Source organism: Siccirubricoccus deserti (assembly GCF_014283215.1).
Taxonomy (GTDB): Bacteria; Pseudomonadota; Alphaproteobacteria; order Acetobacterales; family Acetobacteraceae; genus Siccirubricoccus; species Siccirubricoccus deserti.
In genome coordinates, this window is record NZ_JACOMF010000003.1 from 278,374 (window position 1) to 323,605 (window position 45,232).

46 protein-coding genes and 1 tRNA gene (1 of these 47 cut by a window edge) are annotated in these 45,232 nt (G+C 67.6%); 29 read left to right on the top strand and 18 right to left on the bottom strand.

What is annotated here, in order from left to right; genetic code table 11:
- Positions 1-31, bottom strand: the start of a protein-coding gene (locus H7965_RS04515) for a hypothetical protein (protein WP_186769342.1). 695 nt of this gene lie to the left of the window's left edge; only the first 31 of its 726 coding nucleotides appear in the window; the start codon lies at positions 29-31; the stop codon falls past the left edge of the window.
- A 132-nt stretch (positions 32-163) separates the two neighbouring features.
- Here H7965_RS04515 and purM point away from each other — a divergent pair, with 132 nt between their 5' ends.
- From purM to H7965_RS04530, 3 genes are read left to right on the top strand one after another with little or no spacing between them, the layout of a single operon-like run.
- Complete coding sequence (purM, locus tag H7965_RS04520; RefSeq protein WP_186769399.1) at positions 164-1,237, top strand: phosphoribosylformylglycinamidine cyclo-ligase; 1,074 nt, start codon at positions 164-166, stop codon at positions 1,235-1,237.
- Positions 1,228-1,896: a phosphoribosylglycinamide formyltransferase gene (purN, locus tag H7965_RS04525; RefSeq protein WP_261394079.1), complete on the top strand. Its 669-nt coding sequence runs from the start codon at positions 1,228-1,230 to the stop codon at positions 1,894-1,896. Before purM ends, purN begins: the two co-directional genes overlap by 10 nt.
- Positions 1,897-1,907: 11 nt before the next feature.
- Positions 1,908-2,063 carry a preprotein translocase subunit SecE gene (locus H7965_RS04530; RefSeq protein WP_186769344.1) on the top strand — a complete coding sequence of 52 codons (156 nt, stop codon included), beginning with the start codon at positions 1,908-1,910 and terminating at the stop codon, positions 2,061-2,063.
- A gap of 84 nt (positions 2,064-2,147) precedes the next feature.
- Here H7965_RS04530 and ptsP read toward each other — a convergent pair whose 3' ends face one another.
- The 5 genes from ptsP to H7965_RS04555 form a co-directional block, all read right to left on the bottom strand.
- On the bottom strand, positions 2,148-4,010 hold the full coding sequence (ptsP, locus tag H7965_RS04535) for a phosphoenolpyruvate--protein phosphotransferase (RefSeq protein ID WP_186769345.1): 1,863 nt from the start codon (positions 4,008-4,010) through the stop codon (positions 2,148-2,150).
- The gene (locus H7965_RS04540; RefSeq protein ID WP_229682458.1) at positions 4,000-4,269 is read right to left on the bottom strand and encodes an HPr family phosphocarrier protein; all 270 of its coding nucleotides are present in this window, start codon (positions 4,267-4,269) and stop codon (positions 4,000-4,002) included. The genes ptsP and H7965_RS04540 overlap by 11 nt, the downstream gene beginning before the upstream one ends.
- A gap of 62 nt (positions 4,270-4,331) precedes the next feature.
- Entirely contained in the window at positions 4,332-4,772 is a 441-nt protein-coding gene (locus tag H7965_RS04545; RefSeq protein ID WP_186769347.1) for a PTS sugar transporter subunit IIA, read from the bottom strand.
- Positions 4,769-5,767: an RNase adapter RapZ gene (gene rapZ / locus H7965_RS04550; RefSeq protein WP_186769348.1), complete on the bottom strand. Its 999-nt coding sequence runs from the start codon at positions 5,765-5,767 to the stop codon at positions 4,769-4,771. The genes H7965_RS04545 and rapZ overlap by 4 nt, the downstream gene beginning before the upstream one ends.
- A 10-nt stretch (positions 5,768-5,777) precedes the next feature.
- Positions 5,778-6,227, bottom strand: coding sequence for an HPr kinase/phosphorylase (locus H7965_RS04555; protein WP_186769349.1), 450 nt, complete (start codon positions 6,225-6,227; stop codon positions 5,778-5,780).
- Positions 6,228-6,353: 126 nt separating this feature from the next.
- On the opposite strand from H7965_RS04555, the gene H7965_RS04560 reads away from it, so the two are divergent.
- Positions 6,354-7,310: a serine/threonine dehydratase gene (locus H7965_RS04560; protein ID WP_229682437.1), complete on the top strand. Its 957-nt coding sequence runs from the start codon at positions 6,354-6,356 to the stop codon at positions 7,308-7,310.
- A 647-nt stretch (positions 7,311-7,957) separates the two neighbouring features.
- Here H7965_RS04560 and H7965_RS04565 read toward each other — a convergent pair.
- Positions 7,958-8,692, bottom strand: a complete 735-nt coding sequence (locus tag H7965_RS04565) for an MlaA family lipoprotein (protein WP_186769350.1) — start codon at positions 8,690-8,692, stop codon at positions 7,958-7,960.
- A gap of 91 nt (positions 8,693-8,783) precedes the next feature.
- On the opposite strand from H7965_RS04565, the gene hpnI reads away from it, so the two are divergent.
- The 12 genes from hpnI to H7965_RS04625 all read left to right on the top strand — a co-directional run bounded on the left by hpnI (position 8,784) and on the right by H7965_RS04625 (position 20,789).
- Positions 8,784-9,926, top strand: coding sequence for a bacteriohopanetetrol glucosamine biosynthesis glycosyltransferase HpnI (hpnI, locus tag H7965_RS04570; RefSeq protein WP_186769351.1), 1,143 nt, complete (start codon positions 8,784-8,786; stop codon positions 9,924-9,926).
- Between the two features lie 11 nt (positions 9,927-9,937).
- Positions 9,938-11,380: a hopanoid biosynthesis associated radical SAM protein HpnJ gene (hpnJ, locus tag H7965_RS04575; RefSeq protein WP_186769401.1), complete on the top strand. Its 1,443-nt coding sequence runs from the start codon at positions 9,938-9,940 to the stop codon at positions 11,378-11,380.
- Positions 11,381-11,384: 4 nt separating this feature from the next.
- Positions 11,385-11,738, top strand: a complete 354-nt coding sequence (locus tag H7965_RS04580) for a YunG family protein (RefSeq protein WP_186769352.1) — start codon at positions 11,385-11,387, stop codon at positions 11,736-11,738.
- Positions 11,735-12,553 (top strand): hopanoid biosynthesis-associated protein HpnK, encoded by an 819-nt coding sequence (hpnK, locus tag H7965_RS04585; RefSeq protein ID WP_186769353.1) that lies wholly within the window; start codon positions 11,735-11,737, stop codon positions 12,551-12,553. The genes H7965_RS04580 and hpnK overlap by 4 nt, the downstream gene beginning before the upstream one ends.
- Complete coding sequence (locus H7965_RS04590; RefSeq protein ID WP_186769354.1) at positions 12,550-13,521, top strand: lysylphosphatidylglycerol synthase domain-containing protein; 972 nt, start codon at positions 12,550-12,552, stop codon at positions 13,519-13,521. Before hpnK ends, H7965_RS04590 begins: the two co-directional genes overlap by 4 nt.
- A 29-nt stretch (positions 13,522-13,550) precedes the next feature.
- Complete coding sequence (locus tag H7965_RS04595) at positions 13,551-14,510, top strand: Bug family tripartite tricarboxylate transporter substrate binding protein (protein WP_186769355.1); 960 nt, start codon at positions 13,551-13,553, stop codon at positions 14,508-14,510.
- Between the two features lie 449 nt (positions 14,511-14,959).
- Positions 14,960-15,196, top strand: a complete 237-nt coding sequence (locus H7965_RS04600) for a hypothetical protein (RefSeq protein ID WP_229682436.1) — start codon at positions 14,960-14,962, stop codon at positions 15,194-15,196.
- Between the two features lie 667 nt (positions 15,197-15,863).
- Positions 15,864-16,226 (top strand): MarR family transcriptional regulator, encoded by a 363-nt coding sequence (locus H7965_RS04605; RefSeq protein WP_186769357.1) that lies wholly within the window; start codon positions 15,864-15,866, stop codon positions 16,224-16,226.
- A gap of 136 nt (positions 16,227-16,362) precedes the next feature.
- Complete coding sequence (locus H7965_RS04610) at positions 16,363-17,100, top strand: CoA transferase subunit A (RefSeq protein WP_186769358.1); 738 nt, start codon at positions 16,363-16,365, stop codon at positions 17,098-17,100.
- Entirely contained in the window at positions 17,097-17,756 is a 660-nt protein-coding gene (locus tag H7965_RS04615) for a 3-oxoacid CoA-transferase subunit B (RefSeq protein WP_229682435.1), read from the top strand. Before H7965_RS04610 ends, H7965_RS04615 begins: the two co-directional genes overlap by 4 nt.
- Complete coding sequence (locus H7965_RS04620) at positions 17,753-18,358, top strand: 2-hydroxychromene-2-carboxylate isomerase (RefSeq protein ID WP_186769360.1); 606 nt, start codon at positions 17,753-17,755, stop codon at positions 18,356-18,358. The genes H7965_RS04615 and H7965_RS04620 overlap by 4 nt, the downstream gene beginning before the upstream one ends.
- A 136-nt stretch (positions 18,359-18,494) precedes the next feature.
- On the top strand, positions 18,495-20,789 hold the full coding sequence (locus H7965_RS04625) for a xanthine dehydrogenase family protein molybdopterin-binding subunit (protein WP_186769361.1): 2,295 nt from the start codon (positions 18,495-18,497) through the stop codon (positions 20,787-20,789).
- Between the two features lie 204 nt (positions 20,790-20,993).
- Here the strand turns inward: H7965_RS04625 and H7965_RS04630 are convergent, their stop codons facing one another.
- From H7965_RS04630 to H7965_RS04655, 6 genes are all read right to left on the bottom strand, one after another.
- The gene (locus tag H7965_RS04630; RefSeq protein WP_186769362.1) at positions 20,994-21,443 is read right to left on the bottom strand and encodes an RrF2 family transcriptional regulator; all 450 of its coding nucleotides are present in this window, start codon (positions 21,441-21,443) and stop codon (positions 20,994-20,996) included.
- Positions 21,444-21,576: 133 nt separating this feature from the next.
- On the bottom strand, positions 21,577-22,257 hold the full coding sequence (locus H7965_RS04635) for a cold-shock protein (protein ID WP_222440460.1): 681 nt from the start codon (positions 22,255-22,257) through the stop codon (positions 21,577-21,579).
- A 787-nt stretch (positions 22,258-23,044) separates the two neighbouring features.
- On the bottom strand, positions 23,045-24,283 hold the full coding sequence (locus tag H7965_RS04640; RefSeq protein ID WP_186769363.1) for an MFS transporter: 1,239 nt from the start codon (positions 24,281-24,283) through the stop codon (positions 23,045-23,047).
- A gap of 93 nt (positions 24,284-24,376) precedes the next feature.
- Positions 24,377-25,246 (bottom strand): LysR substrate-binding domain-containing protein, encoded by an 870-nt coding sequence (locus H7965_RS04645; RefSeq protein ID WP_186769364.1) that lies wholly within the window; start codon positions 25,244-25,246, stop codon positions 24,377-24,379.
- Positions 25,247-25,306: 60 nt separating this feature from the next.
- The gene (locus H7965_RS04650) at positions 25,307-26,101 is read right to left on the bottom strand and encodes a DUF2076 domain-containing protein (RefSeq protein ID WP_186769365.1); all 795 of its coding nucleotides are present in this window, start codon (positions 26,099-26,101) and stop codon (positions 25,307-25,309) included.
- A gap of 114 nt (positions 26,102-26,215) precedes the next feature.
- Positions 26,216-26,638 carry a CoA-binding protein gene (locus tag H7965_RS04655; RefSeq protein WP_186769366.1) on the bottom strand — a complete coding sequence of 141 codons (423 nt, stop codon included), beginning with the start codon at positions 26,636-26,638 and terminating at the stop codon, positions 26,216-26,218.
- 132 nt (positions 26,639-26,770) lie between these two features.
- On the opposite strand from H7965_RS04655, the gene H7965_RS04660 reads away from it, so the two are divergent.
- From H7965_RS04660 to H7965_RS04675, 4 genes are all read left to right on the top strand, one after another.
- A tRNA-Ile gene (locus tag H7965_RS04660) sits at positions 26,771-26,843 on the top strand.
- Positions 26,844-27,065: 222 nt separating this feature from the next.
- Positions 27,066-28,745 carry an energy-dependent translational throttle protein EttA gene (gene ettA, locus H7965_RS04665; RefSeq protein WP_186769367.1) on the top strand — a complete coding sequence of 560 codons (1,680 nt, stop codon included), beginning with the start codon at positions 27,066-27,068 and terminating at the stop codon, positions 28,743-28,745.
- 378 nt (positions 28,746-29,123) lie between these two features.
- Complete coding sequence (locus tag H7965_RS04670; protein ID WP_229682434.1) at positions 29,124-29,681, top strand: GNAT family N-acetyltransferase; 558 nt, start codon at positions 29,124-29,126, stop codon at positions 29,679-29,681.
- 209 nt (positions 29,682-29,890) lie between these two features.
- The gene (locus tag H7965_RS04675; RefSeq protein ID WP_186769368.1) at positions 29,891-30,250 is read left to right on the top strand and encodes a hypothetical protein; all 360 of its coding nucleotides are present in this window, start codon (positions 29,891-29,893) and stop codon (positions 30,248-30,250) included.
- 157 nt (positions 30,251-30,407) lie between these two features.
- On the opposite strand, the gene lon is transcribed toward H7965_RS04675, so the two are convergent.
- Positions 30,408-32,786, bottom strand: a complete 2,379-nt coding sequence (gene lon, locus H7965_RS04680; protein WP_186769369.1) for an endopeptidase La — start codon at positions 32,784-32,786, stop codon at positions 30,408-30,410.
- A gap of 13 nt (positions 32,787-32,799) precedes the next feature.
- On the bottom strand, positions 32,800-33,213 hold the full coding sequence (locus H7965_RS04685) for an Hsp20/alpha crystallin family protein (protein ID WP_222440461.1): 414 nt from the start codon (positions 33,211-33,213) through the stop codon (positions 32,800-32,802).
- Positions 33,214-33,451: 238 nt separating this feature from the next.
- On the opposite strand from H7965_RS04685, the gene H7965_RS04690 reads away from it, so the two are divergent.
- A complete protein-coding gene (locus tag H7965_RS04690) occupies positions 33,452-34,366 on the top strand; it encodes an SDR family NAD(P)-dependent oxidoreductase (protein WP_186769370.1) in 915 nt (304 codons plus the stop codon).
- 370 nt (positions 34,367-34,736) lie between these two features.
- On the opposite strand, the gene H7965_RS04695 is transcribed toward H7965_RS04690, so the two are convergent.
- A complete protein-coding gene (locus tag H7965_RS04695) occupies positions 34,737-35,342 on the bottom strand; it encodes an SHOCT domain-containing protein (RefSeq protein ID WP_186769371.1) in 606 nt (201 codons plus the stop codon).
- 301 nt (positions 35,343-35,643) lie between these two features.
- On the opposite strand from H7965_RS04695, the gene H7965_RS04700 reads away from it, so the two are divergent.
- Positions 35,644-36,042 (top strand): hypothetical protein, encoded by a 399-nt coding sequence (locus tag H7965_RS04700; protein WP_186769372.1) that lies wholly within the window; start codon positions 35,644-35,646, stop codon positions 36,040-36,042.
- Between the two features lie 45 nt (positions 36,043-36,087).
- On the opposite strand, the gene H7965_RS04705 is transcribed toward H7965_RS04700, so the two are convergent.
- Together H7965_RS04705 and H7965_RS04710 are read right to left on the bottom strand one after the other, a co-directional pair.
- Complete coding sequence (locus H7965_RS04705; protein WP_186769373.1) at positions 36,088-37,365, bottom strand: DUF3883 domain-containing protein; 1,278 nt, start codon at positions 37,363-37,365, stop codon at positions 36,088-36,090.
- A gap of 96 nt (positions 37,366-37,461) precedes the next feature.
- Positions 37,462-38,457 (bottom strand): HNH endonuclease, encoded by a 996-nt coding sequence (locus H7965_RS04710; RefSeq protein WP_186769374.1) that lies wholly within the window; start codon positions 38,455-38,457, stop codon positions 37,462-37,464.
- 229 nt (positions 38,458-38,686) lie between these two features.
- Between H7965_RS04710 and H7965_RS04715 the strand changes: the two genes are divergently transcribed.
- The 7 genes from H7965_RS04715 to H7965_RS04740 all read left to right on the top strand — a co-directional run bounded on the left by H7965_RS04715 (position 38,687) and on the right by H7965_RS04740 (position 45,143).
- A complete protein-coding gene (locus H7965_RS04715; protein WP_186769375.1) occupies positions 38,687-39,403 on the top strand; it encodes a recombinase family protein in 717 nt (238 codons plus the stop codon).
- Between the two features lie 155 nt (positions 39,404-39,558).
- Positions 39,559-40,359, top strand: a complete 801-nt coding sequence (locus H7965_RS04720; protein WP_186769376.1) for a DUF4145 domain-containing protein — start codon at positions 39,559-39,561, stop codon at positions 40,357-40,359.
- 12 nt (positions 40,360-40,371) lie between these two features.
- Positions 40,372-40,626 (top strand): hypothetical protein, encoded by a 255-nt coding sequence (locus H7965_RS04725; RefSeq protein WP_186769377.1) that lies wholly within the window; start codon positions 40,372-40,374, stop codon positions 40,624-40,626.
- A 129-nt stretch (positions 40,627-40,755) separates the two neighbouring features.
- The gene (locus H7965_RS04730; protein WP_186769378.1) at positions 40,756-41,838 is read left to right on the top strand and encodes an MrcB family domain-containing protein; all 1,083 of its coding nucleotides are present in this window, start codon (positions 40,756-40,758) and stop codon (positions 41,836-41,838) included.
- Between the two features lie 14 nt (positions 41,839-41,852).
- Positions 41,853-42,512 (top strand): GIY-YIG nuclease family protein, encoded by a 660-nt coding sequence (locus H7965_RS31900; RefSeq protein WP_390624552.1) that lies wholly within the window; start codon positions 41,853-41,855, stop codon positions 42,510-42,512.
- 48 nt (positions 42,513-42,560) lie between these two features.
- Positions 42,561-43,439, top strand: a complete 879-nt coding sequence (locus H7965_RS04735) for a hypothetical protein (protein ID WP_186769379.1) — start codon at positions 42,561-42,563, stop codon at positions 43,437-43,439.
- A 996-nt stretch (positions 43,440-44,435) separates the two neighbouring features.
- Positions 44,436-45,143, top strand: a complete 708-nt coding sequence (locus H7965_RS04740) for a hypothetical protein (RefSeq protein WP_186769380.1) — start codon at positions 44,436-44,438, stop codon at positions 45,141-45,143.
- Positions 45,144-45,232 lie beyond the last annotated feature (89 nt).

The window sequence follows — 45,232 nt, forward strand, 5'->3', positions numbered from 1 at the left end:
CGGCTAGGGCAACCCATGTGCTGCGCGCCATCGTGCTTCCTTCTATGTCTCGCCCGAGGCGCCGCGATTCCGGCGCCTCGGTCCCGGCTGGCCCGGGACGGCCGCGGCGCTCTGCGCTAGAAGCACCTGGACACCAAGACCCCTTAGCCGATCGGAGGCTGCCCTGACCAGTTCCCCCAAGACCAGCCTGACCTACCGTGATGCCGGGGTGGATATCGACGCCGGCGACGCGCTGGTCGAGGCGATCAAGCCGCTGGCGCGCGCCACCGCCCGGCGCGGCAGCATGGGCGGCCTCGGCGGGTTCGGCGCGCTGTTCGACCTGAAGGCCGCGGGCTTCACCGACCCGGTGCTGGTCAGCAGCACCGACGGCGTCGGCACCAAGCTGCGGGTCGCGATCGACGCCGGGCAGCATGCCACGGTCGGCATCGACCTGGTGGCGATGTGCGTCAACGACCTGGTGGTGCAGGGCGCCGAGCCGCTGTTCTTCCTCGATTATTTCGCCACCGGCCGGCTGCGGCTGGAGCAGGCGCGGGATGTCGTCGCCGGCATTGCCGAAGGCTGCCGCCAGGCCGGCTGCGCCCTGGTCGGCGGCGAGACCGCCGAGATGCCGGGGATGTACGCCGCCGAGGACTACGACCTGGCCGGCTTCGCGGTGGGGGCGGCGGAGCGCGGGGCGCTGCTGCCACGCGCGGATATCGGGCCGGGCGACGTGCTGCTGGGGCTGGCCAGCAGCGGGGTGCATTCCAACGGCTTCTCGCTGGTGCGGCGGGTGATCCAGGCCGGCAATGCCGGGCTCGGCGGCCCGGCCCCCTTCGCCGCTGGCCAGAGCTTGGGGGAGGCGCTGCTGGCGCCGACCCGGATCTATGTGCAGCCGCTGCTCGCCCTGCACCGGGCCGGGCTGCTGAAGGCGGCGGCGCATATCACCGGCGGCGGGCTGCCGGGCAACCTGCCGCGGGTGCTGCCGAAGGGCGTCGCCGCGGCGGTGGACGGCGCGTCCTGGCCGGTGCCGCCGGTGTTCGGCTGGCTGGCCCGCACCGGCAATGTCGCCGCCGAGGAGATGCTGCGGGTGTTCAACTGCGGCATCGGCATGGTGGTGGTGGTCGCCGCCGACCAGGCCGAGGCCGCCACCGCCCTGCTGGCCGGGGCGGGCGAGGCGGTGTTCCGCATCGGCGTGCTGGAGACGGCGGGCGGCGAGGCGGAAGTGCGGATCGACAACCTGCCCGCCGGCTGGCCGTGACCCGCCGACGCACCGCGGTGCTGATCTCCGGCCGCGGCTCCAACATGGCCGCGCTGCTGACGGCGGCGCGCGACCCGGCCTATCCGGCCGAGATTGCGCTGGTGCTGGCGAACCGCGCCGATGCCGGGGGCCTCGCGCTGGCCGCCGCCGCCGGAGTGCCGACCGCGGTGGTCGAGAGCCGCCCCTTCCGCGGCGACCGCGCGGCGCATGAGGCCGCGGTGCAGGCGGTGCTGGAGGCGCATGACATCGGCCTGCTCTGCCTCGCCGGCTACATGCGGCTGCTGACGCCCTTCCTGGTCGGGCGCTGGGCCGGGCGGATGCTGAACATTCACCCGAGCCTGCTGCCGGCCTTCCCCGGCCTCGACACTCATGCCAGGGCGCTGGCGGCCGGGGTGAAGCTGCACGGCTGCACTGTCCATCTGGTGACCGAGGAGATGGATGCCGGGCCGATCCTCGCCCAGGCCGCGGTGCCGGTGCTGCCGGGGGATGACGCGGCCAGCCTCGGCGCCCGGGTGCTGGCGCAGGAGCATGTGATCTACCCGATGGCGCTGGCGCTGGTGGCCGGTCGCGCCGCTACCCCGCCTGCGGCCGATGTGGCGCTGTCGAACCCCTTGCCGACGCCGCCGTCGCTTCCTAAACCCCAGTCCAGCAGCGAATGAGGAACCGGGCCGTGGCCGAACAGCAGCACTACGAGTTCTCGGCGGTCGAGGCGAAGGAAATCCTGGCCGAGCGCGAGCGTGGCTGGGAAGGCTTCACCCAATTCCTCACCTGGGGCATCGTCATCACGGCGGTGGTGCTGATCGGGCTGCTGGTCTTCGTCGCCTGACGGTGGGCCTTCCCGCCCGGGAAGGCTGAAGCGCGTCGTCGGTACCCGGCTGCCGCCCGCCGGAGCTGGCGAGGCGGCGGTGCGTCAGGCCTTCTCCAGCGCCCCCGGCGCATTGCTCATCACCAGTTCATGGATGCGCTCCGGGTCGGATTGCTCCATGACGCGCCGGGCGAACCGGGCGCAATCGGCGATGTCGAGGGCGCGGATTGCCTGCTTTACCCGTGGGATGGCGCTGGCGTTCATGCTCAGGCAGCGGATGCCGAGGCCCAGCAGCAGCGGCACCAGCCGGGGGTTGCCGGCCATCTCGCCGCAGACGCTCACCGGCATGCGCAGCCTGAGCGCCGCCTCGGTGGCGAATTGCATCAGCCGCAGCACCGCCGGGTGCAGCGGATCGTACAGATGCGCGACATCCACCTCGGCCCGGTCCACCGCCAGCGTGTACATGGCTAGGTCATTGGTGCCGATGGCGAAGAAATCCGCCTCCAGCGCAATGGCGTCGGCGGCCAGCGCGGCGCCCGGCGTCTCGATCATGGCGCCGAGGTCGGGCAGCGTCTCCGGCATCGCCACGCCCTTGCGGCGCAGCCGGCGGGCGACGCGCTCGTAGATCTCGCGCGCCTGCTTCACCTCGTTCGGATTGGTCACCAGCGGCAGCAGGATACGAACCGGGCCGCGTTCGGCGACGCGCAGGATGGCGGCGAATTGCGCCTCCAGCAGCTCCGGCCGCTTCAGCAGCAGGCGCAGGCCGCGCAGGCCGAGCGCCGGGTTCGGCCCGGTATGCGTCGGCGCGATGCCGGAGGCCTGCGCCTCCATGTCCTTCTCGCCGCCCCAGTCCAGCACCCGGATGGTCACGGGGTCGCCGCCCATGGCGTCCACCACCTGGGTATAGGCGGCGAGCTGGGCCTCCTCGTCCGGCAGGTCCTCGCGGTTCATGAAGAGGAACTCGGTGCGCAGCAGGCCGATGCCCTGGGCGCCGGACTGGGCGATCAGCGGCAGCTCGGCCGGGATCTCCAGATTGGCCTGCAGCTCCACCGGCTCGCCATCCGTCGTCACCGCCGGCAGCCGGCGCAGCTTGGCCAGCTTGGCGCGTTCCTTGGCGAAGGCGGTGAGCGACTCGCGGCCCTTCTCCAGCGCCTTCTCGCCAGGGCGCAAGACGATGACGCCGGTGCTGCCGTCCAGCACCGCCTGGTCGCCCCGCATCGCGCTCTCGCTGAGCCCGGAGACGCCGAGGATGGAGGGGATGCCGAGCGCCCGCAACATGATGGCGGTATGGCCATCCGCGCCGCCCTCGTCGGTCGCCACCCCGGCGATGCGTGAGGGGTCGAGCAGCGCGGCATCTGCCGGGGTCAGCTCCTCGGCCACCAGGATGGCGCCCTCGGGCACGCCCTTCAGGCTGCGGAAGGGGGTAGCCGTCAGGTTGCGGGTCAGCCGGCGGGCGATCTCCCGCACCTCGCCGGCGCGGCGGTTAAGCCCGGCCTTGTCATCGTCCCGCGCCGCCAGGATGACGACGGCGATCGCCTCCGCCTCGTCCTGCACCGCGGTTTCGGCGGCCAGCAGCTCATTCTCGATCCGCTTGCGGGCACCGCGCAGCAGCCGGGAATTGCCCAGCATCATGACATAGGCGTCGAGCAACGGCGCCAGCTCCTCCTGCGCTTCCTCCGGCAGGATCGAGAGCCGCGATTTCAGCTTGATGATCTGCTTGCGGGAGAGGGCGACGGCATCCGCCAGCCGCTGCTTCTCCGTCTCCGCCTGATCGGCGGCGATGCGCCGGCGGGGCGCTTCGGCGGGAACCTCGGTGGTATCGAAGATCGGCCCGATGGCGATGCCGGGGGAGACCGGGATGCCGCGGATGACATGCTCGCGCGCCTTGCGCGCCGCCGGCTTGCGCGGCGTCTCGGCGGTGCCGGCGCCTGCCTTGGTGTCGGGCCGTTCGGACTTCTCAATCTTCATGGAAGCCGGCCTCGACCAGGCCGGCGACCGCCTCGAGCGCTTCCTTGGCGTCCCAGCCCTCGGCTTCGATGGTGATGCTGCTGCCGGCGCCGGCGCCGAGCATCATCAGGCCCATGATGGAGCAGGCCGGCACCCGCTGGCCGTCCCGCAGCACATGCAGGCAGGCGGAGTAGCGCTCCGCCAGCGTTACCAGCTTGGCCGCGGCGCGGGCATGCAGGCCGCGGCTGTTGCGGATGACGATGTCGCGCCTGAGCACCATGCCGTCACCGCCGCATTCGGCCGCCGCCACGGCCGGCGGGACGGCCTGGCCGGTCGCATCGCTCATGGCTTGGTTCCTCCATTGCCGCTGCCGTTCGCCCGCGCCATCCCGTTCGGGATGTCGCCCGCGGCCGCGATGTATTTGCGCCCGGCCGCCGCGGCATGGTCGACCGCCTCGGCCAGCGGTTCGGACGAGCGGATCTTCGCCAGTTTCACCAGCAGGGGAAGGTTGACTCCCGCGATCACCTCGACCTGGTTGCGGTCGGCGAGCGAGACCGCGAGGTTGCAGGGGGTGCCGCCCATGATGTCGGTCAGCACGACGACACCATCACCCTGGTTCACCGCGGCGATGCTGTCGCGGATGTCCCGGCGGCGATCTTCCATATCGTCGTCGGGACCGATGCAGACGGTGGCGACGGCGCGTTGCGGTCCGACCACATGCTCCATGGCAAGACGCAACTCGTCGGCCAGGCGGCCGTGGGTGACCAGGACCAATCCTATCATGGGGTGCTCGAAAGGGCCTCCCGACCCTCCTGGCTGAAGCTATGCGAGGCATTCTGGGCGGCTTTCGCCGTCGGCTCCGCTGGCGGCGTCATGCCGGAAGGGGAGCTGCCCAGGCCAAGTTCACGATGCGTCACGTCCGCACGCCAGCCCAGGCTCCGCAAATGGTCAGCCAGACGCTCCGCCACAAGGACCGAGCGATGCCGGCCCCCGGTGCAGCCGAGCGCGACCGTAAGGTACTTCTTGCCCTCCGCAACGTATCGCGGCAAGAGCGGATCGATGAATCCAGTGAGACGTGTCCAGAATCCTGCGAAATCCGGGTCGGCTTCGACATAGGCAGCCACCGCCGGGTTTGCCCCGGTGAGCGGCTTCAGCGCCGGCACGTAATGCGGGTTGCGCAGGAAGCGGACGTCGAAGACCAGGTCGGCCTCGCGCGGCAGCCCCTTGGGAAATGCGAAGGACAGCAGGTGGAGGGCGAGGCCCGGCGGGCCTGCTGGCTGGAACCGCCGCTCGATCATCTGCCGCAGCGCCGGCAGCGGCAGGTCGGAGGTGTCGACCACCATGTCGGCGGCGTCCCGCAGCGGTACCAGCAGCGCCTGTTCCCGGGCGATGCCATCGGCGACCCGGCTGCCGAGCGAGCCGCCGGGCGCCAGCGGATGGCGCCGCCGGGTTTCGGTATATCGGCGCAGCAGCACCGAATCCTCGGCGGTCACGTAGACCAGGGTGACGTCGATGTCCCGGCGCTCCCGCAGCCGGGCCAGGGTGGCCAGCGCCTGGGCCGGGGCGAAGCCACGGGTGCGGGTGTCGATGCCGGCGGCGAGCGGCAGGTCGCCATCGCCCACCAACTCCTCCAGCAGGTCGAGCGGCGGGTTGTCGACCGTCTCGAAGCCCAGATCCTCGATGATGCGGAGGACGGAGGCCTTGCCCGCCCCCGAAAGCCCGGTGACCAGCACCACCGGCCGTGGCACGGCCGGGGCATCCCCGGTGTCGGCGCTCATGCCGGGAGGCTCATTGGAAGGCGCCCGCGGTGCAGCCGAGGCGGCCGCAGGCCACCTCCAGCGCCAGGGCCAGCCGGGCCGGGGCGGCGGCGTCGAAGCCGTGCAGGCGGATCGCCGGCACCGCCACGCCTTCGGCCGACCAGCGTTCCGGCTCGGGCAGCCGCGGCACCGCCTCGCGCGGCACCAGCATCACCGCCAGCCGCACCGCGGGGTCCGGCGCTTCGACCGGCAGCGGCCCGAGCACGCCGAGGCCGCGCACTTCCAGCATCCCGTGCAGCGCCGCGGGCGCGCTGGCCCGCAGCACGCCATGATCGGCCCGCAGCATGACCTGGTCATCGGCGACCAGCCGCCATCCCACATCGATCATGCGCAGCACAAGGTCGGACTTCCCTGCCCCGGGGGCGCCGAGCAGCAGCACGGCGTTCCCCTTCCGGGCGACAGAACTGGCATGAAGCAGCATCGGGGCCGCCTGCAAACAGGCAACTGACCTTGCCAGAAAGCCGATGCCCTTCCAAGGGTATCCACGGTTGCAGGTCGCGGTGGGCGGTTGCACCGTCGCGCCGCCCGTTGCGGCCGGCAGCGACGCATGCCACCTGCCGGCGGCATGACAGTGAGCATCACCCGCGAGGCCATCCGCGCCGCCGCGCAGCGGATCGCCCCCCATGTTCGCCACACCCCGCTGCTGCGGCTGACGGGCGCCGAACTCGGGCTTGGCCAGGATGTCACGCTGAAACTTGAATTGCTCCAGGCCTCGGGCAGCTTCAAGCCACGCGGCGCCTTCAACCGGATGCTCTCGGCGCCGCTGCCGGCGGCCGGGGTGATCGCCGCCTCGGGCGGCAATCATGGGGCGGCGGTGGCCTATGCGGCGCGGGCGCTCGGCATCGCGGCGGAGATCTTCGTCCCGGAGATCACCGGCGCAGCCAAGCGGGCGCGGATCGAGGGGTATGGCGCCCGCTTGGTGGTCGGCGGCGAAGCCTATGACGCGGCCCGCCAGGCGAGCGAGGCGCGCGCCGCGGAGACCGGGGCCCTGATGGTGCATGCCTATGACCAGGCGGAGGTGCTCGCCGGCCAGGGGACCGTCGGGCTGGAGTTCGAGGCGGAGGCCCCCGGCCTCACCGATGTGCTGGTGGCGACCGGCGGGGGCGGGCTGATCGGCGGCATGGCGGCTTGGTATGCCGGCAGCGGTACCCGGGTCATCAGTGTTGAGCCGGAGGGCTGCCCTGCGCTGCACGCGGCGCTGCGGGCCGGCCGTCCGGTGCCGGCACCGGTCGGCGGGGTGGCGTCCGACAGCCTCGGCGCCCGCCAGGTCGGCGCGGTGATGTTCCCGATCGCCGCGCGGCATGTGGCGCAGGCGGTGCTGGTGCCGGATGCGGCAATCCGCGCCGCCCAGCGCCTGTTGTGGGAGGCGGCGCGGCTGGTCGCCGAGCCGGGCGGCGCTGCGGCGCTGGCGGCGCTGCTGTGCGGCGCCTATGCGCCGCCGCCCGGGGCGCGGGTCGGCGTGCTGGTCTGCGGCGGCAACACCGACCCGGCCGGCGTCGCATGACCGAGGGCCTGCGCCGCCGGATCGTGGCAGGTGCCCGCCACCGCCGCGAAACGGTCCCGCCGTGGCCACCCTGCGGCCATGCGGCGGACGCAATCGGTGGCCAATTCGATGCCGATGGCCGGGGTCCGGCCGAACACTGCATCGAGGTCCGCGATGTTTCTCCGTGGTGTCCTGAACCGCCTTCGCCACTGGCTCCGCTACCGGCCGGAGCGGTGCTACATGGGGGGCGCCGCACGCCGCGCCAGGCCGACGCCGCACGGCTGAGCGCACCGGCACCGGCCTCGCCGGCCGAGATCGATTCTTCGCTGCTGCGACCGGCGATAACAAAGCGTCAACACGAAATCGTGAGGGTGGCGGCGACCGATCCTGCCGTTGGAAGCCGCCGCCGATGCTTCAGTGTCTTCTCCTGCGCCTTCACCACTGGCTCACCTACCGGCCGGAACGCCGCTACATGCGGGGCCGGGCGTGAACCGCCGACCGTAGCGGGCAGCGGAAAAAGCGAAGCGCTTCCCATTTCCGGCATGCGCGGGCCTGGCCCGCGCAGCCGGATGCCCGGCGACATCAGGCGGTCAGGGATGGCCGGGTCAAGCCCGGCCATGACGCGGAGGTGGCGCCCCCGGATTTTGTCAGCGCTTTTCCGCAGCCGGCTAGCGCGGGGCCGGCGCCCCGGGATCCTCCAGCACGTCCAGGCTTTCGGTGCTGGTGCGGCCGAGTTCGGCATCGCGGTTCTGCCGCCACAGGCTGCGCAGCCGGGCATAGAGGTCGAGCGAGGTGGCCTTCAGCTCGTCCAGGGTTTCGATGTTGCGCTCCCGCTCATCCAACCCTTCCAGCGCGCCGCGGCCGAGGTTGGCGCTGACCGGCATGACCCAGCTGATGGGGTTCATGAAGCCATTGCCGATCAGCCCGGTGAGTTCGCGCGGGTTGGACGGGCCGGCGACCGGCAGCATCAGGAAGGGCCCGTCCGGCACGCCCCAGACATAGAGCGTCTGGCCAAGGTCGCGCAGGATCCGTGGCGGCCCGCCAATCGACTCCAGGTCGAACATGCCACCGAACCCGCCGATGCTGTTGATGACGAAGCGCATGGTCGCCTGGCCGGCATCCAGCGGCCGGCCCTGCAGCAGGGCGTTGGCCACCACCGTCGGCTCGTTCAGGTTGCGCAGCACGTTGCGGATCCGGGTGCGGGTCCAGGCGCCAAGGCTGTCGCGGTAGAACACCGCCACCGGCCGGAACACCGCGTCATCCAACTTCAGGTTGAAATCGAGCACCTGGCGGTTGGTCGCCTCCAGCGGGTCGTTGGCATCGGTAACCGGGCCGGAGGCGGTGCCGGCACAGGCGCCGAGCAGCAGCGTGAGCAGAAGGACCAGGGGAGCGGTACGGGGCATCAGCGGGACCGGACAGGGCGCCGGACCCTAGCCCAGGCACCCGGCTTCGGGCGACCCCGTTTCCGCCTGCCCCGCTCTTGCCGGCGTCACGATGGCTGAGGCGTTGCTCCTGCTGCCGGCGCTGCTGGCCCTGGCCGGTGCGGCCTGGGCGGTGCTCGCGGCCCGCGCGGTGCGGCGCCTGGCCGCGCGGCCGCCGGCCACCGTGCCCGCCCTGCCTGCCGCGATACTGAAGCCGCTGTACGGGGCGGAGCCGGGGCTGCGGGAGAATCTGGCGTCCACGCTGGCGCAATCCCATGCGGCGCCCTTCACGGTGCTGGCGGCGGTGCGCGACGCGGCCGACCCGGCAGTGGCGGTGGCCGAGGCCGCCTTCGCCGCCAGCCCCGGTGTGGCCACTCTTCTGTTGCGCGACCCGCGGCTGCATGGGCCGAACCGCAAGGTCTCCCAGCTGGTGAATCTGGCCGAGGCGGCGGCCCAGCCGGTGCTGGTGGTGGCGGATGCCGACATGCGGATGCCGCCGCACTGGCTGACCGCCGTCACCGCGCCGCTGGCCGACCCGGAGATCGGGCTGGTGACCTGCCTCTACCGGGGCGAGGCGGCGGATGGCACGGTCTGGTCCCGCCTCGCCGCCCTCGGGATCGACTGGCAATTCCTGCCGAGCGCAGCACTGGGCGAGGCGATCGGCCGGGCGCAGGGCTGCTATGGCGCCACCATGGCGCTGCGGGCGGAGACGCTGGAACGGCTCGGCGGCTTCCGATCCCTGGCCGGGCTTTTGGCCGATGACCATGCGCTGGGGGCGGCGGTGCGGCGGCTTGGCCTCCGGGTCGTGGTGGCGCCGGTGCTGCCGGCGCATGTCATGGCGGAGCCCGGGCTGGTTGCCCTGGCGCGGCATGAGTTGCGATGGATGCGGACCCTGCGGCTGCTCGACCCCAGCGGCTATGCCGGCATGGGCATCACCTTTCCGCTGGTGCCCGGGCTGGCGGCGGCGGCGCTGCATCCGGCCGGCTGGGCGGCGCTGGCAGTGGCGCTGGCGGCTCGGCTGGGCCTTGGGGTGGCGGTGGACCGGGCGCTCGGCCGCCGGTTGGCGCCGCACCGATTTCTGCTTCTGCCGCTGCGCGACCTGCTGTCCTTCGCTATATGGGCGGCTGGGCTGGCCCGCGGCACGGTGGTGTGGCAAGGCCGGCGGTACCGGATGGACCGCGACGGCCGCATGGCCGAAGCGCGTGCAAGGGATTGATGCCCGTGACGATGCGCACCCTGTTCCTGCAGGCCCCGTCCTTCGATGGCTTCGACGGTGGTGCCGGCTCCCGCTACCAGGCGCGGCGGGAGATCAAGAGCTTCTGGTTCCCGACCTGGCTGGCGCAGCCGGCCGCTTTGGTCGAGGGATCGAAGCTGGTGGACGCGCCGCCGCACCGGCAATCCCTGGCCGATGTGCTGCCGATGGCGCGGCAGCATGATCTGGCGGTGCTGCATACCTCCACCCCCAGCTTCGCCAGCGACGTGAAGGTGGCGGCGGCGCTGAAGGCTGGGAATCCGGCGCTGAAGATCGGGCTGATCGGCGCCAAGGTGGCGGTGCAGGCCGAGGAATCGCTGCGCGACGCGCCGGTGATCGACTTTGTCGCCCGCAACGAATTCGACTTCACCGTGAAGGATGTGGCGGACGGCCAGACCTGGGCCGGCATCAAGGGCCTGTCCTACCGCAACGCCGAGGGCGTCATCGTCCACAACGCCGATCGCCCGGTGCTGGAGGACATGGACCGCCTGCCCTTCGTCAGCCCGATCTATCGCCGCGACCTGGACTACCAGAAGTACTTCATCGGCTATCTGAAGCACCCCTACGTCTCGATCTACACCGGCCGCGGCTGCAAGAGCCGCTGCACCTTCTGCCTGTGGCCGCAGACGGTGGGCGGGCACCGATACCGCACCCGCAGCGTCGGCAATGTCATCGAGGAGATCCGCTACATCCGGGACAACTTCCCCGGGCTGAAGGAGATCTTCTTCGACGACGACACCTTCACCGACGACCTGCCGCGCGCCGAGGCCATTGCGCGGGAGATGGGCAAGCTCGGCGTCACCTGGTCCTGCAATGCCAAGGCGAATGTTCCACGGGAAACGCTGAAGGTGCTGAAGGACGGCGGGCTGCGCCTGCTGCTGGTCGGCTACGAGAGCGGCAACCAGCAGATCCTGCACAACATCAAGAAGGGCATGCGAATCGAAGTCGCCAAGCGCTTCACCAAGGATTGCCATGAGCTGGGAATCGCCATCCACGGCACCTTCATCCTTGGCCTGCCGGGCGAAACCAAGGAGACGATCCAGGAGACCATCCGCTTCGCGATCGAGACCAACCCGCACACCGTGCAGGTCTCGCTGGCGGCTCCCTATCCCGGCACCTTCCTGTTCGACCAGGCGCAGCGCGAGGGTTGGCTGGACACGGCGCATACCGAATATGTCGACGCGCATGGTGTGCAGATCGCCCCGCTGGCCTACCCGCACCTGAGCCACACCGAGATCTTCGACAGCGTCGAGGCCTTCTATCGGAAATTCTACTTCCGGGCGCCGAAGATCGCCTCCATCTGCGGCGAGATGATCCGCGACCGGCAGATGCTGGTGCGGCGGCTGCGGGAGGGGGTGGAATTCTTCCACTTCCTGCGCGAGCGGAAGACGGCCGGGGCGGAACGGACGGCGGCGTGAGCCCATGCCGCCCCGCTTCGACCCGGCGGAGGTGGAGGCCCGCCTCCGCCGCGCCTGGTCTGCCGGCTCGAGCAGCCGCTGGCGGCCGGACAACCCGGCCCTCGGCCAGTGCAGCGCGACCGCGCTGGTCCTGTACTCCATCTATGGCGGCGAGCTCCTGAAGACTCCTGTCCCCTTCGAGGGTCGGATGGCGCCGCATTTCTACAACCGGATCGCCGGCCGCAGCTTCGACGCCACCGCCAGTCAATTCGCCGCACCGCCCGCCTATGCGGACGAGCCGAGCACGCCGGAGGAGGCGCTGGCGGATACCTCTTCGTCCCAGGTCGCGCATCTGCTGGCGGCCTTCCGCGCCGCGTGACTTGCCGCCTCATCCTCAACGCCGACGATCTCGGCCTCGCCTCCGAGGTGAACGCCGCGATCGAGCAGGCGCACCGCGAGGGCGTGCTGACCGCCGCCAGCCTTATGGTCGGCGAACCGGCCGCCGCTGAGGGCGTCGATATCGCCCGTCGCAACCCCCGCCTCGCCGTCGGCCTCCACCTGACGCTGACCGATGGCACCCCGACCTTGCCGCCCAAGCGCATCCCCGCCCTCGTCCAACCAAATGGCCGCTTCCGCGACGACATGGCCGGGCTCGGCCTCATCCTCGCCACCTCCCGTGCCGCCCGCGCCCAGCTGCGCGCCGAGATCGCCGCGCAATTCGCTGCCTTCCGCGCAACCGGCCTCGCCTGCGACCATCTGAACGCCCACAAGCACTACCATCTGCACCCGGTGATCGCCGCCATCGCCTTCGCCGAGGCCGCGCGCCATGGCATCCGCGCCGTGCGCATTCCCTGGGAGCCGCCCGCCTTGGTGCCCGGTGCCGGCCGCGCGCTCTGGCCGCTCACGGCTTGGCTCCGCCGCCTCGCCGTGTGTCACGGCCTGCGCGCGCCGGACCGCGTCATCGGCCTTGCCTGGTCCGGCGCCTTCACCGCGGATCGCCTGGCCGAGGTGCTGCCGCGCGTCCCCGCCGGCGTCACGGAGATCTACCTGCACCCCGCCACCGCCGGCGGCTTTCCCGGCGCCGCGCCCGGCTACCGCTACGCCGAGGAACTTGCCGCGCTGCTCGACCCGCGAGTCCGCGCCGCCTGTGCGGCGTTCGCCACCGGCGGCTACACCCGGATGCTCGCGGCATGATCCGGCTTGGCCCGCTGCTGGCGCTCGGCGGCTTCGCCGCGGCGCTGCTGCTGCTGGCGCAGCAGGATCTGTCGGAGGTCGGTGCGCTGCTGCATGCGGCCGGCTTCGGCCTGGTGCTTGCGGCGCTGGCGCACATCCCCTCCATGGCGCTGAACGGCCATGCCTGGCGGATCCTGCTGCCGCGGCGGCGCCGGCCATCGCTGGCGGCGATGACCGCCAATGTCTGGATCCGGGAATCGGTGAACGGCCTGCTGCCGGTGGCCCGGGTTGGCGGCGAGATCGCCTCCTACCGGCTGCTGCGCGGGGAGGGGGTGGCGGTGGCGCCTGCCGCCGCCAGCCTGATGGTGGACATGGCGATCTCCATCCTCAGCCAGCTCGGCTTCGCCCTGCTTGGGCTGGCGCTGCTGGCTTGGGCCGGCGCCGGCATCGGCTGGGGCGGCATCGCGCTGGCCATGCTATCCGGCGTGGCGCTGGCCGGCGGCTTCATCCTGGCGCAGCGGGCCGACATCCTCTCCCGCGTCGCGCGCGCCTTGAACGCGGTGGCCGCCGGTCGCTTCCAGGCCTTCGCCGCCCACTCGGAGAAGATCGACCGGATGACCCGGCGGCTGTGGCGGGTGCGCGGCGCCATCGCCGGCTGCTTCCTATGGCAGCTTGCCGGCTGGATGGCGGGCGCGCTGGAAATCTGGCTGGCGCTGCATTTCCTCGACAGCCCGGTGACGATGGCCGAGGCGCTGGCGATCGAGGCGCTGATCCAGGCGGTCTCCTCCGCCGCCTTCCTGGTGCCCGGCGCGCTGGGATTGCAGGAAGCGGGCTTCCTCGGCCTCGGGCTGCTGCTGGGGCTGCCGCCGGAGGTCGCGGCGGCGCTGGCCATCGCCCGCCGGCTGCGCGACCTGATCATCTTCCTGCCGGGGCTGCTCGCCTGGGTCTGGGCGGAGCGGCGGATGGCGGAGGCCCCGATGCAGGCGTAGGATTCGCGCCCGAATCCCGGAGACTGTCCGTGCCGACACGCCGCGCCGCGCTTGCCATGACCTTCCTGCCCTTCATGGCCCGGGCCCAGGAATTTCCCAACCGGCCGCTGCGCATCATCGTCCCGGCGGTCGCCGCCGGCGGTTCCGACACCTCCACCCGCATCCTGATTCCGCGTTTTTCCGCCGAGCTCGGCCAGCCGGTGATCGCCGACAACCGCCCCGGCGGCTCCGGCACGCTGGCGAATGACCTGCTGGCGCAGGCGCCGGCGGATGGCCATACGCTGCAGATGGGCACCATCGGCAATCTTGCGGTGAACCCGCTGATCCAGCGCAACCTGGCGGTCGAACCGCTGCGCGACTTCACCCATGTCTCGCTGGCGGTGCAGGTCACCAACCTGCTGGTGGTGCCCGCCGACCGGCCCTGGCGCAGCGTGGCCGAGCTGGTGGCGGCGGCGAAGGCGCGGCCCGGCAGGCTGGCCTATGGCTCCTCCGGCGTCGGCTCGGCCGGGCATCTGGCCGGGGCGCTGCTCGACCAGGTGGCGGGCATCGAGAGCGTGCACGTGCCCTATCGTGGCGGCGGGCAGCTCATCACCGACATTCTGTCCGGCAAGCTCGACTTCTCCTTCGCCACCGCGGCGACGACCTTGGAACATGTGGAGACCGGGCGCCTGCGGGCGCTGGCGGTGCCCTCCGCCGAGCGCTCCGGCCTGGTGCCGAATCTGCCGACCATGGCGGAGACCGGCGTGACCGGCTACGCGGTGTTGAACTGGTACGCGCTGGTCGGGCCACGCGGCCTGCCGCCGTCCATTACCGCCCGGCTCAACGCCGCGCTGCGGGCAGCGCTCAGCGACCCGGAGGCGGTGCGCAAGCTGGCGGCGCAGGGGATCGAGCCGCTGCCGAGCACGCCGGAAGAGGCCACCGATTTCCTCCGCGCCGAGGTGGCGAAATGGCGTGCGGTGGTGCAGGCGGCGCGGATCGGACAGGATTAGAGCGTGACCGCTTGAGGTTGGAACGACCGAAGGCGTCAATCGCACGACCAGCTCGGAGGTGCTCGGCGCCGGATCTGCCAGCGGATCGCCCGCTTCGTCCCCGATCATCCGGCCGCCACCCGGGCTGATCCCTTGTTCGAGGCAATGCGGACGGCAGGCGTTCCACCTGTCAGTCTATTTTACAGATCATCTTCCAACCGCGCGGCACGAGTTCGTAACTTCTTGATTTCCTAGTGCCGCTACAGCTGGCACAAAATTCGCAGCCTAGTATTGCATGTACATGAATTGCGCTGCCGGTAGGAACTGCCCGACTGCAACCAAGGGATCAGCACTCCTGCCCCAGTGCGCATCCTGCCGCGCGAAGGGCTACTGACATGACTGGCTCAGGGTCCACTCCCCCCGCGACCATACGCCGCAGCCGCCGGCTGCAGGATACGATCCTGGCCGCGGTGCATCGTGCTTGTGACGACGGCCAGCTTGACCTTGCCGCCAAGCTGCTGCGCGTCGGCGAGGAATCCATGGCTGTGGAGTCCGACCTCCGCCGGCGCCGGCAGGATCTGTGGGGGCTGATCGCGGCGCATGAGCGGCTCTGGCATCTGCGTCACGATGACTGCGAGTCCTCTGCGCTCACGCATCTGCACAGCGCGGCTGACATGGGCTTCGGCGCCGCTCTGGCGGGTGATTAGAACAGGCTCTGTCCAGGCCGGCTCATACCAAAGGCCCCACACGCATGGCGTGCGGGGCCTCGCATAATAATAGTGCCTGTCAGTCCCGGATGCGTCCTGGTGTCCTTCTGCGGCTGCGCCGCAGAAGGCGTGCCGCAGCGCCGAATGGAAGGGAGCGTCATGGCTCGGGAGCGCCTCCCAATCCGAGCGGACAGGCGGCGCAACCGTGAGGGTCTAGGTGAAAGCCTAGGCGTGCGCCTATGTCAAAGCCCATCGAGCGCGTGGAAATCATCACCGGGTATACAGGCAGCGCCATGGGGCCATGGTTTCATCCGCATCGGATCGAAGCCGGGCCGAGAAAAAGATCGATAGATCTTAAGCAATAATTCCCATGGCGCTGTAAGCACAGGCTGATCGCCTCACGCTCCTGACCAAGCAGTTCGCCACATCGGCTCCGCCTGCGCAGCGTTCCGCAAGACGCATATGGCTCCGCAACATTAACACGCTGGTAACAGTATCGCGAACATGTGCCTGAACGGCCTCGTTTCCTATCGTTATCGGCGAAAATTGTCTATCGATACCCCATTGGGTTGTGTGCGTGGTTGGCGACACACCTCAATTCTGGGGGCTCCGGAACGACAGGCCGGCGCTTCACGCATTGCCGGTAAGGAAAAGAGCAGGAGTCGTGATGAACGCGTTGGACGAAGCCTATGGGCTGCCACATGTACTGCGCGAGACGATCCTGGCCATGGTCAGGCGTGACGGCGCAGACCTCTCCGCACGTCAGCTTGCGGTACTGTTGACGGTCTATCTCACCGAAGGCCCACATACCGTGCGCGGCCTGGCGGCGGAACTGCGGGTCTCGAAGCCCGCGATCACCCGGGCGCTGGATCGGCTCGGCGAGCTGGACCTGGCGCGCCGCAAGACCGATCCGCTCGACCGGCGGAGCGTCATCGTGCAGCAGACCGCCGCGGGCCAGACCTTCCTGCGCGAGTTGCGGGCCGCCATGGTCACCGCATCCAAGGGGGAGGCGACACGCGCCGCAGCATAACCGCTGCGCCGCGGGGGCTTGGCTCCGGCCCTCGCGGCTGCGGTCGCGCAGCGCACCATTACTGCGCCGGACCCGCTGGACGTTCTGCCCCAGTCGCGCCACGCTGCCGCCAAATGAGGTGGAGGACGCGGCACCGATGGCGCGGAACAAGATATTGGACAGCTTTGCCGCGGCAATCGCGGATATTCCCGATGGCGCGACCGTCGCCTTCGGCGGCTTCGCTGGTCCCGGCACCCCGTACAATCTGACCAAGGCGCTGCTGGAGCAAGGCGCGAAGCGCCTGACCTGCATCGCCAACACCACCGGCGGCGCGCATCAGCCACGCATGCCCGACATCGGCATGCTGGTGGAGAACGGTCAGGTGGCGAAGGTGGTGTGCAGCTTCACCGCCGCGACGCGGCCGACCGACGTGCTGCCCTTCACCCCCTATTACGAGCGCGGCGAGGTCGAGGCCGAACTCGTGCCGCAGGGCACCCTGGCCGAACGGCTACGCGCCGCCGGCGCCGGCATCCCCGCCTTCTACACCCCGACCGCCGTCGGCACCGAGCTGGCCGAAGGCCGCGAGACCCGCGTCATCAACGGTCGCGAATACCTGCTGGAATACGCGCTGCCTTGCGACTACGCCTTCATCCGCGCCTGGCGCGCCGATGCCGCCGGCAACCTGCAATTCCGCCTGGCGCAGCGCAATTTCTGCCCGCTGATGGCAATGGCGGCGAAGACAGTGGTGGTGGAGGTGGAGGAGGACATCCTGCCCGCCGGCGCGATCGACCCTGACCAGGTGCATGTCTCGGGCATCTTCGTCCAGCGCCTGGTGAAGATCCCCCCGGCGCCCGAAGGGCTATGGACCGTCCGCCGGCAGGAGCGCGCACGATGAGCAGCACGGAAACGAAGGGCTGGGACCGCCAGCAGATGGCCGACCGCTTGGCGCGCGAGTTCCAGGACGGCTGGATTGTCAACCTCGGCGTCGGCATCCCGACACTCTGCAGCAACACCGATATTGGCGACCGCGACATCCTCTACCACGCGGAGAACGGCGTCATCGGCTACGGCCCGGTGCTGCCGGCGGGACAGGAGGATCTGCATCTGGTGAACGCCGGCGGGCAGAATGTCTCGCTGAATCCCGGTGCCGCCATCGTCCACCACGCCGACAGCTTCGGCATCATCCGCAGCGGCCGCATCGATGTGACGGTGATGGGCGCCTATGAGGTTTCGGCCGGTGGCGACTTCGCCAATTGGAAGGTGGGCAGTGCCAAGGGCGGCGGCATCGGCGGCGCCATGGACCTCGCGGCCTGCGCCAGGCGGGTGTTCATCATCCTTGAGCACAACACCCGGAAGGGCGAGCCGCGGCTGCTACGGCACTGCACCCTGCCGGTGACGGCGCGCGGCGTGGTGACCTTGGTGGCGACCAACCTCGGCCTCTTCGCCCCGAATGGCGATGGCTTCGCAGTGCGCGAGCTGGCACCCGGCATCAGCTTCGAGGAAGCCCGTGCGAAGACCGGCGCACCGCTTACGGAGGAGGGCCGCGCATGAGCCTGCACATCGACTACTACGCCTCGCTCAACTCGCCCTGGACGCATCTGGGCGCGGCGCGGATCGAGGCGCTGGCGGCGCAGCACGGCGCCTCCCTGCGCATCTGGCCGGTCGATTTCGGCACTATCTTCGCCGGTTCCGGCGGGCTGCCGCTGCCGAAGCGCAGCCCGCAACGCCAGGCCTACCGGCTGCAGGAACTCGCCCGCTGGCGCGAGCATCTCGGCATCCCCATCCACATCCGGCCGAAGCACTTCCCGGCAAGGGAGCTGCCGGCGGCCGCCTGCGTCATCGCGGTGCGGGAGACGATAGGTGATGCGCCGGCGATCCGCCTCGCCCATCGCGTGCTGAAAGCCTGCTGGGAGGATGAGCTGGACCCCGGCGACCCGCCGACCCTCGCCCGGCTGATCAATGAGATTGGGCTGGATGGGGAGGCCGTGCTCGCCCTCGGCCAGGAGCCGCGCTGGGCGGAGCGGCGGGAGGCCGATACCGCGGCGGCGCTGGCCCGCGGCGTCTTCGGCGCACCGAGCTACGTCATCGGCGAGGACATCTTCTGGGGCCAGGACCGGCTGGAATTCGTCGCGAAGAGGCTCGCGCGGGGCTAGCGCCGGGCCATACTCTTCCCCGCAGGACCGGGGGACGGATGATGGCGGCACTGGCAATGACGCTTGAACGAATCAGGCGACAGGAGGCGTGCCGCCCTGGCCCGGTTGCCGCCGCAGTGCGGCCGGGGGCGCCGACATGAGCGGCGAATCGCTCCGCCGGCGTGAGGATGCGCGCTTCCTCACCGGCCAGGGCCGCTACACCGGCGACCTGATCCCCGCCGGTGCGCTGCATGGCATGGCATTGCGCTCGCCGCATGCGCATGCCCGCATCCTCTCGATCGATGCCGCCGTGGCGCGGGGGATGCCCGGGGTGCATCTGGTGCTGACCGGCGCCGACCTCGCCGCCGAGGGGCTCGGGCCGCTACCCTGCCCGGCGCAGGTGGCGACGCTGGCGCCGATTATCATCCCGGCGCGCCATGCTCTGGCGCGGGATGCGGTGAAGCATGTCGGTGAGCCGGTCGCCTTCGTCGTCGCCGATACGCCGGCGCTGGCGCGCGACGCCGCCGAGGCGATCGCGGTGGAGTACGAGGCGCTGCCCGCCGTGGTCGAAAGCCGTGCTGCGCTCGCCCCCGGCGCGCCGCAGCTCTGGCCTGAGGCGCCGGGCAATTGCGCCTTCCGCTTCGAGCGCGGTGACCGTGCCGCGACCGAGGCCGGCATCGCCGCCGCGGCGCATGTGATCGTGCTGGAGCTGATCAACAACCGGGTCCACGCCATCCCGATGGAGCCGCGTACCGCTGTTGCGCAGTACGCCGATGGCCGCTTCGACCTGCTGCTGTCCGGCCAGGGGGTGCATGGCATCCGGCGGCAGCTGGCGAAGGATGTGTTCCACCTGCCGGAAGCGGATTTCCGCCTGCATTGCCCGGATGTGGGCGGCGGGTTCGGCGCCAAGAATTTCCTCTTCCCCGAATATGTCGCCTTGCTCTCCGCCGCGCGCCGGCTTGGCCGCGCCATCGCCTGGACCGGCGAGGCGACCGAGGAATTCCAAGGCTCGGTGCATGCCCGCGACTACCGCGGCACGGCGCGGCTGGCGCTGGATGCGGAGGGGCGCTTCCTCGCGCTGCATGCGCAGATGGTCGGCGACCTCGGCGCCTATTGCTCGGCCAATGGTCCGGCCTGCCCGACCAATTCCGTCTCCACCGCCATCGGCGGGGTCTATGCGATTCCGGCGATCTTCCTGGAAGTGACCGGCGCCTTCACCAACACCCTGCCGGTCGATGCCTATCGCGGCGCCGGCAAGCCGGAGGCGAATTACCTGACCGAGCGGCTGGTCGAGGCGGCGGCGCGCCACCTTGGCCTCGATCCCATCGAGATTCGCCGGCGCAACGCCATTGCCAGCTTCCCCTACCGCAGCGCGACCGGGATGCTGATGGATACCGGCCGCTTCGGCGGCAACCTCGCGGATCTGGAGGTGCTGGCCGACCGTGCCGGCTTCGCCGCGCGCCGCGCCGCCAGCGAGGCCCGCGGCCGGTTGCGCGGCCTCGGCATCGCCTGCTTCCTCGAGACCTCGCGCGGCGCACCGCATGAATGGGCGGCGGTGCGCTTCGCCGCGGATGGCATGGTCGATCTCGCCATCGGCACGCAATCCAACGGCCAGGGGCATGAGACCAGCTTCCCGCAGATCGCCGCCGCCCAGCTCGGCCTGCCGGCGGAGCGCTTCCGGCTGGTGCAGGCGGATACCGATGCGGTGGCCTTCGGCAATGGCCATGGCGGTGCCCGCTCGCTGCACGTCGGCGGGACCGCGCTGGTGATGGCGATGGATACGGTGCTGGCCAAGGCAAGGCTGCTGGCGGCGCATCTGCTGCAGGCCGCGCCCGAGGAGGTGGCCTTCGCCGCCGGCCGCTTCACCGTCGTCGGCACCGAGCGCGGCATGGCGCTGGAGGCGGTGGCGGAGGCGGCGCGCGACCCGGCGATGCTGCCGGAGGGCATGACCCCGGGCCTCGACGCCGAGGCGAAGAACCTGTCGGAACTCGTCACCTTTCCCTCCGGCGCGCATGTCGCCGAGGTGGAGATCGACCCGGAGACCGGCGCCGTCGCCCTGCTGCGCTACCAGGCGGTCGACGACTACGGCAGGCTGATCAACCCGCTGCTGACCACCGGCCAGGTGCAGGGCGGCTTGGCCCAGGGCATCGGCCAGGCGCTGCTGGAGGAGGTCGTCTACGACCCGGAGTCCGGCCAGCTGCTCTCCGCCTCCTTCATGGATTACGCATTGCCGCGGGCCGAGGATCTGCCCGACCTGGAGGTCGCGCTGCGTGAATTGCCAACCCTGTCGAATCCGCTCGGCGTGAAGGGGGTGGGCCAGGCGGGGGCGATCGCCGCGCCGCAGACGGTGATGCATGCGGTGCTGGATGCGCTGCGGCCGCGCGGCGTCAGCCACATCGACATGCCGGCAACGCCGGAGAAGATCTGGCGAGCGCTGCGGGCCGCCGCGTGAGGTTCATACCAGCGGCCTGAACACTGACAGGTTCAGGCCCCCCTCAAATGCCGGGTGTCGCGCCATAAGGCGCGCCTTGCGGCGGTGACCCTTCGGTTTGCTTGGCTTCGCCGCACCGGCGGCGGGCCGAGTTCCGATACCCAATGGCGGTTGCGCAGCAACGCCCATGGGCACCCGTCGCGGCGTCGGATCGGCCCGTTGGTGTCAGATCACAAAGTTGAGCGGCTCCACCGTCGGCCGCTTCACCCCGGCGGCGGCGGCGCGCTTGATCAGGTCGGCGATGGTCAGGCGTGCCAGATGGTCGCGGCACAGCGCTTCCATCTCGCTCCAGAGCGGATGCACCACCGCCGCCTGCAGCCGACCAGCGGGGGCTTCGCCGCCCGCAGCATCGTCATCGAGAGCTGTGGAGACGATCTCGGCCAGTCGCAGGTCGCGGGCGGGATGGCCCAGCCGATAGCCACCCTTGGGACCGCGGATGCTGTCGAGCAGGCCGGCGCGCGACAGGGCCTGCAGCACCGGCTCGATGCCCCGGCGCGCCTGGCCCAGCCGTTCGGCGATGTCGGCGGCGCTCACCGCCTCGGTCCGCCCGGCATGGAAGGCTACATCGAGCATGATGGCGACCGCGGTCATCGCGCGTTCCCGCCGCAGCAACATGCCTATCTCCTCCAGCCCGATTCACGCAGCATTGCCGTGATTATGTGCCGGGGAGACGAGCAGGACCAGCCCTGCGCGGCGCGTTCGTCCCGCGCAGCTTCGGGCCGGCGGGCCCATGGGCCCGCCTGGCCTGTCAGGCCTTGGTCAGCGAGGAGGCTTCGGGGCCCTTCTTGCCCTGCACCACCTGCATCACCACCGCCTGGCCCTCGCCGAGCGGGGTGAGGCCGCTGCGCTCCAGCGCCGTGGCGTGGACGAAGACGTCGCGCCCGCCGCCATCCGGCGAGACGAAGCCGAAGCCCTTCTCCGCGCTGTACCATTTGACGGTGCCGCGCACTTCCTCGGCCGGGCCGGAGGGTACGAAGCCGCGGCCACCGCCGCCGCCGCCACCGCCCATCCCGCCTGCGCGCGGGCCGCCGCCGAAGCCGCCGCTCCGTGGCGGCGGGGCCTCGCCCTCGGCGATCTCCAGCACATCGGTCACCTGCTGGCCCTTCTGCCCGGGCCCGACGCGGACGCGCAGGTTGGCGCCGGGCGCCACCGCGTCCGCACCGGCTCGCTGCACCACCGAGACATGCAGGAAGGCATCGCCCGAACCGTCACCCAGCTCGACGAAGCCGAAGCCCTTCTCGGCGTTGAACCATTTGACCACCGCCTTGATCTCCGGTCCGGAGGAAAAGACGGAGGATTGCCGCAGCGGCGGCGGAGGGCCGCCACCGGCTGCGGGAGGAGGCGGTGCCCAACCGCCGAAATCCGGACCATCGTCATCGAAGCCGCGCTTGCGGGACTTCCGGGGGCGCCAGCTCTCGTTCTTGGCCATATCCTGAACTCTTCGGGCTCCTGCGGCGCTGCCCAGATGCGGGCAGCGACCGATCCTTACAATCCCCTTTGGAGAGCAGGACGCGGCAATTGGCAAGCGCCTTGGTGGGGCGATCTGCAAATATCACGAATACTGCCGCAAGGGACCATCCTTGCAGGCCAAAATTTCAGGCAATTGGCGTATTGCAGTCTCATAGTTTGATGGCATGGCGGTTGCTGCGCCGCAAGGCAGGTGCCCTGCCGATCAGCCGGCCCGGGATCGCCCGCTGCGCCCCGGCCGCATACCAGCGGCATGAGTCTTCCATTCATGCCGGGCGCCCAGACAGGCGCCGCGCCGAGTGCCGTGCAGCCAAGGCTGCGGCGCAAACCGCCCGGCGATAGGGGCGGCACTGATTGGCCACGATCAATGGCCGTTCATATCGGTTGCCCACCGGCCCCGCTCCGATCCAGCAGGGATGAGAACCGGCTGCGGCCTCAAGCTGACGGCGCCATCGAGGTCGAGCGGCCCACGCCCCCGGCAGTGGCGGGGCTACCGCTCCGGTGCTTGGCCGCACCAGCCGGTAAAGCACCGCCTGGGCGGTCTGGTCGAAGGCGATGCCAAGACCAGTGACCGCGGTGATCGCCAGCGGCAGTGCCGCCCGCAGCCCCAGCACCCGGTGCCAGTTCGCCTGCCGACGCCGGGCGTCATTCCCAGACAGCGGTGCAGCCGCCGCATTCATCCCGTCCCGTGCCAAGGCACGGCAATTCAGGCGAGGCTTCGGCATCCGGCCACTGACACCGGCGTGACCCTATTCCGCTGCCACCACCCCCGCGGCCGGCTGTCGGCGCGAACTCCCCCGCGCCCCGCCGGCGCAGAGCAGGGATAGGCCGAGCAGGCCGGCCACTACCGGCAGCACCAGCCAGGGGTAGCCCATGTCGATCAGGAACCCCATCGGCACCGGCACGATCGCCGAGCCGAGCGGCAGGCTGGAGGAGACGAAGCCGAACACCTTGCCCATCTGCCCCGGTGGGCAGGCATCCTTCAGCATTACGTCGCGCGGGGCGCGGGAGGTGCCGAGGGCAAGGCCGGCCAGCCCGGTCACCACCGGCAGCACCGCCTCCGGCAGCGGCAGCAGGCCGGGGATCAGCAACAGCGCCATGGCGGCCGCGGTCAGCGCCATCACCATGCCGAGCAGCCCGCCCTTGGCCTTGTCGGCAATCCAGCCGCCGACCAGCGTGCCGGAGGTAGCCCCGACCATGTAGCCGGTCAGCGCCGCCGAGGCGGCCAGCACTGGCGTGCCCCAGAGCTTGCCCAGCACCGTCACCAGCCAGGCCTGGATGCCGGAGCCGGCCATCGAGGACAGCAGGAAGAAGGCGAAGAACAGCAGCATGGGGCGGGACAGCAGCAGCTCGCGGCCGGCAGGCCCGGCCTCCGCGGGTTTCGGCTTGGCCTGGTCCTGCAGCACCCGGCTCTGCAGCAGGATGGCGGCGACCACCGGCACGCCGACCAGCCCGACCGTCAGCAGCGCGCCGCGCCAGTCCATCAGGGTCAGCAGCAGGGCGATGACCGGCGGGGCGAGGGCAAAGCCCAGGTTGCCGGTGAAGGTGTGCAGAGCGAAGGCGCGGCCCATGAAGGATTTGGTTGCGCTGCCGGCGAGGATGGCGTAATCGGCCGGGTGGATGACGCTGTTGCCGACGCCGGACAGCACCGCCAGCGGCAGGATCACCCAGAAGCTCGGTGCCAGCGCCATGGCGGAGATCGATAGCGCCATGATCAACGTGCCGCCGATAAGGAAGGGCCGCGCCCCGTAACGGTCCACCCAGAAGCCGACCGGGGTTTGCAGTGCTGCCGTTGTCGCCGACATCAGCGCCACCGAAAGCCCGAGGGTTGCGTAGGAGACCTCGAATTCCGTTCGCCAGGCGAGGAACAGCGGCGGCAGGCAGAGCATGTAGAAATGCGACAGGAAGTGCCCGGTGCCGATCAGCGCGATGATGCGCGCGTCGCGGCCGCCGGAAGGCGCGGCATCGGCTGCGGAAGGCTGGCTCATCGCAAGGCCCCGATCATTCTGGCCGCGCCGCAGGGCGCTGGCGGTATCCGGCAGCTTCCGGTTAGCCTTGCCGGAAGCGGCGTGCAACCGGGTTCACGCCGCCATCGGCAGCCGCGCCTTGCCCAGTGCCTCGCGGATGAAGCGCACCAGCGGCTCGACCAGCTGGGTCCGGCCGGCGGCATCGCCGAACACCGCCATCTCCGCCACGCCCAGCTCCGGCAGCCCGTCCAGCTCCGCCAGCCCCTCCGGCAGCCCGGCGCGGCCCAGCACGGTGACGCAGAGCCCGGCCTGGGCGGCGGCGGCGATGCCGAGCAGGCTGGCCGAGGTGAACACCACCTCGAAAGCCAGCCCGGCGCGGGCCAGCCCGGCCAGGGCGCGTTCGCGGAACATGCAACCCTGCGGCAGCATCGCCAGCGGCAGCGGCCTGCCATCCGGCGCCAGCCAGCCTGGGGTGGCGACCCAGACGATCGGCTCGGTCCAGATCGGGCTGCCGATGGTTTCGCCATCCCTGCGCTTGCCGAGCACGAGGTCAAGCGCCCCCTTCTCCTGCGCCGCGCGCAGCTCATGGCTGCGCCCGACCTCCACTTCCAGCCGCAACTCGGGGAAGGTGGCGGCGAAGCGGGCCAGCACCGGGGCCAGGCTGCGCGGCAGGAAATGGTCGGCGACGCCAAGCCGGAGCCGGCCGGTGACCGGGGGCGCCACCATGCGCCGCACCGCCTCGTCATTCAGCGCCAGCATGCGCCGGGCGTAGGCGAGCAGCGTCTCACCGTCCCGGGTCAGCGCGACGGTGCGGCTGGTGCGATCCAGCAGGCGGCGCCGAACCAGTTCCTCCAGTCGCTTGATCTTGAGCGAGACCGCCGATTGCGTCAGGCCGAGCGCCTGTCCTGCAGCGGTGAAGCCGCCGCGCTCCGCGACAGCGACGAAGCCGCGGAGCAGGTCGAGGTCGAGGTCAGGGATGCGCATGGCATGAGTTTCCCTCATGCCATGCGCGGTATCAATGAGCGCGCAGCCTGGGGAGCGGCGCTAGATCTCTTCGTCGTATCCGCCGCCGGCGTCATCCATGCTGCCGCCGGTATCGTAGCCGCTGTCGCTGTCATAGCCGCCGGCCGAGGCGTCCTGGCCGTCGTAGCCCTGGCTGCCTTGGGTATCGCCCCAGCCCTGGGAGGCTGCCGCGGCGCCCGGGTCGGTCCAGGGCGAGGAGGTCGGCACCGCTTCCTGGCCGAAGGCGCCACCCCCGTCGGCGGCGGCCGTCGCCGCCTGCGCCGCGCCGCCATGGCCGGAGAGGGCGCCCATCAGCATGTTGCCGAGCACCATGCCGCCGGCGACGCCAGCCGCGGTGGTCAGTGCCGTGCCGAGGAAGCCGGAGCCGGCGCGCTGCGGCTGCAGCATCCCAGGGTTGTAGCCCGGCGGGTAGACCGGCTGCGGCGGCGGCGGCATGGGCGCGGCCTGGCGCGGGGCGCCGCCGCCGCCGAACATGCCGCCGAACAGCCCGCCGCGCTGCGGCTGCTGCGCGGTCTGGGCCTGGCGCTGGGCGTTCTCCACCTCCCATTCCAACTGGCGGATGCGGTTCTGCGCCTCGACCAGCGCCGCTTCCTGCACGAAGGCGGTCTGGGTGATGCGATAGCGCGCTTCCGGGTAGCGGCTGAACAGGTCGGTGATCAGCGCATCCGCCTCGCGGTCCACCGGCGGCAGTGGCGGCCGGGTCTGCGGCACGCTGCTGCCGCCCCAGGGGCCGGCGGATGGGCGCGCCGCGGCGGGCGCCGCGCCGGCGATCCGCTCGACGAACTGGGTGATGATCCGGCGTTCTTCGTCGTTCATGGGTCCCGATGTCTCCCTGGACCGCGCAAGGCGGCCGCGCCGGCGAAGTGGCCCGGCGGCCGGGAGCTTTCAAGCGGCGTCGCAGCGAAATATGAACTTCAGGCAATGTTTGAGCTATGCCACGATCCGTGACGGCAGGCCGAGCCGGCGCCATTCGATCACCGGGCAGCGGTCCTGCACGAAGCGCAGCCCGGCCGTCCGCGCCCGCTCCCCTGCGGCATCGTCGACCACGCCGAGTTGCAGCCAGACAGTCCGGGCGCCAAGACGAATGGCCTCGTCCACCACCGCGCCGGCATCCTGACTGCGGCGGAACACATCAACCATGTCGAGCGCCCCGGCCTCCGCCAACCGGGCGACCACGGTGCTGCCGTGCAGGTCGCGGCCGGCGATGCCGGGGTTCACCGGGGTAACGGCATAGCCGCGGCTTACCAGGAAGGCACTGACTCCGAAGCTCGGCCGGTCCGGCCGGTCCGAGGCGCCGACCACGGCGATCTGCCGGGTGGTCAACAGGATGTCGCGGATCTCGTCATCAGTCATGCGGCGTCTCCTTCCACCCCAGGTAAGGGCGGCAGGGCGCCGCTGCAAACCGGGGTGGTTGGCGCATGGCGGTGAAATGGCCCAGGGCGGCGCTTGCCATCCGTGCGGCTGCCCGGCATGTCTCGGGCCGGGGGGCCTGTAGCTCAATGGTCAGAGCGGACCGCTCATAACGGTTTGGTTGCAGGTTCGAGTCCTGCCGGGCCCATCCCGCCAGTCGCCCGCCCTGATCGGGCCGGCGCTGCGCCGCGGTAATGCGCCGTGTGCCGGCGGCGGCCATCCCCGCCACGCCACGTCGTAGAGGAGGTTGGCGAGGTTGGAGAAGGTTGCCCTGCGCTCCGCGTCGGTCCGCGCGGCATTGCCGCCGCCTTGGCCCGATGCCCCCTGAAGGCTAAGTAACCGGCCAAACTCTCGTTAGGATGCTTCGGCCATGGCCAGCTACCAGTACGCCTATGTGATGAAAGACCTGACGAAGTCCTACCCGGGCGGGCGCGAGGTCTTCAAAGGCATCACCCTATCCTTCCTGCCGGATGTGAAGATTGGCGTGCTCGGCCCGAACGGCGCCGGCAAATCGACCCTCATGCGCATCATGGCCGGGCAGGACAAGGAATACGGTGGCGAGGCCTGGGCGGCCGAGGGCGTCCGCGTCGGCTATCTGTCGCAGGAGCCGCACCTCGAGCCCGATCTCACGGTCGGCGAGAACGTCATGCTCGCCTTCAAGGAGATGAAGGCCCATCTCGACCGCTTCAACGAGATCTCGATGAAGTTCGCCGAGGAGATGTCGGACGACGAGATGAATGCCCTGCTGGCCGAGCAGGCCGACCTGCAGGAGAAGATCGACGCCGGAGGCGGCTGGGAGATCGACCGCAGCATCGAGATCGCGCTCGACGCGCTGCGCTGCCCGCCGGCCGAGAGCGCCGTCACGCATCTTTCGGGTGGTGAGCGCCGCCGCGTCGCGCTGTGCCGGCTGCTGCTGGAAAAGCCGGAGATGCTGCTGCTTGACGAGCCGACCAACCACCTGGACGCCGAGAGCGTCGCCTGGCTGGAGAAGACGCTGCGCGACTACACCGGCGCGGTGCTGATCGTCACCCACGACCGCTACTTCCTCGACAATGTCACCAACTGGATCCTGGAGGTCGATCGCGGCCGCGGCATTCCCTACCAGGGCAACTACTCCGCCTACCTCGAGCAGAAGCGCAAGCGCCTGCAGCAGGAGGAGAAGGAGGAGAGCACCCGGCAGCGCCAGCTGGCCGAGGAGCAGGAATGGATCGGCCGCAGCCCGACCGCCCGCCAGGCGAAGAGCAAGGCGCGTATCCAGGCTTATGAGGAGCTGCTGGCCAGGAGCCAGGAAAAGGCCCCCGACCCGACCGAGATTCAGATCCCGCCCGCACCCCGGCTCGGCAACACCGTCATCGTCGCCGAGGCGCTGCGCAAGGGCTTCGGCAACCGGCTGCTGATCGATGACCTGTCCTTCAAGCTGCCCCCCGGCGGCATTGTCGGCGTCATCGGCCCGAACGGCGCCGGCAAGACCACGCTGTTCAAGATGATCACCGGCGCCGACAAGCCGGATGGCGGCACGCTCACCGTTGGAGAGTCGGTGGAACTCGGCTATGTCGACCAGAGCCGCGACAGCCTGGATGACAAGAAGACCGTCTGGCAGGAAATCTCCGACGGCATGGACATGATCACCATGGGCAAGCGCAGCGTGCCCAGCCGGGCCTACTGCGCCGCCTTCAACTTCAAGGGCGGCGACCAGCAGAAACCGGTCGGCGTGCTGTCGGGCGGCGAGCGCAACCGGGTGCATCTGGCGAAGATGCTGAAGCACCCGCACAACGTGCTGCTGCTGGATGAGCCGACCAACGACCTCGACGTGGACACGCTGCGGGCGCTGGAGGAGGCGCTGGCGGATTTCGCCGGCTGCGCCGTGATCATCAGCCACGACCGTTGGTTCCTCGACCGGCTGGCAACCCATATCCTGGCTTTCGAGGGCGACAGCCATGTCGAATGGTTCGAGGGCAACTACCAGGCCTATGAGGCGGATCGCCGTCGCCGGCTCGGCGCCGCGGCGGACCAGCCGCACCGGATCAAGTACCGGCCGCTGACCCGCTAGCGCCGGCGCGGCGCGTGCTGGCGCGCGCCGCCTGATCCCTGTTGCGAGTGGTCTGCCAGGGGCGTGGCTGCTGCCATGCGGCGCCTCGCGGCGTGATGATCGGTAACCGGAGGCTGAACGCGGCAGGCTTCAGCGCCGCTGATATGAGTCCTGGTCCAGCGGATCTGTGCCGCAGGCAGTATCGAAGTGATTGGAAATATTCTGGTTATCTGTGCCGGCTCTTTTGGTAGCGACAGGTCCAGTGAGACGATGTTTCAATTTTGCTTCTGTTGAGCCATGCAGCACCTTGGGCGCGACAGGCCGTAATAATCCGCGTAATGGTACGAAGCTCTGCCAGGTATTCTGCCTTGGCGGGATAGAGTCCGGGGCTCTCTTCGCATGCACCACGGCCGCCCAATTCCCCAGCTGGCGCGGATCATCCGCACCGATCGGCTGACCATGCTGCCGGTGGGACTGGAAAATCTCGCCGATCTGGTCCGCCTCAAGGGTGATCCGGCGGTGTTCTCCACCATGCTGCATGGCCCCCGCGCCCCCGAGCGGACGTTGGAGGAGCTGGAGGACGACATCGATTTCTGGGAGGTGCGGGGCTATGGCATTTGGTGCATCTTCCGTATCCGGGATGGAGCCTTCCTCGGCATCTCCGGGCTGATGGAACGCCCGGATGGCCGCGGCGTCGCGCTGCGTTACGCGTTGTGGCCGGAGGCGCGCGGCCAGGGCTATGCGCGGGAGGCCGCCCGCGCCGCGCTGGAGTTCGGGCATCGGGCCGGGCTGCAGCGGATCATCGCCGTGGCGCGCGAAACCAACACCGCCTCGGTCGCCGTGCTGAAGGCGCTGGGGCTGCGGCAATGCGGTGAGTTCCGCAACCACGGCCACCGGATGCTGGTGTTCGAGAGCCTGGCGGCCGATCGGGCAGGGAACGCCGCCAGGGAGGATTGAACCCTCGCCTGCCGGCACGCCCTGCTGCGCCGCCGGCCCGCGACCCGCACTGCACGGCCCCGCTGACGGAGGAGAAGAGTCCCGCCCCACCGGGACGAATGGCCTTCATGTCACGGAAACGGTTTCATGGTGTGCCCTCGGACACAGCCGACAGGTCACGACCGACCTAGGGTCCTGCCGCCGCATATCGCGGCGCAGGAGGACACACCATGATCACCATGCTCACACGGACCAGGGTTTCGTCCGCGCTCGGCGCAGTCGCACTGGGACTCGTCGCGGCCGCTGCCATCAATCACGCTGCCCGTGCCGAAGGGAACGACGGCATGGGCACCGAAGCGGTGGTCGAGGCGCTGCGGCAGGAGACGATCCAGCACGATGTATCGCGCGGCTGGAGCAATGGACAGGCGACTCTCGAGCAGCAGGGCGGGGATTACAGCCTGTCCTACGCCGGTCCGGCCCATGGCGGGGTTGGCATGCGCGGCCTCGCGTTCATCATCGATAACGGCGACGGCAACCCGGTGATCGAATACCGGTCCGCCCCAACCGCGATGGCGCTGACCCGCCGGTGACGCTTCGGGTGTTCCGCGCCGGTCCGGAGACCGGCTCACGGTGCGGGACGGCGAGCCGTGTTCCGGCGGAATCCGGTTCGCCGCGCTGCCGGCGAGCGCTTTATCCCGGCTGCGCGGGAGCCACGCATGCCCATGCGGACCGCCGGCGGCGTGACGATCAGGCGAGGGCGTTTTCGATCGCATCCTCCGCCCGCTCCAGCCAGACGAATTCCAGCCGGCTGCGGGCATCCTCCGGGATCTCCTCATAGTCCCGGCGGTTGCGCGCCGGCATCAGCACCCGCGTCAGCCCGGCCCTGGCCGCCGCGACCGCCTTCTCCCGGATGCCGCCGACCGGAAGCACCAGCCCGCGCAGGCTGATCTCGCCGGTCATCGCGGTGTCATTGCGCAGATTGCGGTTGGTGAGCAGCGAGACGAGCGCGATGAACATCGCCACCCCGGCGCTCGGGCCATCCTTTGGTGTCGCCCCTGCGGGCACATGGATGTGGATGTCCGATTTCTCGAACAGCGCGGGGTCGATGCCGATCGCGGCGGCGCGGTTCTTCACCAAGCTCAGCGCTGCCTGCGCGCTCTCGCGCATCACCTCGCCCAACTGGCCGGTCAGGATGAGCCGGCCGGTGCCGGGTGCGCGCGTCGCCTCGATGAAGAGGATGTCGCCGCCGACCGGCGTCCAGGCCAGGCCGGTGGCGACGCCGGGCACGGAGGTGCGCATCGCCACCTCGCTCTCGAAGCGCGGCGGGCCGAGGATGGCGCCAAGCGTCTCGGCGCCGATGTGCACCGCGGTCACCGTGCCCTCGGCAATGCGCACCGCGGCGTGACGCAGCGCCCGGCCGATCTCGCGCTCCAGCGCGCGTACGCCGGCTTCGCGTGTGTAGTCCCGGATGATCGACCCCAGCGCGTCGTCGGTGATCTCCACCTGCCCGGCTTGCAGCCCGTTCGCCTCGCGCTGGCGGCGCACCAGGTAGCGTTTGGCGATCTGCAGCTTCTCCGCCTCGGTGTAGCCGGTGAGCTCGATGATCTCCATCCGGTCGCGCAGCGGCCCGGGGATGGTATCAAGCATGTTCGCCGTGGCGATGAACACCACGCGCGACAGGTCGAATGGCACGCCGAGGTAGTTGTCGCGGAAGCTGTCGTTCTGCTCGGGGTCCAGCACCTCCAGCATGGCGGCCGAGGGATCGCCCTGGATGCCGCGCCCCATCTTGTCGATCTCGTCCAGCATCATCACGCAGTCCCGCGTGCCGGCCTTGCGGATGGCCTGGATGATGTTGCCCGGCAAGGCGCCGATATAGGTGCGGCGATGTCCACGGATCTCCGCCTCGTCGTGCACGCCGCCGAGCGAGACGCGGACGAACATCCTTCCCATGGCGCGGGCGATGGATTGGCCGAGCGAGGTCTTGCCGACGCCGGGCGGGCCGACAAAGCAGAGGATCGGCGCCTTGCCCTGCGGCGCGAGCTTGCGCACCGCGAGGTATTCGACAATGCGCCGCTTGATCTTGTCGAGGCCGAAGTGGTCCTCGTCGAGGATGCGGCGCGCCTCGGCGATGTCGATCGGCTTCTCCTCCGGCAGCCGCCAGGGCAGGTCGATCAGCCAATCGAGATAGCTGCGGATCATGCCGTGCTCGGGCGAGGCTTCCGGCATGCGTTCCAGCCGCCGCAGTTCCTTGCGCGCCGCCTGCTCCACCTCGGCCGGCATCGCCGCCTTCTCGATCGCTTCGGTCAGCTCCTTCAGCTCGACCGACTTGCCGTCGTCCTCGCCGAGTTGCTTCTGGATGGCCGCCATCTGCTCGCGCAGCAGCATCTCGCGCTGGCGCTGGTCGAGGCTGGCGCGGGTCTGCCGGCCAATCTCGGCGTTCAGCCGCAGCACCTCCAGCCGCTGCGCCAGCGCGGCCGAGACGCGGTCGAGCCGCGGCGTCAGCTCCAGCGTCTCCAGGATCTCCTGCTTCTCCGCCGCGCCCAGGTCGAGGTAGGCGGCGACGAGGTCGGCGAGGGCGGATCCCGATTCCAAAGCCTGGACGGTTTGCACCAGCCCTTCCGGCACCTGCGGCAGCAGTTGCAGTGCCTCCAGCGCCTGGCCCCGCAGATGCATCACCCGCGCCTCGATCTCCGGCGTCCGGGTCTCGGGCTCTTCGATCCGCGCGATGCCCGCCGCCAGGAAGGGGTGGCCGCCGATCCAGTCGAGCACGCGGAAACGCTGCACGCCCTGGCAAATGAGCTGATGCGTGCCGTCGGGCGCCGTGATCCAGCGCAGGATGTTCGCGACCGTGCCGGTGCGGTGCAGCTCCGCCGTGCCGGGTTCGGCCAGCTGCGGATCTCGCTGCAGCAACAGCCCGATCTGCTGGCCGTCGCGCATCGCCTGCTGCACCGCGGCGACCGAGGTCGCCCGGCCGACTGACAGTGGCATGACGGCGCCGGGGAAGAGCACCGCCTCGCGGACCGGCAGGATGGCCAGCGCATCCGCCGGCAGCCCGGCGCTGTCCCCGCCGCCCGGCGCGGTGCCGAGGTCCGGGGCATAGACACGGCGCTCGCGGTGATTGGTCATGGGAGCTCCCAGTTCAGCCGGCCTTCTCCAGCCTGACCAGCAGGCAACCGTTGACGAGGCTGTGGCGGATTGGCGTGGCATAGCGGCCGGGTGGCAGCGGCACCCGGCGCTCGAACCGGCCTTGCGGCAGTTCCAGCCGGTGGATCGCGGCCAGGCGCAGCTCGGGCGGCAGCAGGCGCAGGCCGGCGACGCGGAGCGCGCCATCCTCGATCACCGCCTCCACCGCCTCGGGGCTGACGCCGGGCAGGGCGACCAGGATCAGCACCTCCCGCTCGGTTTCCAGCACATCCGCCGGCGGGTGCCAGACCGGCAGCGACGACGCGGCGTGCCGCGGGACGAAGAAGTGCCGGTGCAGCCGCTCGGCGCGGCTGAGCAATTCGCAGGCCTCCGCCCACATCGAAGCCTGGTTGTCGTTTCGTGCTGCCATGGCACAGGTTCAGTTCCGATGGTTCTGGGCATTCCTTGTCCGCGGCGGACAGGGCAGGGGCCCGGTGGTGGCCAAGGGGCATTCCCGGTCCACCCGTGTTGCTACGCGGGGGCGCGCCCCGGGTTCACCGGCCAGGTACCGACGGAGGCGGTCCGGACAGACGATCCGCAGGCGTGCGTGAACCGGCCCCGGCCCCGGCGTTGCTTGGAAGCCCCGCCTGGGGAGGGAGTCCTCGCCGATGACCGAACGCCGCCAGCTCCTCTCCATCGCCGGCCTTGGCCTGGCCACGACCGCAGGCCAGGCCGCGGCTGCCGCGCCGGAGGCCGCCGCCCGGCCGCTGGCCGGCCGGACGGCCCTGGTCACCGGCGCCGCCCGCGGGATCGGCCGCGCCACGGCCATTGCCCTGGCGCGCCAGGGCGCGGCGGTCGGGCTGCTCGACATCGCCGATCCCGATGCCATTCCGGCCCTGCGGGGCTACCGCCTCGCCAGCCGCGCCGATCTGGACGAGGCCACCCGGCTGGTGCAGGCGGAGGGCGTGCCGGTGGTGCCGCTGGTCGCCGATACCCGCGATGCACGGGCTATGCACGCGGCGGCGGCGGCATTCGGGCAGGCGCTGGGCGGCGGCCCCGACATTCTCGTCGCCAATGCCGGCATCGTCATCGATGGCCGGCTGGCCGAGCCCGACCCGGCGGCCTGGCAGGCGCTGCTGGAGGTGAACCTGACCGGCACGCTCAACACCATCCAGGCGGCGCTGCCCGGCCTGCGCGGCCGCGGGCCTGGCGGGCGCATCGTTATTGTTACCTCGGTCCAGGCCCGCATGGGCGTCGCGACATCGGGCGCCTATGCCGCGACGAAATGGGGTCTGACCGGGATGATGAAGTCCCTCGCCGCCGAACTCGGGCCGGAGGAGATCACCGTCAACGCCGTGGCGCCGACCGCAGTCGAGACGCCGATGATCCATCGCGGTCGTGGCGGCGGAGCGACGGACGCGCGCAGGGCCGCCGCCAATGCCGGCCATGCGCTGCCGATCCCGGTGCTGCCGCCCGAGGCGATCGGTGCCGCCATCGCCTTCCTCGCCGGTGCGGAGGCGGCTTTCGTCTCCGGCATGACGCTGGACGTGAACGCCGGCCGCTCGGCGCAGCTGACCGGCTGAGGTGGTGGCTGGCGCCGCCGGACGGGAGGCGAGGCGGGATGCCGCTGCGGTTTGCTGAACATGCGCGTATCGGTGCGGGTCTGGCCGGATGCGCAGGGCAGCGCGGGAGTGGTGCCGCGAAGCGGGCGTCGAAGGCCAAGAGGCACTGGCTACGCTCTGATTGTCGGTAGATCAATGGCTTAGAGTGGTGCTGCCAGAGAGGATTGAACTCACCTCTAAGCGGCATACCTCAGGCAAAATCAATAGCTTACGGCCCCTTCAGGCTCAAACTTTGTATCACCCATTTGGGCACCTGGCTAGGTCTAGACGAGGCCGTAGCCCGGCACGCTGGCACCATGGGCTATTCAGAGCGGGAACCAACGAGTGCCTCCTAGAGGCTTCCGATGATTTCCCTGCGCTTGGCGTCATACTCGACAGCGGTGATCAGCCCTTGGTCGAACAGGTCCCTTAGGGCCTTCAGCCGCCGGGCAGTTTCGCTTCCCTCAGGTCCGACCCCTGAGCGGCTTGCGGCTATGGCACGAGGCATGACGCTGACGACCTCCACAGCCTTGCCAGTGCTGTCCGCAGCCGCCTGAAGGGTATTGCCGAAGTTGGCGTTGGCGATGCCCCCTGAGATACCAGCGGTGCCGCTCCCAGACACTTCGAACGTGTAGCCGTCCACCGTGGTCCCATCGGCGCGCCTTCCAGTGACAGGCTTGATGAGGACCTGTTGGGTGAAGGTGTCTAGGACCATGCGGGTGTACGTGGAGTAGCCTCTGACGGGTCCGTTGATCGTCTCGATCTGCCGCCCTGGGAAGCTCGACACGATGGCCCCGTGGGCGACGGCATCGGCTTCGGTCTCGGTCAGAGCGTAGATGCGCTGGGTTCCTGCTCCTGAGTCACCGCCAATCGACTGCTGGCGGGAACACGCTCCTAGCGATAGGACGACGAGGAGGATGCCAAGCGTTTTGAGCGAAGTGATCATGAAGCCCCGCAACCAGCACGCTCCAAGTCATGCCAGATACAGTCCGGCAAGTCAGCCAGGAAGGTCTCGTAACGATGGGACCGATTGCGCTCCTTGCGAGAAGAGGGACCCTGTCTGACGTAACCGCAATAACAACAATAAAGACGCCCCGACCTTTGCGAACGTGGGCCGGGGGGTGTCGAGAGGGAAGCCAAAGGGGACCCTAGCCTGGTCCACAGGGAGGATATGCCGATTATTTAGCCGGGCACTGTACTCTATGTTCCGATATCGGTATGAAATGGTCGCCTCAGGATCGAGGCGTGGGGAGACCATCATGCGCCGAGTGGTTCTGTTGACGTTGGCCGGGTTCGCTCTTGCGGGTTGCGCGGGGCAGCAGATCGAGAAGGGTATGAACGAGCTGATGGGGCAGCCTGCGCCCGTTCTCTTCAGCCGACTTGGCTACCCGGATGCCGAAACGGTGGTCGCAGGCCGGAAGGCATATATCTGGGGTAACCGAAGGATGGGCGCGATGCCAATCTACACGCCGACGACGACCACCGGCTTTGTCGGCACTCAACCGGTTACCATGACAACTTCCACCATGAACATGGTCCCTGTGGAATATGCTTGTCAGATTCGAGCCATCGTGGACGCTGAAGACCGGATCACGACATGGGATTACCGTGGGAACCAGGGTGGCTGCGCACCCTATGCACGACGGCTAAGGCAGTAACTGGCCGATACGCCGTTCAGGAGCCGAAGCCAGGCTGTTAGATTATCACCGCGATGCTCGATAGACCGTCGCCTCCAATCTCACGGCGCCCGACTTAAGGCTCCCCTTGAGACAATAGATTCGCGGCTCCTTGGCGAACCCGTAGACCCGGTAGAGCAAGTAGGAATCGGCACGATCCTCCGAGACGCGAACCTCATTGGCAGTGACATAGAATGGCGTCTCGGCCGGGCCGTTGGTTGTCTTCACCTCGATCAGCCGCGGTGAACCATCGGCATCAAAGGAAGCCACGTCAAAGCCTGCGCCGTCGCCTTCGTCTAATGCAGTATGGATCACCCTGGCTGCCAGGTCAGATCGTCCCTCAGCGGTCAGCCTGCGTCGCTCAACGGACACGACAAACCGTTCACCCTGCTCGCCAAGAGTGCGGTTTCGAGCATCGGAAGCAGCACGGTTCCATTTCTGGACTCGAACAGGGGCAGCGGACGGGGACTTGGGAATTGACAGCTCCGGTGGTTCGGTGAAGACCCCGGAGACCGAAGGTGGCACTGGCGGCGGCTCGGGAAGCGATGGCTCCAGCTTGTCGGCAAAGCCTTGGTGGGAACCGAGGTAGCCTTCCAGAGCATCCTTGATCGCGCCAACCTGGCCGTGACCTCTCGGCTTGTATCCGGCGATCCATTGAAGGCCCATCGAATCGAGGACGGCGCTGAGGTTCTGGAACTTGAACTCCACGGACCCTTTTGAACGCCCCGTCGCTGCTCTGACCTGCTCATTGAAGGAGGACTTGGTGTAGGGGCTGCCCTGGGCCTCAAGGCGCATCATGGCAAAATAGGCGCTTACCACTGCTTCGACTTGCGCTGGCGTCCAGTCCTCTCCTACGCGACCAGATGCGACAGGCTGTTGGCCAGCAAGGCGCTTGTCTAACTCCTCCGCGATTTGATCGGGAACGCTGTAGCCGCTTGCCATGGCATTTATAAGCTGTCCCGGCACAACGTCTTCGATGGCTTCTAATGGCAGCAGAAACCCCTTCGTGGGGTCTACGAGCCGGTTAAAGCCGACAAGGGCACGATGGCGTGGCCTCTCATCGTCTGTATCGGTCGCAAGGAACTTAGGCCCGTCGATGATCGTGCCGATGCCGAAGATGCCGCGCGGATGGTCGCCTTGTTTGAACAGGTAGATGCGGTCACTGATTTTGGCAGACTGATGGGACGCGATTCGCCACCATTCCGTCGCTGTAGCTGGATCGGATTCAAAGCGCCGCAGGAGGTCCTGCAAACGCTCAACGGGCCATCCCCTAGGCGCACTTGGGCCAAGGGGCTTGAAGGTCATCCAGTATGCAGCCATCGCTTCTACCGCCGAATCTCATTAAGCAGCCCGACATGCAGCGAACCTAGCTTGGACGGCTGGAAGCTCAATCCAGAGCCTTCACTCGGCGCGTGGTAACTCGTCAGCTGTAGGCAGGGGCATGTTCGTCCATCTCCACCGGAGAGAATCCACATGAGGTCCTGACGGTAGATGCCGAATGTCAGGTTTGCTGATTCGAAGGTCCGCCAAGGAATACCCATCTCGCGTTCTCAAGGTGCGAGTCTCGGGTTCAATGGCGAAGAGGACTCCGTCGAACATGCGATGATGAAGGACGCAAAGCGCCAGCCCATTGCGTGCATCATCGGACCCGTTGGCTTCCTTGGGCACTACGTGAGCCGCCTCCAGAACTGGCAGTATCGACAGGTCACACACAGCGCAGCGTGCCCCCTGCTTTTCCATAACCTGCCGCCTGAAAACTTGCTGCTGGCCACGATCCCGAACTAGGCGCAGGTGAGCTTTCAGGCCCTCTGAGAAGGCGCTGAAGTCGGTCTGCAGGTCCACAGGGTAGGTGGCTACCTGCGTCATCACCGATGCGAGGAACGTCTCTTCGTTGACCGATGGGGAGGCCGCGACACGTTCTGCCGACAGCCGCATGGTGTTGCCACGCATGTGGTAGTTTGCGTCGAAGCTGAAGTGTTCCACGAACGCAGACCAAGGGTATGCGATCATTTGGCCCTGTAGCAGCACGATCAGAGGGAATCGCTGCTCACCCCAGATGTGATTCGATAGGTCCCAACACGGCACGGACGCACGATGGATGACCTGGCCAACGTAGCGAAAGTCCTCTGACTCAAGCAGCATCAGCGAGTCACCGGTACCCATCTGCTGCAGCACCCGTTCGGCGCCTGATGGGATACCCCAGACCTGGAAGCCGGTAGGGGCGAACTCACCGATCTTCTCTCGCATCACCGCTTGCTCGACAGGATCGACTGGCCCGAGGAATGGCAGAATGTCGCTTAACGAAAAGCGCTTCAGCCCGCCATCGGCAGTACCAATGCTGCGGGGTCCATCCCGTCGCCATAGCTCACGCCCGATGTGCTGGTAGTAGATCGCCATCTGGTCCCCCCATGCTCCGCTTACCGGGACCCCTGATCGTCAAGGGCACCCTCTCCAACTGTCCATAATAACAATAAGCAAGACGTACGGCTTTTTCTGAATTGGGTACCGGGGGGCCTCCGATCCCGAACCCGCAATGCCGGTATGTGGAGAGCGTATCATCAGCCCATCGACGTCCGTTGGTCGGCTGAGCGCACTCCATCCCGACAATCGGATAGGAGCAACCACCATGGCATCGCCATCGGGGGACCATGCGCGCACGTTCATCGCCTACCTTCGTGTCAGCACGGATCGGCAGGGCAAATCAGGGCTTGGCCTGGAAGCGCAGCAGGCAGCCATCCAGGGCTTTCTCAGGACTACTGACAGGCTGCTTGTCACCTTTACTGAGGTGGAGAGCGGGAAGAATGCAGGCAGGGTGGAGCTTCACAAGGCCCTTGCCCGCTGCAAGGCGGCGGGGGCAACCCTGCTGGTCGCCAAGCTGGACCGCCTCAGCCGCAACCTGCCGTTCCTCCGTAGCCTAATCGATGGCGGTGCTGATGTAGCGTTCTGCGACATGCCTCAGGTTCCGGCAGGGGCCATGGGTAGGTTCATCCTGACGCAGATGGCTGCCGTGGCTGAGCTTGAGGCAGGCCTGATCAGTGAGCGAACTAAGGCTGCCTTAAGTCAGGCCAAAGCCCGTGGAGTGAAGCTTGGGGGTGACCGTGGCTATAGACCTGCGGCGCCACCGAATGCGATCAAGGGCGCAGCAGCGTCGGCAGAAGCGAGGCAGGCGAAGGCGGCAAGGTTCAGGTTCGGGCTGCTACCGATGGTTCAGGAGATGAGGAACCGGGGTGACTCGCTCAGGGCCATTGCGGCTGCCTTGGAGTCGAAAGGCATCGTTACCTCGCGCAGCGGGAAATGGACGGCAATGTCGGTGCAACGGGTGCTGCTGACTGAGCAGGAATAATCGCTTCCTAGTCGTGCCGGGTCTGCCTAAGGGGCCTTAGCTCCTCCTACTCACGCTGCCATCCGCTCGATTCCGTTGACGCCCGGCTGCGGCACTGACGTGGACTAGACTTGCCGGGCATGTTTAATCTAATGCCAAATCAGAATGGACTAGCCATGTCTCTGAATCGATCTGAGTGGGACGACCTTTTCGAGAGTTTTCCAGCATGGCTGTGTCCTACGTGCCAAATGGGGCGACTGAGAGTTAAAGCGCCAGTGCCCGTGTGTGAAACTGGACCATCCATTGCAGCCAAAGATGACCCAAACTGGCAGCCCGATTGGGTAATCAAAAGGTTCGCTTGTTTCGCTGAGTGTAACGATGGCGACTGCAAGGAAGTCGTTGCGATTTCTGGAAACGTTGTCCGGCCGGATGTATACAACGACAAATATGGTTTCGTTCCGGGGGGAGATTACTACAAGATTGCCTCAATAGTGCCAGCACCCCTTCCTTTCATGTTAGGCGAGGAAGTGCCGTCGGACGTAACGGCAGCAGTCAAAGCCGCATCCACCCTAATCTGGGCGGACTCAGAGGCGGCGGCGAACAAAATACGTATCGCTGTCGAGCATTTTTTAAACGAAAGAAAAGTACCGAAATCCACTATCAACAAGAAACGGAAGAGACAGTCGCTTTCTCTCCACACCCGAATCGAGAAATATAAGGCAAAAAATAAGGATCTTGCCAATCATCTTATGGCGCTCAAATGGATTGGAAATAATGGAAGTCATACAGCGGCATTGAAGCGAAAAGATGTTTTGGATGGATTTCAGATACTTCATCATATTATAGACGAAGCCTACTACAAGACCCGGATAAAACTAACCGAGTTATCAAAAGATATTATCAAACGCAAAGGGCGACCGAAGGTCCGTCGTAAGCTGAAGCCTCTTTCTAGAACCAGCAGAAAAAGGTCTGTCTAAGAGATAGCAAGGATGTTGCTCAGAGACTTCATCCTTAACCGCATGAGGATGGGCCACGTCTACCAACCGGTCATGCTCAAGGCTCTCCTCCAAGGCAACGGCAGGGTATCTCTACGCGACATCGCAGCGGCCTTCCTCGCCCTCGATGAGGCTCAACTGGAATACTACGAAGAGATCACCAAGCGGATGCCGGGGCCTGTCCTCAGCCGCCATGGCTTGGTGGAGCGGGAGGGAGACGGCTACCGACTTAAGGTGGACCTTAAGTGACCTGACCCGCACTGTGACGGACCAACGGCTTGTGGGCTGCCACCCGACCCACCATCCAACCGGGCTGTTCCGACATCGCACAGGCAGCTACCCTATCAGTTGCTGTGTTGCATGAGGCGGGGCTACGGAATGCGTGACGAGCTACAAGAGGTTATCACCCTTCAGCGCCAGTACAGCCCGAAGAACACGCTCCCGATGCAGCGTCGGGGAGACCTCATCAGGCGCGCCATTCCAGGACAGCTCGCCACCGTATCAGCCCGCCTGGCCCGCGCCCTAGGTTCGTATGGACAAGACCTAAATTTCGAAGGGCGAGATGGGACCGGCCTCAAGACCTACGTGCCTTGGGTGCGCTACTTCTCCCGTTCCGAGTCACCTAGCGCTCAAGAAGGCTGGTACTGCGTGTACCTCTTCGAGGCAGGCGGCAAAGGCGTGTATCTCACACTGGCCCACGGCTCCACGACGTTCGAGGACGGAGCGTTCAAGCCGAAGCCTGCCGAACAGCTCGCGGAATACGTAGCTTGGGGCAAGAACACGCTTCACGAGGCCATTGCGACCGATCCAGCATTGGCAGCGCCGATCATGCTTGGGGGGAAGCAACTCTCAGATGCCTATGAGCGCAGTACAGTGTTGGCTAGATGGTATGCTGACGGGCAACTCCCTGACGATGAGAAGCTCTACCGAGATGTGGAGCAGTTCGCAGGGTTCTTAAGGCAAATCTATGAGGCTGACCGGCTAGGACGTGCGCCAAGGAGTCTGCCGCCCGAGGTGATCGCTGTAGAACGAGCTGCGGCAGGCCCTGAGAAGCGCACAAGCACCCAAGGATTTGGTCTGACCGCTGCCGAGCGGAGCGTTATTGAGCGCCACGCGATGGCAATGGCGAAGCAGCATTTGCGCCAGAAGAGATGGCAGGTCCAGGACGTGAGCGCAGAGCGCTCTTATGACTTCCTATGCCGGCACCAGGGCGAAGAGATAATCGTTGAGGTAAAGGGTACTACGTCGGCGGGCAGCCAAATTCTACTAACGCGAAACGAGGTTCAGGCGCACCGGCGACACCATCCTCACAACGCCCTTGTCGTCGTCCACTCCATTGAGCTGATTAGGGAAGCAAGCGGTCCGACTGCTTCAGGTGGCGAACTGCTTATGGTGTCGCCTTGGCTGATTGAGGACGACCAGCTGACCCCGATAGCTTACCAATGCCGCCTACCGGCTTGAGCGGACTGTTGTCGATGGAGGGCACTCCAACCGCTGAAGATCGACGGCTTTATAGCCTATTAGATCCAGGACAGCTGTTCACCCCACCTGAGGTCCTGAGCAGAAGGTGCCCCGTCCCTCACGTACCTGGAGCTTACGCCTGGTACTTCGATGAGGTCCCGCCTGGGGTGCCCACGGATGGCTGCCACACGTTCAGCGGCTTCACCCTTCTGTATGTCGGCATCGCGCCAAAAGCACCGCCTACCAACGGCAGGAAGGCCAGCGCAACACACCTTCAGCACCGCATCGGGTACCACTTCCGGGGCAACGCCGAGGGATCGACGCTGAGGCTCACCCTTGGTTGTCTCCTGGCATCCCGCTTGAACATCCAGCTTCAGCGCGTGGGCAGCGGCAAGACGAAGACATTCACGAACCCTGGGGAACAGCGGCTAGACGTCTGGATGGCTGATCATGCACGGGTCGTATGGGTGGCGACGGACCAGCCATGGCAGCTTGAGGAGAGGCTGATTGCAGACCTCAGTTTGCCGCTAAACCTCGCTGGGAACAGTAGGCATCCATACAGCAAGACGCTCAAGGCGATCCGCAGCGAAGCCAAGGCGAAGGCAGCGATGATGCCCATTGCGGAGCGAGGGGGAGCGAGGCGCCTCGATGCAGGAGTACCCAGGCCAACATAGAGGCGTGACCATGCCTCGCTCAGCTACGCCTGCAACCAGGAGAGAACTTTGAAAGCGACAGCGAAAATCGCAGCGCCAATAACAGGGGATAAGCTGTACCAAAAGCGCGCAAGGGAGGCTCTGCCGCTTCTCGTGCGTCAGGCTGAGGCGGAGGAAACGGTCTTCTACTCGGACCTCGCGGCTGAGCTTGGGATGCCAAATGCCCGCAACCTGAACTTCCCGCTGGGCAGCATCGGAGAGACTCTTGAGCGGCTATCGAAGGCTTGGGGCGAAAAGATTCCCCCGCTGCAATGCCTCGTCGTGAACAGGCGGGAGAATCTTCCCGGTGAAGGCATAGGATGGTTCTTGATAAAAGAGGATGACTTCGCGTCGCTCCCGATGAGCCGCAAGCGGGCCATCGTGAAGGCTGAGCTTGCGCGAGTGTTCAACTACGGTCGCTGGCATGACGTGCTGAGAGAGTTAGAGATTCCTTACACGCCCAAAGACTACTCTGCTCTCTTCAAGGCGGCCTCGACGGGGAATAGGGGAGGCGAAGGACCCGAGCATGAAGCACTGAAGAACTTCGTTGCGGCGAACCCAACGGTGATCGGTCTGTCTCCGAAGACGGCCAAGGGACAAACCGAGTTCAAACTTCCTTCTGCCGACACCATCGATGTTTCGTTCACCCTCGACGACGAATGGGTGGCCGCTGAGGTAAAGTCTCGAATCTCACAGGAACCCGATGTTGTCCGAGGCATCTTCCAATGCGTGAAGTACCAGGCGGTGATGGAAGCCGTCCAGAGCGGCCGTGGGGAGCGCCGTGCTGCTCGCGCAGTCCTTGTCCTTGAGGGGAAGCTTCCCGCAGACCTCCTGCCGTTGAAGAACGCCTTGGGTATCGAGGTCTTTGAAGGGGTCAAGCCCGCTTCCAGTGCGGTAAAGGCGGCCTGAACATGACCCAAGCCTTTCGCGCCACCAGCGACCTCCTGGCCTCCCACCCTGCCGCCGCTGGCGTGCCTGAGCATCGTGCTGAGGAAGCTCTTGGGGCAGTCCGGAAGGTTGTCGGCGCCATACCAGACGGGCCTCGATGGGGTGTGCTGAGGTTGGACATAGCGGAAGTCATAGATCGAGCGCTGAGGGCTATCTGCGAACCCACCAGAGGCAAGACTTAAGATGACCTACCTCAACATCTAGAAAGCAAATGTATGTAAATCGAAACCAATATGTACGATTTTGTAGAAATACATGAATATGGTTCTTATGAAGAACATTACACCATACTCCTTGATTGATTGGTAACATTCCTGATTCGGACTAGAAGAGGCTATGGTCTCTTCGAATCCTATGCAGATAACGCTTAACGTCTTGAGTATAGATAATGGGTCTCTCAATGTATGGAACTAGACGGCCTCTATGACCTCCCAGAAGAGCTACCCCAAGGCTCCTATGATCTGGCTGTCAGACTGAAATTTAGGGTTGAACCCTGAGATGCTCTCTTGGTATGCACTCAGGATCGGCAATGGGACATCCCCCACTGCTTCTTGGAAGGGAGGATAGTCTGGTGTCAAAGTCTGGAACCATGATCCTCTCCAAGGTATGTAATCTGACGTCATGATCCTAGTTTAGTCTAAAATGTATGGCCTAGGGTCAAGGCCTAAGGACTCCGTCTGGTCCTATCATGACTCCCTTCTAGAACCCCCTCAGACAGTCGCTGGAGAATCCTTCAATCCATTCTCAGGGGTAACCCTGTGCATGTACTTGGGGTGTGTCTGCTGTGCGTGTAATTTGGGGTGTGTCTGCGTGGGAACCCACTTATCTATACACAATACTGTAAGAGCTGAAGCGAGTCCTGTCCCTGGTGATCTGAGGGAAGCTGCCAAGGGGCTGGTCACTGGTCAGCCTATAAGTCCTTTGGGAGAAGCCCTTGTAGGTGAGATCCTAGGCAAGGTGGAGGAAGAGGAAGCTCTCACCCGAAGGCGAGGCCGTGGGGAGAAGCAGCGCTCCAAACTGAAGGATGCCGTGGCTGCTATCTTAGCTGACCTTCTGCTCAACCACCCAAGGCTTACCCGCATCTCGACCAACTCCGTCAACTTCAGCGGTCAAGCGGTAAGCTTTGACGCCTTCGGCAGTGCAGCGAAAGCGATGCTGCAACTCGGTTTCATAGGGATCAGCAAGGGCTTCCAGGGGCCGGATAGGTTCTGGACCCAAGGTGACCCGGTGAGCTTCCGAGGCCGATGGGCGACTAGGTTTTGGCTCACACCCAAGCTGATAACCATGGCTGAAGCCTTTGGGGTCCTTCCGGATGCCTCAGCGCATTTCGTCAGGCCTCCTCGCAACATCACCCGAGGGCATCTCGTGGTCCTGCATGAGAGGGGCGAAGGGTTCGGTAGGGCGAAGACCAAGGGCAGGCCGATGGCGCTCCCCCAAGGGCGTCACCTGGAGCGGCTACGTGATGAGGTCGAGGAGGTGAATGGGCACATCGCTGCCGGGGACGTTCAGGGATGCGAACCTGTTGTCCTGATCCGGGACTTCACCCTGAGCTTGGGGAACGACAACGCTCCGGCGCTGCATGGCCGTTGGTATGCTCCACAGGTCGGCTCCTACATGCAGATACGCAGTAACCGTCGTCCCGCCCGCACGGTGAGCCTCGGCTGATCTGCCTTTCGGCTGGTTTCTCGGGCGCATGATGGCGCGGTAGCCTGAGCGCTCCGGCGAGACGGGGTGGAGATGGCGGTCGAGGACGA

Excerpts from the sequence above, each read along its gene's own strand:
- ptsP (WP_186769345.1), bottom strand. The coding sequence starts at position 4,010 with ATGAAGATTGAGAAGTCCGAACGGCCCGACACCAAGGCAGGCGCCGGC.
- H7965_RS04540 (WP_229682458.1), bottom strand. The coding sequence starts at position 4,269 with ATGGTGCTCAGGCGCGACATCGTCATCCGCAACAGCCGCGGCCTGCAT.
- H7965_RS04545 (WP_186769347.1), bottom strand. The coding sequence starts at position 4,772 with ATGATAGGATTGGTCCTGGTCACCCACGGCCGCCTGGCCGACGAGTTG.
- rapZ (WP_186769348.1), bottom strand. The coding sequence starts at position 5,767 with ATGAGCGCCGACACCGGGGATGCCCCGGCCGTGCCACGGCCGGTGGTG.
- H7965_RS04555 (WP_186769349.1), bottom strand. The coding sequence starts at position 6,227 with ATGCTGCTTCATGCCAGTTCTGTCGCCCGGAAGGGGAACGCCGTGCTG.
- H7965_RS04560 (WP_229682437.1), top strand. The coding sequence starts at position 6,354 with ATGCCACCTGCCGGCGGCATGACAGTGAGCATCACCCGCGAGGCCATC.
- H7965_RS04565 (WP_186769350.1), bottom strand. The coding sequence starts at position 8,692 with ATGCCCCGTACCGCTCCCCTGGTCCTTCTGCTCACGCTGCTGCTCGGC.
- hpnI (WP_186769351.1), top strand. The coding sequence starts at position 8,784 with ATGGCTGAGGCGTTGCTCCTGCTGCCGGCGCTGCTGGCCCTGGCCGGT.
- hpnJ (WP_186769401.1), top strand. The coding sequence starts at position 9,938 with ATGCGCACCCTGTTCCTGCAGGCCCCGTCCTTCGATGGCTTCGACGGT.
- H7965_RS04580 (WP_186769352.1), top strand. The coding sequence starts at position 11,385 with ATGCCGCCCCGCTTCGACCCGGCGGAGGTGGAGGCCCGCCTCCGCCGC.
- H7965_RS04590 (WP_186769354.1), top strand. The coding sequence starts at position 12,550 with ATGATCCGGCTTGGCCCGCTGCTGGCGCTCGGCGGCTTCGCCGCGGCG.
- H7965_RS04605 (WP_186769357.1), top strand. The coding sequence starts at position 15,864 with ATGAACGCGTTGGACGAAGCCTATGGGCTGCCACATGTACTGCGCGAG.
- H7965_RS04610 (WP_186769358.1), top strand. The coding sequence starts at position 16,363 with ATGGCGCGGAACAAGATATTGGACAGCTTTGCCGCGGCAATCGCGGAT.
- H7965_RS04615 (WP_229682435.1), top strand. The coding sequence starts at position 17,097 with ATGAGCAGCACGGAAACGAAGGGCTGGGACCGCCAGCAGATGGCCGAC.
- H7965_RS04620 (WP_186769360.1), top strand. The coding sequence starts at position 17,753 with ATGAGCCTGCACATCGACTACTACGCCTCGCTCAACTCGCCCTGGACG.
- H7965_RS04625 (WP_186769361.1), top strand. The coding sequence starts at position 18,495 with ATGAGCGGCGAATCGCTCCGCCGGCGTGAGGATGCGCGCTTCCTCACC.
- H7965_RS04630 (WP_186769362.1), bottom strand. The coding sequence starts at position 21,443 with ATGTTGCTGCGGCGGGAACGCGCGATGACCGCGGTCGCCATCATGCTC.
- H7965_RS04635 (WP_222440460.1), bottom strand. The coding sequence starts at position 22,257 with ATGGCCAAGAACGAGAGCTGGCGCCCCCGGAAGTCCCGCAAGCGCGGC.
- H7965_RS04640 (WP_186769363.1), bottom strand. The coding sequence starts at position 24,283 with ATGAGCCAGCCTTCCGCAGCCGATGCCGCGCCTTCCGGCGGCCGCGAC.
- H7965_RS04645 (WP_186769364.1), bottom strand. The coding sequence starts at position 25,246 with ATGCGCATCCCTGACCTCGACCTCGACCTGCTCCGCGGCTTCGTCGCT.
- H7965_RS04650 (WP_186769365.1), bottom strand. The coding sequence starts at position 26,101 with ATGAACGACGAAGAACGCCGGATCATCACCCAGTTCGTCGAGCGGATC.
- H7965_RS04655 (WP_186769366.1), bottom strand. The coding sequence starts at position 26,638 with ATGACTGATGACGAGATCCGCGACATCCTGTTGACCACCCGGCAGATC.
- ettA (WP_186769367.1), top strand. The coding sequence starts at position 27,066 with ATGGCCAGCTACCAGTACGCCTATGTGATGAAAGACCTGACGAAGTCC.
- H7965_RS04670 (WP_229682434.1), top strand. The coding sequence starts at position 29,124 with ATGCACCACGGCCGCCCAATTCCCCAGCTGGCGCGGATCATCCGCACC.
- H7965_RS04675 (WP_186769368.1), top strand. The coding sequence starts at position 29,891 with ATGATCACCATGCTCACACGGACCAGGGTTTCGTCCGCGCTCGGCGCA.
- lon (WP_186769369.1), bottom strand. The coding sequence starts at position 32,786 with ATGACCAATCACCGCGAGCGCCGTGTCTATGCCCCGGACCTCGGCACC.
- H7965_RS04685 (WP_222440461.1), bottom strand. The coding sequence starts at position 33,213 with ATGGCAGCACGAAACGACAACCAGGCTTCGATGTGGGCGGAGGCCTGC.
- H7965_RS04690 (WP_186769370.1), top strand. The coding sequence starts at position 33,452 with ATGACCGAACGCCGCCAGCTCCTCTCCATCGCCGGCCTTGGCCTGGCC.
- H7965_RS04700 (WP_186769372.1), top strand. The coding sequence starts at position 35,644 with ATGCGCCGAGTGGTTCTGTTGACGTTGGCCGGGTTCGCTCTTGCGGGT.
- H7965_RS04705 (WP_186769373.1), bottom strand. The coding sequence starts at position 37,365 with ATGACCTTCAAGCCCCTTGGCCCAAGTGCGCCTAGGGGATGGCCCGTT.
- H7965_RS04710 (WP_186769374.1), bottom strand. The coding sequence starts at position 38,457 with ATGGCGATCTACTACCAGCACATCGGGCGTGAGCTATGGCGACGGGAT.
- H7965_RS04715 (WP_186769375.1), top strand. The coding sequence starts at position 38,687 with ATGGCATCGCCATCGGGGGACCATGCGCGCACGTTCATCGCCTACCTT.
- H7965_RS04720 (WP_186769376.1), top strand. The coding sequence starts at position 39,559 with ATGTCTCTGAATCGATCTGAGTGGGACGACCTTTTCGAGAGTTTTCCA.
- H7965_RS04725 (WP_186769377.1), top strand. The coding sequence starts at position 40,372 with ATGTTGCTCAGAGACTTCATCCTTAACCGCATGAGGATGGGCCACGTC.
- H7965_RS04730 (WP_186769378.1), top strand. The coding sequence starts at position 40,756 with ATGCGTGACGAGCTACAAGAGGTTATCACCCTTCAGCGCCAGTACAGC.
- H7965_RS31900 (WP_390624552.1), top strand. The coding sequence starts at position 41,853 with ATGGAGGGCACTCCAACCGCTGAAGATCGACGGCTTTATAGCCTATTA.